General features: G+C 62.1%; 45 protein-coding genes (1 of these 45 only partly in view). 23 read left to right on the top strand and 22 right to left on the bottom strand.

All coding sequences use genetic code 11. The annotated features are described in order from the left end of the window. The 3 genes from FJW10_RS21035 to FJW10_RS21025 all read left to right on the top strand — a co-directional run. Positions 1-1,172, top strand: a 1,172-nt coding sequence (locus FJW10_RS21035) for a VCBS domain-containing protein (protein WP_181177614.1), incomplete at its 5' end; no start/stop codon positions are given. A gap of 18 nt (positions 1,173-1,190) precedes the next feature. Next, positions 1,191-2,930 (top strand): type I secretion system permease/ATPase, encoded by a 1,740-nt coding sequence (locus tag FJW10_RS21030; protein ID WP_246674333.1) that lies wholly within the window; start codon positions 1,191-1,193, stop codon positions 2,928-2,930. Then, on the top strand, positions 2,927-4,258 hold the full coding sequence (locus FJW10_RS21025; protein ID WP_140901485.1) for an HlyD family type I secretion periplasmic adaptor subunit: 1,332 nt from the start codon (positions 2,927-2,929) through the stop codon (positions 4,256-4,258). The genes FJW10_RS21030 and FJW10_RS21025 overlap by 4 nt, the downstream gene beginning before the upstream one ends. A gap of 31 nt (positions 4,259-4,289) precedes the next feature. On the opposite strand, the gene FJW10_RS21020 is transcribed toward FJW10_RS21025, so the two are convergent. The 9 genes from FJW10_RS21020 to FJW10_RS20980 form a co-directional block, all read right to left on the bottom strand. Beyond that, entirely contained in the window at positions 4,290-4,760 is a 471-nt protein-coding gene (locus FJW10_RS21020) for a hypothetical protein (protein ID WP_140901484.1), read from the bottom strand. A 171-nt stretch (positions 4,761-4,931) separates the two neighbouring features. Then, positions 4,932-5,918: an ABC transporter permease gene (locus FJW10_RS21015; protein ID WP_140901483.1), complete on the bottom strand. Its 987-nt coding sequence runs from the start codon at positions 5,916-5,918 to the stop codon at positions 4,932-4,934. Beyond that, positions 5,915-6,901, bottom strand: coding sequence for an ABC transporter permease (locus tag FJW10_RS21010; protein WP_140827161.1), 987 nt, complete (start codon positions 6,899-6,901; stop codon positions 5,915-5,917). Before FJW10_RS21010 ends, FJW10_RS21015 begins: the two co-directional genes overlap by 4 nt. Then, the gene (locus tag FJW10_RS21005; protein WP_140901482.1) at positions 6,898-8,442 is read right to left on the bottom strand and encodes a sugar ABC transporter ATP-binding protein; all 1,545 of its coding nucleotides are present in this window, start codon (positions 8,440-8,442) and stop codon (positions 6,898-6,900) included. The genes FJW10_RS21010 and FJW10_RS21005 overlap by 4 nt, the downstream gene beginning before the upstream one ends. A gap of 200 nt (positions 8,443-8,642) precedes the next feature. Beyond that, positions 8,643-9,677, bottom strand: a complete 1,035-nt coding sequence (locus FJW10_RS21000) for an ABC transporter substrate-binding protein (RefSeq protein WP_140642493.1) — start codon at positions 9,675-9,677, stop codon at positions 8,643-8,645. Positions 9,678-9,749: 72 nt separating this feature from the next. Next, positions 9,750-10,661 (bottom strand): sugar phosphate isomerase/epimerase, encoded by a 912-nt coding sequence (locus tag FJW10_RS20995; RefSeq protein ID WP_140901481.1) that lies wholly within the window; start codon positions 10,659-10,661, stop codon positions 9,750-9,752. A 19-nt stretch (positions 10,662-10,680) separates the two neighbouring features. Then, complete coding sequence (locus FJW10_RS20990; protein WP_246674332.1) at positions 10,681-12,207, bottom strand: mannitol dehydrogenase family protein; 1,527 nt, start codon at positions 12,205-12,207, stop codon at positions 10,681-10,683. Beyond that, positions 12,204-12,986 carry an SDR family oxidoreductase gene (locus tag FJW10_RS20985; protein ID WP_140901479.1) on the bottom strand — a complete coding sequence of 261 codons (783 nt, stop codon included), beginning with the start codon at positions 12,984-12,986 and terminating at the stop codon, positions 12,204-12,206. Before FJW10_RS20985 ends, FJW10_RS20990 begins: the two co-directional genes overlap by 4 nt. A 172-nt stretch (positions 12,987-13,158) precedes the next feature. Continuing rightward, entirely contained in the window at positions 13,159-14,058 is a 900-nt protein-coding gene (locus tag FJW10_RS20980) for a MurR/RpiR family transcriptional regulator (RefSeq protein ID WP_140901478.1), read from the bottom strand. Positions 14,059-14,371: 313 nt separating this feature from the next. Here FJW10_RS20980 and FJW10_RS20975 point away from each other — a divergent pair, with 313 nt between their 5' ends. Both FJW10_RS20975 and FJW10_RS30990 read left to right on the top strand, forming a co-directional pair. Then, positions 14,372-15,556, top strand: coding sequence for a Gfo/Idh/MocA family oxidoreductase (locus FJW10_RS20975; protein WP_140901477.1), 1,185 nt, complete (start codon positions 14,372-14,374; stop codon positions 15,554-15,556). 7 nt (positions 15,557-15,563) lie between these two features. Beyond that, on the top strand, positions 15,564-15,686 hold the full coding sequence (locus FJW10_RS30990) for a hypothetical protein (RefSeq protein WP_281405135.1): 123 nt from the start codon (positions 15,564-15,566) through the stop codon (positions 15,684-15,686). 43 nt (positions 15,687-15,729) lie between these two features. On the opposite strand, the gene FJW10_RS20970 is transcribed toward FJW10_RS30990, so the two are convergent. Continuing rightward, entirely contained in the window at positions 15,730-15,909 is a 180-nt protein-coding gene (locus FJW10_RS20970) for a hypothetical protein (protein WP_140827174.1), read from the bottom strand. A 288-nt stretch (positions 15,910-16,197) separates the two neighbouring features. Here FJW10_RS20970 and FJW10_RS20965 point away from each other — a divergent pair, with 288 nt between their 5' ends. After that, positions 16,198-16,632, top strand: a complete 435-nt coding sequence (locus tag FJW10_RS20965; protein WP_140642478.1) for a hypothetical protein — start codon at positions 16,198-16,200, stop codon at positions 16,630-16,632. Positions 16,633-16,819: 187 nt separating this feature from the next. Here FJW10_RS20965 and FJW10_RS20960 read toward each other — a convergent pair whose 3' ends face one another. The 3 genes from FJW10_RS20960 to FJW10_RS20950 form a co-directional block, all read right to left on the bottom strand. Further along, complete coding sequence (locus FJW10_RS20960) at positions 16,820-18,010, bottom strand: NADH-quinone oxidoreductase subunit D (protein ID WP_140901476.1); 1,191 nt, start codon at positions 18,008-18,010, stop codon at positions 16,820-16,822. Positions 18,011-18,073: 63 nt separating this feature from the next. Next, entirely contained in the window at positions 18,074-18,463 is a 390-nt protein-coding gene (locus FJW10_RS20955) for a hypothetical protein (protein WP_246674331.1), read from the bottom strand. A gap of 88 nt (positions 18,464-18,551) precedes the next feature. Continuing rightward, positions 18,552-19,163, bottom strand: coding sequence for an alpha-ketoglutarate-dependent dioxygenase AlkB (locus FJW10_RS20950; protein ID WP_140901475.1), 612 nt, complete (start codon positions 19,161-19,163; stop codon positions 18,552-18,554). 95 nt (positions 19,164-19,258) lie between these two features. Here FJW10_RS20950 and FJW10_RS20945 point away from each other — a divergent pair, with 95 nt between their 5' ends. Further along, a complete protein-coding gene (locus tag FJW10_RS20945; RefSeq protein WP_140642469.1) occupies positions 19,259-19,489 on the top strand; it encodes a KTSC domain-containing protein in 231 nt (76 codons plus the stop codon). Positions 19,490-19,668: 179 nt separating this feature from the next. Then, positions 19,669-20,943, top strand: a complete 1,275-nt coding sequence (locus FJW10_RS20940; RefSeq protein ID WP_140901474.1) for a tyrosine-type recombinase/integrase — start codon at positions 19,669-19,671, stop codon at positions 20,941-20,943. A gap of 179 nt (positions 20,944-21,122) precedes the next feature. On the opposite strand, the gene FJW10_RS30850 is transcribed toward FJW10_RS20940, so the two are convergent. Continuing rightward, the gene (locus FJW10_RS30850; protein ID WP_023825501.1) at positions 21,123-21,329 is read right to left on the bottom strand and encodes a helix-turn-helix transcriptional regulator; all 207 of its coding nucleotides are present in this window, start codon (positions 21,327-21,329) and stop codon (positions 21,123-21,125) included. A 182-nt stretch (positions 21,330-21,511) separates the two neighbouring features. On the opposite strand from FJW10_RS30850, the gene FJW10_RS20930 reads away from it, so the two are divergent. Then, positions 21,512-22,180, top strand: coding sequence for a hypothetical protein (locus FJW10_RS20930; RefSeq protein WP_140901473.1), 669 nt, complete (start codon positions 21,512-21,514; stop codon positions 22,178-22,180). A 258-nt stretch (positions 22,181-22,438) separates the two neighbouring features. On the opposite strand, the gene FJW10_RS20925 is transcribed toward FJW10_RS20930, so the two are convergent. Continuing rightward, on the bottom strand, positions 22,439-22,651 hold the full coding sequence (locus FJW10_RS20925) for an AlpA family phage regulatory protein (protein ID WP_023825499.1): 213 nt from the start codon (positions 22,649-22,651) through the stop codon (positions 22,439-22,441). A 128-nt stretch (positions 22,652-22,779) separates the two neighbouring features. After that, positions 22,780-25,776 carry a Ti-type conjugative transfer relaxase TraA gene (gene traA / locus FJW10_RS20920; RefSeq protein WP_140901472.1) on the bottom strand — a complete coding sequence of 999 codons (2,997 nt, stop codon included), beginning with the start codon at positions 25,774-25,776 and terminating at the stop codon, positions 22,780-22,782. A 173-nt stretch (positions 25,777-25,949) separates the two neighbouring features. Between traA and FJW10_RS20915 the strand changes: the two genes are divergently transcribed. Further along, complete coding sequence (locus FJW10_RS20915) at positions 25,950-26,276, top strand: conjugal transfer protein TraD (RefSeq protein WP_140901491.1); 327 nt, start codon at positions 25,950-25,952, stop codon at positions 26,274-26,276. Further along, positions 26,263-26,526 carry a conjugal transfer protein TraD gene (locus FJW10_RS20910; protein ID WP_246674330.1) on the top strand — a complete coding sequence of 88 codons (264 nt, stop codon included), beginning with the start codon at positions 26,263-26,265 and terminating at the stop codon, positions 26,524-26,526. Before FJW10_RS20915 ends, FJW10_RS20910 begins: the two co-directional genes overlap by 14 nt. A 158-nt stretch (positions 26,527-26,684) precedes the next feature. Here FJW10_RS20910 and FJW10_RS20905 read toward each other — a convergent pair whose 3' ends face one another. The 5 genes from FJW10_RS20905 to ugpC all read right to left on the bottom strand — a co-directional run bounded on the left by FJW10_RS20905 (position 26,685) and on the right by ugpC (position 32,696). Beyond that, positions 26,685-27,410, bottom strand: a complete 726-nt coding sequence (locus FJW10_RS20905) for a TIM barrel protein (protein ID WP_246674329.1) — start codon at positions 27,408-27,410, stop codon at positions 26,685-26,687. Between the two features lie 169 nt (positions 27,411-27,579). Further along, the gene (locus FJW10_RS20900; protein ID WP_140901489.1) at positions 27,580-29,238 is read right to left on the bottom strand and encodes a choline dehydrogenase; all 1,659 of its coding nucleotides are present in this window, start codon (positions 29,236-29,238) and stop codon (positions 27,580-27,582) included. Positions 29,239-29,346: 108 nt separating this feature from the next. Beyond that, a complete protein-coding gene (locus FJW10_RS20895) occupies positions 29,347-30,315 on the bottom strand; it encodes a dihydrodipicolinate synthase family protein (RefSeq protein WP_140901470.1) in 969 nt (322 codons plus the stop codon). 9 nt (positions 30,316-30,324) lie between these two features. Further along, a complete protein-coding gene (locus tag FJW10_RS20890; RefSeq protein WP_140901469.1) occupies positions 30,325-31,533 on the bottom strand; it encodes a CaiB/BaiF CoA-transferase family protein in 1,209 nt (402 codons plus the stop codon). A gap of 32 nt (positions 31,534-31,565) precedes the next feature. Continuing rightward, positions 31,566-32,696, bottom strand: a complete 1,131-nt coding sequence (gene ugpC / locus FJW10_RS20885) for a sn-glycerol-3-phosphate ABC transporter ATP-binding protein UgpC (protein WP_140901468.1) — start codon at positions 32,694-32,696, stop codon at positions 31,566-31,568. Between the two features lie 88 nt (positions 32,697-32,784). On the opposite strand from ugpC, the gene FJW10_RS20880 reads away from it, so the two are divergent. From FJW10_RS20880 to otnC, 12 genes are all read left to right on the top strand, one after another. Further along, complete coding sequence (locus FJW10_RS20880; protein WP_181177613.1) at positions 32,785-33,633, top strand: sugar phosphate isomerase/epimerase family protein; 849 nt, start codon at positions 32,785-32,787, stop codon at positions 33,631-33,633. A gap of 131 nt (positions 33,634-33,764) precedes the next feature. After that, positions 33,765-34,766 (top strand): LacI family DNA-binding transcriptional regulator, encoded by a 1,002-nt coding sequence (locus tag FJW10_RS20875; RefSeq protein ID WP_181177612.1) that lies wholly within the window; start codon positions 33,765-33,767, stop codon positions 34,764-34,766. A 15-nt stretch (positions 34,767-34,781) separates the two neighbouring features. After that, positions 34,782-35,960: a Gfo/Idh/MocA family oxidoreductase gene (locus tag FJW10_RS20870; protein ID WP_140901465.1), complete on the top strand. Its 1,179-nt coding sequence runs from the start codon at positions 34,782-34,784 to the stop codon at positions 35,958-35,960. 54 nt (positions 35,961-36,014) lie between these two features. Further along, positions 36,015-37,538, top strand: a complete 1,524-nt coding sequence (locus FJW10_RS20865; protein ID WP_140901464.1) for an aldehyde dehydrogenase family protein — start codon at positions 36,015-36,017, stop codon at positions 37,536-37,538. 46 nt (positions 37,539-37,584) lie between these two features. After that, positions 37,585-38,868 carry an ABC transporter substrate-binding protein gene (locus tag FJW10_RS20860; RefSeq protein ID WP_140901463.1) on the top strand — a complete coding sequence of 428 codons (1,284 nt, stop codon included), beginning with the start codon at positions 37,585-37,587 and terminating at the stop codon, positions 38,866-38,868. A gap of 86 nt (positions 38,869-38,954) precedes the next feature. After that, positions 38,955-40,001 (top strand): sugar ABC transporter permease, encoded by a 1,047-nt coding sequence (locus tag FJW10_RS20855; RefSeq protein ID WP_140901462.1) that lies wholly within the window; start codon positions 38,955-38,957, stop codon positions 39,999-40,001. Further along, positions 40,001-40,861 (top strand): carbohydrate ABC transporter permease, encoded by an 861-nt coding sequence (locus FJW10_RS20850; RefSeq protein WP_140901461.1) that lies wholly within the window; start codon positions 40,001-40,003, stop codon positions 40,859-40,861. The genes FJW10_RS20855 and FJW10_RS20850 overlap by 1 nt, the downstream gene beginning before the upstream one ends. Before the next feature lie 11 nt (positions 40,862-40,872). After that, positions 40,873-41,637 carry a 3-ketoacyl-ACP reductase gene (locus FJW10_RS20845; protein WP_140901460.1) on the top strand — a complete coding sequence of 255 codons (765 nt, stop codon included), beginning with the start codon at positions 40,873-40,875 and terminating at the stop codon, positions 41,635-41,637. A 1-nt stretch (position 41,638) separates the two neighbouring features. Then, the gene (locus FJW10_RS20840; RefSeq protein WP_140901459.1) at positions 41,639-42,412 is read left to right on the top strand and encodes an enoyl-CoA hydratase-related protein; all 774 of its coding nucleotides are present in this window, start codon (positions 41,639-41,641) and stop codon (positions 42,410-42,412) included. Positions 42,413-42,429: 17 nt separating this feature from the next. Continuing rightward, a complete protein-coding gene (denD, locus tag FJW10_RS20835) occupies positions 42,430-43,416 on the top strand; it encodes a D-erythronate dehydrogenase (protein ID WP_140901458.1) in 987 nt (328 codons plus the stop codon). Between the two features lie 32 nt (positions 43,417-43,448). Next, a complete protein-coding gene (gene otnK, locus FJW10_RS20830) occupies positions 43,449-44,708 on the top strand; it encodes a 3-oxo-tetronate kinase (RefSeq protein ID WP_140901457.1) in 1,260 nt (419 codons plus the stop codon). Then, entirely contained in the window at positions 44,708-45,370 is a 663-nt protein-coding gene (gene otnC, locus FJW10_RS20825) for a 3-oxo-tetronate 4-phosphate decarboxylase (protein ID WP_140901456.1), read from the top strand. The genes otnK and otnC overlap by 1 nt, the downstream gene beginning before the upstream one ends. A gap of 138 nt (positions 45,371-45,508) precedes the next feature. Here otnC and FJW10_RS20820 read toward each other — a convergent pair whose 3' ends face one another. Further along, positions 45,509-46,382 carry the 3' portion of a DUF4238 domain-containing protein gene (locus FJW10_RS20820; RefSeq protein WP_140901455.1) on the bottom strand. Its footprint extends 98 nt past the window's final position, so 874 of the gene's 972 nt are visible here — the last part of the coding sequence; the start codon falls outside the window, past its right edge — the gene reads right to left on this strand; it ends in the stop codon at positions 45,509-45,511.

Here is a 46,382-nt window from a genome sequence, read left to right as displayed (position 1 = left end):
TCACCGTCACCGCCCTCGACGGCACCACCAAGCAGGTCAGCTTCACCATCCACGGCGTCAACGACGCGGCGGCGATCACCGGCACGAGCAGCGGTTCCGTGACCGAGGATGCCGTGCTGACCGTAAACGGCGCTCTGACCGCCGCCGATCCTGACGCCGGCCAGAGCTCGTTCTTGGCGCACAACAGCATCAATCCGATCGCGGGCACATACGGCTCGCTGACCATCGATGCCAGCGGCAACTGGGTCTATACGCTCAACAATCCCGCCGCCAACGTTCAGGCGCTGAACACGGCGGACCACCCGCACGACCAGATTCATGTGACGTCGGCGGATGGTACCGACCATGTCATCGACATCACGGTGAACGGTGCCAATGAGCCCGTGACCAACCATGCGCCGAGCGCCCCGGTGTTCGTCCCGGGCTCGGCCCCGATCGCCGATGGGAATCCTATCGATTTGGGCCACTTCTTGTCTGTGGATCCCGATGCGGGCGATAGTGTCTCCTTTGCAGCTACCTGGAGTGGCTCCGGGACAGTCGCGGTTGCAGCAAACGGAGAACTGACCGCCAGCGTCGGACTAGGAAGCTCGGCAACAGGCACTCTTACTGTCACCGCCACTGATAATCATTCGGCTTCATCGGCTCCACAGTCGTTCACCGTTTGGATCGGCAACGCCAATGGGAGCAACGTCGACAACACGATCACACTGGTAAGTACCGATCCGACTATCGCTGACGGTCGAGCAGGCACGGACAGCGTCACCGGAACCTCTGCCGTCGACTACATCTTCGGTGGTGCGGACAACGACACGATTATTGGAAAGGCGAACGCCGATTGGTTGGTCGGCGGCGACGGTGCCGACCATTTCGTCTACACGGCGGTTGCCGACTCCACCCATGCCGCCTTCGATACCATCCAGGACTTCGTCCACGGGGCGGACAAACTCGACTTCCTGAACGCACTCAATCTGACTGGCACTCCGACCAACTTAGGTGCTTCGACAATGCTTGGCGCGCACAGCGTCGGTTGGACGACGGATGGAACGAACACCGTTGTCTACGCAAATGTCGGTACGTCAGCCGAGGCGATTACAAGCGGTGCGGACGTCATCGAAATCCACCTCCTGGGGATGACCAATCTGAGCAGCGCAGACTTCAATCTGCATGCCTGATCGCAGGAAGACGATGAAGTGGCAGATAAGATGATGCAGGACCATTCTGCGCTCAAGCTTGCCCTCTCCCGTTGCCGCGGCGGTTTCGCCGCGGTGGCGGGGTTCAGCTTCTTCATCAACCTGCTCGTACTCTCGACCTCGATCTATATGCTGCAGGTCTATGATCGCGTGCTGACGGGACGCAGCGTGGAAACGCTCGTCTATCTGACGCTGATTACGACGGCGGCGCTGGCTGCAATGGGCGCGCTCGAATTCTTCCGCTCGCGGCTGCTGGTGCAACTCGGCACCTGGATCGACCGCGTGCTGTCGCCGCAGGTACTGGGCCGCGGGCTTGAGAACGCGTTGCGCGGCTCATCTTACCGCACCGAGGCGCTGCGCGACCTCGCCACGCTGCGCGGCTATCTTGGCGGCGGCGGCATCATGGCGCTGTTCGACGCGCCATGGATGCCGCTCTATCTCGGCTTCATCTTCCTGCTGCATCCCCTGCTCGGACTTCTGGCGCTGGGCGGCGCGATCATCCTGTTCGGCCTCGCCCTTGCCAACAACGCACTGACGGCCAACACGCTCAAACAGGCCAACGCCGCTTCCGCGCGCGCCTACCAGGCGGCGGATGCCGGTTTCCGTAATGCCGAAGTCATCGACGGGATGGGCATGGGCGGCGTGCTCGCCCGGCGTTGGGATGCGGCCAATGCGTCCGTGCTCGCGCTGCAGACGACCGCCAGCGACTGGGCCGGCCTGATCAATGCCTTCACCAAGCCGTTCCGGATGTTCCTCCAGGTCGCGGTGCTGGGGCTCGGCGCCTGGCTGTCGCTGCGCCATGAAGTCTCGCCCGGCGCCATGATCGCGGCCTCGATCATCATGTCGCGCGCGCTCGCCCCGGTCGAGCAGGCTATCGCAACCTGGAAACAGACGACCGCCGCTCGCGAGGCCTGGCGTCGGCTGGACCGGCTGTTCGAGACGCCGTCGCTGCGCCCGCCGGGCATGGAATTGCCGCGTCCCCAGGGACGGCTCTCGGTCGACGCCGTCACATATATGCCGGCCGGCGCCAAGGAGCCCGTGCTCAAAAACCTCTCCTTCGCCGTTTCACCAGGTCAGGTGCTTGCGGTGATCGGGCCGTCGGCCGCCGGCAAGTCGACGCTTGCCCGCCTGATCGTCGGCATGCTTTCGCCGCAGCAAGGGCGGGTTCGGCTCGACGGTGTCGACGTGTTTGCCTGGAACCGCGCCGATTTCGGCTCCTATGTGGGCTATCTCCCCCAGGACGTCGAACTCTTTCCCGGCACCGTGCGCGAGAACATTGCCCGCATGGAGCAAGGCGATCCGGCGGAGGTCGTGGCCGCCGCCCGGATGGCGGGCGTGCACGAGATGATCCTCAGGCTCCCAAATGGCTACGATACCGAGATCGGCGAACAGGGTTCGGTGCTCTCCGGCGGGCAACGCCAGCGCATCGGCCTTGCCAGGGCGCTCTATCGCCGTCCGGCGCTGGTGGTGCTGGACGAGCCGAATTCTAATCTCGATGCCGTTGGAGAAGAGGCGCTGAATCAGGGGATTGCCGCAATGAAGGAGGCAGGCTCGACGGTGATGATCGTCGCCCACCGCCCGTCGCTGATGGTGAACGTCGATTGCGTCCTGGTGCTGAACGATGGCCAGTCGCAGATGTTCGGCCCGCGCGACGTCGTGCTTGCGCAACTGCGCCGCCCCGAGCAGCAGTCCGCTCCGCCGCAGGTCCGGGTCGTCAGCTCCGAAAGGACCGGGTCGTGACGGAAGCCGCGCTGTCGTTGAAAATGCCGCCGCCACCGCCCGCCTGGCCGGCGGTGAGCGCCCATGTCTTCGGCGGCCTGACTGTCATCGGCCTGCTGTTCGGCGGCTTCGGCCTCTGGGCAGCCACCGCGCCGCTGACGAGCGCGGCGGTCGCGTCCGGGGTGGTGAAGGTCGACAGCAACCGTAAGACCGTACAGCACCTGGAAGGCGGCATCATACGGGAAATCCTGGTCCGGGAAGGAGACTTGGTCAAGCGGGGTCAGATACTGGTCCGCCTCGACGGGCTCGACGCGGAATCCGACCGCGATGCCGTGCGCGGCGAACTCGATTCCGCGCTCGCCGGCGAAGCCCGCCTGATCGCGCAGCGCGACGGCCTGAAGACAATTCCTTTTTCTGCGAACCTGTCGGCCCGGCAAAGCGACCCCACCGTCGCCGAGGCCATGGCCGGGCAGGAGCGCATCTTCCAGGACCAGGCCAAGGTTCAGGCGTCGGAGGTCGAGGTCTGGCAGCAGCGGATCGCCCAGTACCATGCCCAGATGTCGGCGCTCGCTGCGAGAGTTGCGGCCTTCGAGATCCAGTTGCCGTCTCTGCGGGAAGAGCTGGCGGACGCCCGCACACTTCTCAAGAAAGGCTATGGGGTGAAGTCCCGCGTGCTCCAGCTCGAACGGCAGGTCATCGCCGCGCAGGGCGAGGCTGACTCGAACCGTGGCAATATAGAAAGCCTGCGGCAGCAGATCGCCGAGGCGGACGCGCAGATCGACAATGGCCGGCTCTCCTATGTCAAGAAGGCCGCCGAGGACCTTCGTGACGTCCAGACCAAACGCTCCGAGCTCGAAAAGGCGCTTCAGAAGACCGACGCGCGCGCGGCGCGCCGGGATGTCGTTGCGCCGGAAGATGGGGCGGTAATGAATCTTCGGTATTTCACGCCGGGCGGCGTCGTGCCCCCCGGCGGGGTTATTCTCGATCTGGTTCCCGGCCAGGACAAGATGGTGCTGGACGTCAAGATTCAGCCGCTGGATATCGATGTCGTTCGCCCCGGTTTGCCGGCGACGGTGCGGCTCGTCGCCTACAAGCAGAGAACCACGCCCACGGTGAAGGGCGCCCTTACCCGGGTTTCGGCCGATGCCGAGATCGACGAGCGCAGCGGCGCGACGTTTTTCAGGGGGACGGTCGAGGTGGGTGCCGATGAACTCAAGAACCTCCCGCAAGTGAAGCTATATCCGGGAATGCCGGTGGACGTCTCCGTTGTCACCGGCAAGCGAACCCTGCTCGAATATCTCTTTCAGCCGGTCGCCGACAGTTTCGCTCACGCCTTCAAGGAGGAGTGAAAAGGCCGCCAGCCTCCAGTTGGCATGGCATTCACGACCGTAGCTCCATCGTGCGGGCGCCGCGAAGCGGCGGCGCCCGACGCTCGCTCGCCGACAGGATGCAGTTGCCGGCGGCAAAGGCATCGTCGCCGATCCAGCCGGCGATCTGCTCGAGCAGGCTGGTCTTGCCGGAGCCGCTCGCGCTGAGCATCGTCGGATGGCCTTTTGCGAGGAGCAGGCAGATGGGTGCTCGGATTGCCCGGCCGTCTGGCGCGCGGCGCTGCAGCGCGCCGTGGCGCAGCGGTCCGGGCTTGTCCGGTGCAGATTCGCGTCTGTCGGCCGCGGTGCCGCGCGTCCCTCGGCCGATCTCGCCCCGAGCGGCGTTGCGGCGGAGCATGGCAACCAGCATGCGCGATGCGCCATTCATGGCTTCGCCCAGTTCCAGCCAGGAGAAGGCCTCGGCCAGCGTTCCTTCCGGCACGTAAGCGTTCGTCGAAACCCAGGCGATTTCCTTGTCTGCCACGGGTAGGTTCCCGGCGTCGGCTTGCCGTCCGGCTCTGGCTGGTGTCGCTGCTCGCAGCGCGCGCCGGCACCAATTGCGGCTCGTGCCGCTCGGAGATCAGGGTGATCATCGATGCCCGCCAGGTAAAGGCGGCGGAGTGAGCCGCGCCTGTCACGGCCACGTCGCTTGGTTCTATCGGTCCTCGACGATCCGCAGATACGCCGCCGTCACGAACAGCACGATGAAGCCGAACAGGATGCGGCGGCCGCCTTCGGGCATTTGCAGGATGGTGAGCAGCGTCGTCAGCACGGTCAGGATCAGCGCGCCGATGATGGTGCCGGTGTAGCCGCCGCGGCCGCCGAAGATCGAGGTGCCGCCGATGACGGCGGCGGCTACGGATGGCAGCACCAGCGGTTCGGCGAGCGACAGCGAGGGCGCCTTGATCAGGCCGATATAGAGCAGGCCGGTGATGCCGGCGAGCAGGCTGGAGAGGACGTAGAGGACGGTGATGACCTGCCAGTAGCGCACGCCCGACAGTCTGGCCGCGCGTTCATTGTCGCCGACGGCGTAGAGCAGGCGGCCGAAGCCGGTGCGGTTCAGCATGAAGACGATCAGCACCGCCACCGGGACGAACAGCAGAAGCGCATTGGGAAAACCGTAGGTGACGCCGGTGCCCAGCCAGCTGAGGAAATCGGGAATCTTGGCGCCGGATGCGATCACGGTGCGCTGGTAGACCTGCAGGAATCCGGTGCCGATCAGGCTGGTGCCCAACGTCATGATCAGCGGATGCACGCGGAACACTCCGACGCCGATGCCGTTGACGAGGCCGATCAGCACGGCGGGCAGCATGGCCAGCAGGAAAGCCACCGCCGGATCCTGGTTGACGATCTGCGTCGCCATGATGAAGGCGCTCATCGTCGCCACCGTGCCGACGGAAAGGTCTATGCCGCCGGTCAGCATGGTCATGGTCTGGCAGCCGGCGAGGATCGCCAGCGGGATGGCGAATTTCGCCGTGTTGGCGAGCCAGCGCTCGTTGACGATGCCGGGGCGCAGCACCTGCAGGATCGCCACGAGGATGATCAAAAGGATGATCAGCGGGATGAGCGGCCGGTCCGCCATGAAGCGCTTGATCCGGCGGCCGAACGAGACCGTCTGGGGCATGGTCGCGATGTCCGTCATGGCGTTGCTCCTGCCGGGCGGCTCCGCATGGTGATGAAGGCGCCGAACATCACGACCGCGACCATGATCGCGCCTTCGATGATCGCGGTGACGTTCGGATCGATGGCCAGAAGCGTCAGGTCGGTGCGCACCAGCCTCAGCACGAAGACGGCGATGATCGGCCCGAGCAGGCCGCCCTTGCCGCCGCCGAGCGCGACGCCGCCCAGCACCACCGCGGCGACGCTGGCCAGCAGATAGGGCCCGGGGATGGGCGCGCCGATGCCGGTGCTGACGGTGAGCGACAGGCCGCCCATCGCCGCGAACAGGCCGGAGAGCGCATAGGCGATGATCCTGGTGCGCGCCACCGGCACGCCGCTCCGGAAAGCGGCGAGCTCATTGCTGCCGATGGCGTATATGGAGAGGCCGAGGCGTGAGCGCCTAAGCGGAATCCACACGATGCAGAGGCAGACGACGAGCAGCACCAGCGCCTTCGGCACCCAGGCGTCCGCCCAATCCGGCAGGCCGGGGATCGGCACGGTGCCGATGACGCTTGCCTTCAGCCATTCGGCGGCGGCGCCGCCGGGGGCGCCCAGCACAAGCAGCGCCGCGCCCTGCAGAACGAACAGCATGGCCAGGGTGACGACGATGTCGGGCACCCGGGTGACGACGATGAGGAGGCCGTTCAGCGCGCCGAGCACCAGCCCCATGGCCAGCACGAAGGGCACGACGAACAAGGCATATTCCTCGCTGGCGCCGTTCATCATCGAGGCGGCGGTGACGCTGGTCAGCGCCATCATGGCGGCGACCGACAGGTCGATGCCGCCGGCGATGACGACGACGGTCTGGGCCGCGACGGCAAAGGCGTAAGGCAGAACCGCGCGCGCCAGCGAACCGAAGTCGCCGCTGCCATAGCCCGGCTGGATCAGCTTGGTGACGACGAAGAGAAAGATCAGCAGGGCGAACAGGCCTGCGACCCAACCCTGGTTGCGGAGAAAGCGGCTCATGACGCGGCCTCCGCGCTGGAACCGGGTTTGACCTCGGCAAGGATGCCGACATCCGCCTTGGCGCCGCGCGGCAGGCCGTAGGCTGCGCGCATCAATGCCGCTTCATCGGCTTGCTCGACCGGGAAAGTGTCGACGACGCGGCCGCCGAAGATGACGATGACGCGGTCGCAGACACGCTGCACCTCTTCCATTTCGGATGTGTAGAACAGCACCGACTTGCCCTGGCCGGCGAGTTCGCGCAGCAGCTTGTAGATCTCCTGCTTGGTGCCGACATCGATGCCGCGCGTCGGATCGAAGCAAAGGATGGTGCGGGCGTTGGCCGCGATCCAGCGGGCGATGGTCACCTTCTGCTGGTTGCCGCCGGAAAGGCGTTGCACCTCGCCCTGGGCGCGGGTGTCGATCTGCAATCTGGCGATGGCGCTGGAAACCACCACCTGCTCGCGGCGCATGCGGATCGGGCCCCATTTGCGCAGCGCGGCGCTGAAGGGCAGCGCGATGTTCTCGCGCACCGAGCGCTGCATGGCCAAGGCCTCGGCGCGGTCGCCCGGCACATAGGCGATGCCGGCCTGGATGGCGTCGCTCGGATGCGAGAATTTCACCGGCGCGCCGTCGACGTCGATGGTGCCGCCGGTCGGACGGATCGAACCGGCAAGCGCTGCGAAGAGCTCGTCCTGGCCCTGGCCCTCGAGCGCAAACACGCCAGCGATCTCGCCATTGGCGAGCTCGAAGGAGACGTCGTTGAGCTTGGTGCCGAGCTGCAGGTTGCGGACCGACAATCGCGGGCGGCCGCCGCCGGCAACCGCCACATCATTTGCCGCGCGCGCGGTGACGCGTGTCTTCTCGATGCGGGTGCCGAGCATCATCTCGACTATTCTTTCCTCGACGCCCGGCTCGATGTCGACGACACCGACCGTGGAGCCGTCGCGCAGCACGGTGGCGCGGTCGCAAAGCGCGGAGATCTCGACGAAACGGTGCGAGATGAAGATGACGGAGCGGCCGGCATCGCCTTGGCGCCGCACGACCTCGAGCACCTTCTCAGCAAGGTTCGCGGGCAAAGCCGCGGTCATCTCGTCGAGCAGAAGCACGTCGGGTTCGACGGCAAGCGCGCGCGCCAGGTCGAGCACGCGCAGGATGGCCAAGGGGATATGGCGCGCCGTCTCGCGGATATCGAGGTCGGGAATGCCGAGCTCGCGCACCCAGGCGCGGAACGGCTCGACCGGCGTGCCGGTCAGCCGCAGATTGGACAAGACATCGAGATCGGGGATCAGCGCCGGCTCCTGGTAGACCGGCAGCAGTCCGGCGCGGCGGGCGTCGGCGGGCGAGCGGACATCAAGCTGCTGGCCGCGGATCAGGATGCGCCCGGCGTCCGCCTTGATCGCGCCGGTCAGGATCTTCACCAGAGTCGACTTGCCGGCGCCGTTGGCGCCCATCAGCGCATGCACCTCGCCCGGCAATACGGACAGCGAGGCGTTGCGCAACGCGGCAACCGCGCCGTAGTTCTTCGCTACGCCTGTGGCGTCGAGGAGGAGGTTGGTGGTCAAAGCTTTCTCGATCCAGAGCGTTTCACCGTTTCATGGAAACGGCGAACCGCTCTATCCTTTTGTTTTATGCAATTCCGGACGGAAAACCGCTCACACTTTTCCTGGAATTGCTCGAAGGCTCAAATTATGCGTGCCAAATCAAATGGCAAGGACGCCAGACCTTGGTCCAGCGTCCTCGCGCTTGCGTCCGGATCAGGCGCTTATTCGCCCGGGCCCTTGCAGGCTACGATCTGCTCCTTGGTGTAGGTCGTCCAGTCTGGGATCGAGATCGAGACCGGCCATTCGGGGCTGAGCGAGGGATCCACGACGCTCTTCAGCTTGGCCTTGCCTTCGTCGGTGGCGTTTTCCCAGAGCTGCGGCTCGACCAGCACGGTCTGCTGCGCCGGTTTCTTGCCGTCGAGGATCTGCAAGGCGAGCGTCACGCCGGCGCCGCCGATCGAGCCGGGATTGGTGACCGCGGCGCCGACCAGGCCCTTGACCGAGCTGAGCTGACCGACGAAGCCGGCATTGTCGGCGCCGACCACAGGCACCATCGGCGCCTGCTGCTCGACCAGCGCGTCGACAATGACGTTGTCGATGCCAGAGGTCCAGATGCCGTTGATCGGGGTGCCGGTGGCGAGGAAGGACAGGATCTGCTGCTTGGCCTGGTCCTGCTGCCAGCCGGTGAAGACTTCCTGCGCGACCTTCACGTCAGGGAATTCGGCGAGCGCCTTCTTGAAGCCTTTGTCGCGATCTGAGTCGGCCGAAGCGCCGGCGGCGCCGCGCATGTAGAACACCTCGCCCTTGCCGCCCATCTGCTGGAACAGCCACTTGGCGCCGAGATAGGCATATTGTTCCTGGTTGTTGGAGATGATGTAGGCGGACGGCTCGGTCACCGCCTGGTCGACGGCGACGACGACGATGCCGGCCTTGGTGGCTTCCTCGAGGCCGGCCTTGATGCCGGCCGGATCGGCCGGGTTGACGACGATGGCGTCGACCTTGGCGCTGATCAGGTTGCGGATGTCCTCGAGCTGGCCGGCGGCGTCGGTGTTGCGGTGGGCGATGTTGAGCTTCGTCACTTCGCCGGATGCGAGCGCCTGCGCCTTCATCGCGCAGATCATTTCCTCGCGCCAGCCATTGCCCTGCACGGTGTTGGAAATGCCGATCGTATACTTGCCGGCGGCGGCCGAAACGCCCACCGAGGCAAGCAAGGCGGCGCCGGCAAGGAGCGAGGCCACGGTCAGATGTCTTTTCATTTCAGTACTCCTCCACATTGATCTTTTCAGTTCAGTTCCAGGGCTCCGACGCGGTCGGAGCCGAGCTTTTCGTCATTTGATGAAGGGGCGCAGCACGTCGCGGGCAAGCAGGAAGCCGCGCTTGACCTTTTCATCCGTCCCCTCGAAGCGCCGGTCCTCATGCTCGATGATGACCGGCCCGTCATATCCGGCCCGATAGAGGCCCGAAAAAATCCTGCTCCAGTCGATGTCCCCAAGCCCCGGCATGCGCGGCACCTGCCAGCCTATGCCAGCCGAAAGGATTCCGCGCTCGTACAAACCATCATGATCAATCATCAGATCCTTGGCGTGCACATGCAGCATGTTCTTGCCGAACTCGCGGATGAAGCGCTCCTTGTCGATCATCTGCCAGACGAGATGCGAGGGGTCGAAGTTCATGCCGACGTCGCCGCCCCAGGCTTCGAGGATGCGGCGCCAGACATAGGGCGAGTAGGCGATGTTGTGCCCGCCCGGCCATTCGTCATAGCTGAAGATCATCGGGCAGTTCTCGAAGGCGAGTTTTACACCGTGCTCCCGGGCGTGGGCGATGATCGACGGCCACACCTTCTGCGCGTCTTCCCAGTTGGCGTCGATAGTCTTCGAAGCGTCGCCGCCGCAGAAGGTGTTGACGAGCGGGACTCCCATGCGGCTCGCCAGCACGATCACTTTCTTCAGATGATCGATCACCGCTTCGCGATGCGCCCGGTCGGGATGGAGCGGATTGGGGTAGAAGCCGAGGCCGGAGATGGCCAGGCCCTTGCCGGCTAGCTCGGCGGCTATGTCCTTGGCCTGCGCGACCGAGACGTCCACGTCGATGTGGCTGGTGCCGGCGTAGCGCCGGCTGGCGCCGGAAGTCTTCGGCCAGCAGGCGATTTCCAGCGCCTCGAATCCGACAGAGCGCGCCCAGTCGGCGACTTCGCCGAGCGACGTATCCGGAAACGGTGCTGTCAGCAGTCCAAGCTTCATGTTCCCTCCCAGTTGCTAACTATGCAGATCGCGCCGGCTGCTTCAACCGCGCATCGGTTGGCCCAGCGCAGACTTGTCCGACAAAGCCCATCGGATCGCCTGAAAGCAAGCCGTCGAGCCCGGCGACCACATGCGCCCGGAAGATCGCGTTGGCGGACAAGGACGGGTCGAAGATGGCGTCGATGGCGAGGATCGAACCGACAAGCGCGTTGCTGTCCGCACCGATGCGGTCGGCGATCGCCGCAATTTTCTCGGCAAAGGGGTCGGACACCTGCCAGGCGCGGCCGAAACGCGCGGACGCCTTTATCAGATAGGCCATCCAGCCGGCGACCGCGACCGACAGCAGCGCAATGCTCTCGCCCTTCGCCAGGCGGTCGCGGATCGGGTTGAGCAGGCGCTGCACGATCTTCTGCGAGCCGTCGGTGGCGATCTGGTGGTTGCGATGGCGGATCGCCGTGTTGGCGAGGCGCGAAAGGCTCTGCTCGACATAGGCTGTCGGCGCCATGCCGGGCACGGGCATCAGCGTCGGCAGAGTCTCCTCGGTCAGCATGCGGCGGACGAAGCCTGCCAGAAGCGGGTCGGCGATGGTCTCGAACGTGTGCTCGAAGCCGCCCAAAACGCCGAGATAGCTGAGCGTCGTCTGGGCGCCGTTCAGGACGCGCATCTTGAGATGCTCGAACGGTGTGACATCGTCGACGAAGGTCGCGCCGACGCGGTCCCAGCGCGGCACGCGACCGGCGAAGCGGTTCTCGATCACCCATTGGCGGAAGCGCTCGCCCACCGCCACGGCGCCGTCGCGGTACCCGAAGCGCCGCTCGACCGTGTCGATATCGGCCTCGGTCGTCGCCGGCGCGATGCGATCGACCATGGCCGAGGGGAAAGCGACATTGGCTTCGATCCAGTCCGCCAGCTTCCCGCCGCGGCGCTCGGCGAAGGTGCGCACGACATTGCCGAGGATAAAGCCGTTGGTGGGGATGTTGTCGCAGGACAGCAGCGTCACCGGCCGGCCATGCGTGGCCATGCGCAGTTCCAGCGCCCTTGCCAGAATGCCTGGCACGCTGCGGGGTGTCTCGGGATTGGCGAGATCGTGCGCGATGTCGGGATGGTCGAGGTCAAGCGTGCCGCTCGACGGGATGTGGCAATAGCCTTTTTCGGTCACCGTCATGGTGACCATCTCGATGCCGGGCGAGGCGAGCACGTCCAGCGCCGGCGCCGCACTTTCCTGGCTGTCGACGACGCGAACGATGCTGCCGATGATGCGCGCTTCGACCTCGTCGTTCTGACGGATCAGCCGCGTGTAGAGGCCGTCCTGGCGCCCTAGCGTGGCGGCCAGCAGGGGAGAGCGGATATTGATGCCGACCAGTCCCCAGCGGTCGAAATCCTTCGCCAGCAGATCGTCGGTGTATTCGGCCTGATGGCAACGGTGGAAGGCGCCGACGCCGATATGGGCGATCCCGGGCTTCAGCGCGGCGCGGTCGTAAGCCGGTTTGCGCACCTCCGACGGCACTCGGCCGAGCAGGGCAGGGCCGAGCTTCTCGGCGCTCACCGGTTGGCTCCGATCACCCATTGCTCCTGGTCGATCAGCGCGCCGGTCATCGGGCCGGCCGCGTCGGAAAGCAGGAAGACGGCAAGGTTGGCTATGTCGGTCACGGAGAACAGCCGGCCGAAGGGCTGCGTCGCGTTCGCGGCGTCGAGCCAGCCCGGACCCTGGCCGAGCGTCTCGGCCTGCATGGTCCGTTCCGCCGGCGTGTCGGTCCAGCCGACATTGATGCCGTTGACGCGGATGCGGTCGAAGCGGTGGGCGTTGGCGGCGTTCTTGGTCAGCGTCGCCAGCGCGCCCTTGGTGGCGGAATAGACGGCAAGCTCCGGCGAGCCGCAATGCGCGTTGATCGACAGGATGTTGACGATCGAGCCGCCCTGTCCGCGTTTCTTCATGTCGGCGACCGCCGCCTGCATCAGGAAGAAGGGCGCGCGGGCGTTGACGGCAAACAGCGATGACCAATCGTCGAGCGTGGCGTCGACGAAAGAGGCGCGATCGGTCAGCCCGGCGGCATTGACCAGGCCGTCGATGCAGCCGAAGCGTTCGATGCAGGCCTGCGCCAGCCGCGCCGGGGTTTGCGGATCACCGAGGTCGGCGGAAGCGAAGGCGGTAGCGGTGCCCATGGCCGAGAGCTCTGTCGCGGCAGCGTCGCCACGTTCCTGGTCACGACCGGTGATCAGCAGTCCGGCGGCGCCGGAACGCGCGGCGATCTCGGCGATCGCGCGGCCGATGCCTTGCGTCGCGCCGGTGACCAGCACCACCTTGCCGTCGAGACGAACCTCCATTCCTCCTCCCGGAACAAAGTTTCCATTTTTTCAAATATGGAACGATGGTTCTCTTTAGTCAATCGTGCTAGAGCGGTTCGCCGTTTTCATGGAATCGGTGAACCGCTCTATCTCCTTGTCTTTCGCAATTACGGACGGAAAACCGCTCACGCTTTTCCTGGAATTGCTCTGGTCAACCTGTCCGCTGCGCGACGACGCCGTGGACCAAGGCCATGCCGACCGCGAGCGAGGCGGCGAGCGAACGGAAGCCGCCGAAATCCTGCTCGACCACTTCCAGCCAGGTGTCGGAGAGTTTTACCAGCGGCGAAAAGGTGCTGTCGGTGATGGCGACGATGCGCGCCTTGCGCTCATGCGCGACGGCGACGAGGTCGGGCGTGATCGAATTGTAGGGACTGAAGGAGACGGCCAGCACCGCGTCGCGCGGCGTGATGCAGCCGACCTGGTCGAGCGCGGTCGAGCCGACATTGTCGACCAGCACGTTGCGCACGCCCTGCTGCGAGAGCGTCAGCGACAGATAGGTGGTGACCGGGAAGGCGCGCTTGCTGCCGATGACATAGATCAGCTCCGCCGCCGCCAGATGGTCGATCATCGTCTCGAAACTCTCGATGTCGACCCCATTGCCGATGCGGCCGAGCGAGGCCTGGCAGGCACCGACCATGCCGTCCAGGAAATGCAGGTTCGCATTGGGCTCCGGGGCTTTTTCCTGGTTGCCTTGTGTATCCGACCAGGAGCCTTTCATGCGGTCCTTGAACAGGACCTGGAAATCGGAAAAGCCGGAATAGCCGAAGATCTGCGCGAAGCGCACCAGGGTCGAGGGCTGCACGCCGGCCTGGTCCGCCACTTGCGCGATCGTGCCCAGAGCCACGTCGCTCGGATGCTGCCAGAGGAAGATCGCGACCTGGCGAAGCCGTTTCGGGAAATGCACGGTGCCTGACGAGAGCACCGCCCGCAGCTCTTCATAGGTTTGCGGCTTGGTGTAGCCAAGTGCCGCCAGCGACCGGCTCCGCTTTCTCGCCGCCGTCTCCAGACTATGGGCGGACCGCTCGTCGGCCGCTTTGCCGCGGCCGCTCATAGGATATGCCTCATCGTGACCCCAACCGTCGGATGCGTCATCCGATCCCTGCCCTCCGGATGCGGTCCGCTGGATCAGGACGACGTTTCGTTGAACCGTCGTCCTGATCCAGCTCGCTGTTGAAGCATGATCTTTTCCGAAAACCGGTTCCCACTTTTCGGGATCATGCTCTAGCTGGACCTGGATCAAAAGCTAACGCGGTACAATCGTTTTACAAACCAAAAAATAGAAATATCATTCGAAAACAACTGCGGTCGGTCCGATAAACATCGGCGACGACCGGCACATCGAACTTGGGAGAATAAACGCAATCATGGTCTATGCAACCGCCGACGGTACGTCGCGTCAACGTCTCCGGGTCGGCATGGTCGGAGGTGGCCGCAACGCCTTCATCGGCGCCGTGCATCGGCTGGCCATGCGGCTGGACGACCAGATCGCGCTGGTTGCAGGCGCGCTGTCCTCGGATCCGGAGAATGCGATCGCCTCCGCCGCTGAGATCGGCATCGCGCCCGAACGCAGCTACACCGACTACCGCGCCATGGCGAAGGCCGAAGCGGCACGGCCGGACGGCATCGAGGCGGTGGTCATCGTCACGCCCAACCATCTGCATGCGCCGGTCGCCACCGCCTTCCTCGAAGCCGGCATCGACGTCATCTGCGACAAGCCGCTGTCGACGACGCTTGAAGAGGCGCAAGCGCTGGTTGCGCTGACCAAAGCGAAGAAGCGCCGCTTCGTCGTCACGCTCAACAACACCGGCTACGCCATGGTGCGCCAGGCGCGCGAGATGGTGGCGGCGGGCGAACTCGGCCGGGTCGTGTCGGCGCACAGCGCCTATATTCAGGACTGGCTGACCAAGCCGATCGACGCCGAGGGCCAGAAGCAGGCGGAATGGCGCACCGATCCGGCGCGCGCCGGCCAGTCGGCGGTGCTCGCCGATATCGGCGTGCATGCCTTCAACCTGGCGAGCTTCATTTCCGGTTTCGAGGCCGAGGCGGTTAGCGCCGACCTCTTCACCGCCGTGCCGGGCCGGCGGCTCGACGACAATGCGCATGTGCTGCTGCGCTGGGCGGGCGGGGCGCGCGGCACGATCCTCGCCAGCCAGACTTCGCCCGGCCACTACAACGACCTCTCGGTGCGCATCTATGGTGAGAAGGCCGGGCTCGAATGGTCTGGATCGCGGCCGGAGGAGTTGCGCTTCTCGCCCTATGGCGAGGAAACACGCATGCTGGTGCGTGGCGGCCATGGCTCGACGGCGGAAGCGCGGCGCGTCTCGCGCATGCCGGCCGCCCATCCGGAAGGCTATATCGAGGCCTTCGCCAATTTCTACCGTGACGCCGCCGACATTATTCGCGCGCACCGCTCGGGTGGCACGGTCGATCCGGCGCGCGTGGCGCAGATCCCAGACGTGGTCGACGGCGCGCGCGGCGTAAAGTTTGTCGCCGCCGCGGTGGCGTCGAACGCGGCTGGAGGCGCGTGGACGCCGGCGCGGTTCGGGTGATTAGCCCTTGATCGCCGAGCCCGTGACGCTGCACGACACCGACGTCATCTACGGCGTCTACCGCGAACGCATGATCGAGGCGCAGAAGAAGCACCTGCCGACCTTCCAGGCGACCATGCGTGGGGAATGAGTGATTGCCATGGGCGGCGCTTCCAGCGCCGCCCATGAGCCATTCAAAGCCGGCGCCGCCTCGGCGTGGAATGCTTCGGCGGCGTGTCGTTCTCGTCGGGATTGGGGATCGGCTCCTCGTCAGGCAGCCGATCCGGATCCGGCTCGCGCACCGGCTTCGGTTCGGGGATGGGCGGCGTGGGCACTGGCGTGGGAGCCGGGTCCGGATTGGGGAGAATGGCCATCGCGTTTTCCTTCCGCCGGTGCTCTGCTGCGATCCCAACAAGCGGGATGTCCTGCCCGACCTGAATGATGAAGGTGACCGCCGCACTCGGACGCTTCGTCGGGGGCGATCGGCGGCACAGGCTGACAGAACGGTCGCGCCCGCGGATGGTTCCAACACGATCGGGCCGCGCGATGGCGGCAGATGACGATCAAATGATTCTACGTGCCTGTTTCGGCTCTTGCCGGCGTCGGTCGGCGCCTTAAATCCCGTTGTGGACGGGGGCCATCTGCCGACACAGGAGACGGCCGTGAAGCACCAAACCCTTGACCAGATCAATGCCGTTGCCGACGTTCATGCCGAAGCACCGGCTCTCATCGCCAATCGCGGCCAGCGCCTTGAACGCTGGGCGCAACTTCTGGAGGATAGTCCGAGCCGCCGCCTCACGGCGCTGGCAGGCACCGAATACGCCGCACCCGACGTGCGTGAAAGAATGCGCACAGACGGATCGGCGATCACCATCGCTTTCGAGGACCCGATCTTTCGCGCGCAAGGCTTGCGCGACGACACTTACGGCGAAGCCAAGCGCTTTTTCGAGATGAGCGACTGGCAGTTGCATGAGGTCGTCTGCCATTGCCATGTCGGCGCCAACATGCCGGCCCGCTGGGCGGCATCGCGCGTGCGGGCGGCGATCTCGCCAGGTGCGGGCATTCTTGCTTGGCTGAGAGCGGTGTTCATGCGTTAGAGCGGTTCACCGTTTCATGGAAACGGCTTTCCGCTCCACCGTTTTGTCCGACGCAATTCCAGACGGAAAAACGCGGGCGCTTTCTCTGGAATTGCTCTAGCGCTGGCCGCGATGCCCGCGATCGCGACCGTTCAAGACTTCGATGGGAATGACGGAGACGTGGCGGGCTCTCCGCGCTCCCTTTTGTTCAGCGATCGATCTCGCCGAACACGATGTCGAGCGAGCCGATGATCGCCGCGACATCGGCCACCATGTGCCCGCGCGACAGGAAATCCATGGCCTGGAGATGGGCGAAGGACGGTGCGCGTATCTTACAGCGATAGGGAACGTTGCTGCCGTCCGAAACCAGATAGACGCCGAACTCGCCTTTTGGCGCCTCGACCGCGGCATAGACCTCTCCGGGCGGCACGCGGTGGCCTTCGGTATAAAGTTTGAAATGATGGATGGTCGCTTCCATCGAGCGCTTCATGGTGGCGCGCGGCGGCGGCGTGATCTTCTGGTCCGGCACGGCGACAGGACCTTGGCCATCCGACGAGCGCAGCTTTTCCAGGCATTGCCGCATGATCCGCACCGACTGGCGCATCTCTTCCATGCGCACCAGGTAGCGATCATAGCAGTCGCCGTGCTTACCGATGGGGATGTCGAAATCCATTTCGGAATAGCATTCATAGGGCTGCGCCTTGCGCAGGTCCCAGGCGGCGCCCGAGCCGCGCACCATGACGCCGGAGAAGCCCAGGCCCCAGGCGTCGTCGAGCGAGATCGCGCCGACATCGACATTGCGCTGCTTGAAGATGCGGTTGTCGGTGAGCAGGCCCTCAAGATTGTCACAGGCCTCCAGGAACGGATCGCAGAAATCCCAGATGTCATCCAAGAGCTGACCCGGCAGATCCTGGTGGACGCCGCCGACGCGGAAATAGTTCGCATGCATACGGGCGCCGGAGGCGCGTTCATAGAACACCATCAGCTTCTCGCGCTCGGCGAAACCCCATAGCGGCGGCGTCAGCGCGCCGATATCCATGGCCTGCGTGGTGACGTTGAGAAGATGCGACAAGAGCCGCCCGATCTCGCAAAACAGCACGCGGATCAGTTGGCCGCGCCGGGGGACGGACAGTTCGAGCAGCTTTTCGGCGGCAAGGCAGAAGGCGTGCTCCTGGTTCATCGGCGCGACATAGTCGAGCCGATCGAAATAAGGCAGAGCCTGCAGATAGTTCTTGTATTCGATCAGCTTTTCTGTGCCGCGGTGGAGCAGGCCGATATGCGGATCGGCACGGTCGACGATTTCTCCGTCCAGTTCCAACACCAGCCTGAGCACGCCATGCGCCGACGGGTGCTGCGGCCCGAAGTTGAGCGTGAAGTTACGGACCGCTGCTTCGGTCATGACGACCTCGCAAGAGTGAGTATCGAAGGCGGACCGCGGCCCGTCAGCCGCCGTCCAGCCGGGTCATGCCGTCGTCTGGATGATCAGGGTCAGCGTGCCGTCGCCGTCGATGTTGGCTGCGACGACCTGCGAGGAATTCAATCCGTTCGCATGCAGAACCGACGTCGCCTCGGGCGAGGCGTCGACCGAACTCTGCAGCTTGGCCAGTTCCTTGGCGGTCGTCCTGGTGACGATGGCCTCGGCCTGCGCCTTCACTTCCGAAGGCAAATCCTCGAATGCGACCACGACAATATTGGTGACGTTCTGGCCGGCATTGTCCTCGCCAGGCTGGGCCTGGTCGGGGGCGGGCTGCTGGGCCGGCGGCAGGGCTTGCGGCGGCTGCGGATCGGCGCGTTGAGCAGAAGTGGGCTGCGCCAATGCCATTGCCGACAGCGTCAGGACTATCGTCAACATGCGCATCGTCTTTCCTTTCCATCTGGAAACCTGACGACACAACCCCCGGGGCCGGACGATGGTTCCCGCGCATTCGCCGTACGGCAACTCAAAGGGCGCGCATTGTACGGAAGGTCACCGAATAGCGGTGGTATTCGACCGGTGGGATGGAGTGTTCCCACTCGTTTCGCGCCGGTCCGGCCATGAGATAGAGCGATCGCGGCTCGACCTCGATCGTTTCACGGTCCCATGCCGCGCCGTTCCTGCGGCGCAGCCGGAAGCTGCAGGGCGCGAGCAGCGAAACGCCGGCGACAAGTTCGAAATGAGGCTTGTCCCGGTGCCAGCCTATGCCTGCGCCCGGGCGATACTCATTGATCAGCACTTGCGCGAATTCGGTGGCCGGGACCGCCGCGAAGGCGGCAACCTTGGCGCGAAGCGGCAGCAGGAAGTCCGGAATCGGCGGCGCTTCGAGCACCTGGCGGCGCTCATAGTCATAGCGCAGGCCGAAGCCGACGACCTGCCTGTTGGCAAGATGGCCATGAAAATCGAACGGTTTGAAAGGCAGGCCCTGGATATGACGGACCAGCTCGTGTTCTTCGTCGCGGGTAATCAGGCCCGGCTGGTAGGAGAAGCCTTCGGGCGCGGGCGGCAGGCTTGCGGGCGCACCGAAGAGATCGCCCTGGAAATCGTCGTCGCCGGCTCGGCTTTTCAATGAAGTCATGCGGCTCAGATAGGCGATCGGAGCCCCTGTGCAAGCCGGCGCGGCGGAACCGCGCGGCGCACGACGAATTAAGAGTTGGAAGCAGGAGCCTGCACGTGCCTTCCACCGCGATCCGGAATATCCACTACGATCCGTCGAAGCGGGTCCTTTCGGTATGGTTCGTCCCGACTGGCAAGCGCTATGACTATGAGGACGTAGGACCCGAGGTCTACACGGCTTTCAAAGCGGCTTTCTCAAAAGGGCAGTTCTTCAACGAATTCGTGCGCGATCGTTTCAGATATCACCTGGTCGAGCATGAAGGCTCGGCCTGCTCCGAAAAAATATAGAAATCAATCAAGTTAAATGGCGGAGAGAGCGACAGCCATATTGCTGTCTCATGTCGTCTCAATCAATGAAAATCATAAGGTAATATCAATGCTTTAATCTAAAATAGCTGTCTCGCGCCGTTGCAATCCGCATCATCCAATGCCATTGTTTTTGGCGGGTAAGATGATGGGATAGAGAAATGCCGAAGATCGCTAAGGAACTTTCAGCACTAGCCGTCAAGAACTTGAAACACCCCGGTTCGACCACACCGGGCAACGCTGTGTTTGCTGTTGGCGGTGTTGCCGGGCTCATGCTCCAAATCACGCCGGGCAGCGGCCGGTCATGGTTATTGCGCACAACAAACGTCAATGGCCGACGTTGCGAAATGGGTCTTGGCGGGCATGACGTATCATTGGGCGAAGCCCGCGAGCGGGCGAGGGCAACCAAAGACAAAATCCGCAACGGCATCAATCCGCTTCAAGAGAAGCGCGAGCGTCGCAAAGCTGCGATCGAGGCCGCAAAGCGCCATCTCACATTCCGCGATGCCGTTGACAAATTCCTTGCCGACACGCTGGCGGAATTCAGGAACGAAAAGCATCGGAAGCAATGGCAATCCACGCTGGACACGTATGCAATGCCCGTCATCGGCAATCTTGCCGTTTCCGAAGTCACCAAACATCACATGGTCGAAATCCTTAAGCCGATCTGGACGACCAAGACGGAGACGGCCACGCGTTTGCGGCAACGTTGCGAACGCGTGCTTGATTGGGCAAAGGCACACGGACACCGCGAGGGCGACAATCCGGCACAGTGGAAGGGCAATCTCAATGCCATGTTGTCCAAGCCAAGCAAGGTTGCGACAGTCGATAATCAGCCCGCCGTTCAGTTGAAAGACACGCCCACGTGGTTCGCAGCATTGCGCAAACGCGAAGGCACGGGTGCACGGGCATTGGAATTCGCGACATTGGCCGCTGCACGATCAGGCGAAGTGCGCGGCATGGAATGGCCTGAAATCGATTGGCACGCCAAATTGTGGACGGTGCCGGCATCGCGAATGAAAATGAGGCGGCCGCACGTTGTGGCGCTATCCGATGCGGCAATGACAATCCTAACTGCGATGAGAGAGGCCGCGGCCGCCGACACAGAATATGTGTTTCCGGCGATCCGGGGCGGCATGCTATCCGACATGACGTTGAGCGCTACCATGAGGCGGATGCACGAAAGCGAGATCGAGGCGGGCCGCACGGGCTGGCTCGACAAGAACTCGAAGCGTCCAGCCGTGCCCCATGGGATGCGGTCAACGTTTTCTGATTGGGCAGGGGAGTTGTCCAACTATCCCCGAGACATGCGGGAATTTGCGCTCGCCCACGCCATCAACAGCGACGTTGAGGCCGCATACCGGCGCGAAACCATGGTTGAGAAGCGCCGCGCCATGATGAGCGATTGGGCTGCGTTTTTGCGGGGCGGGAACTGACCAAAGCTCTAAGACATGAGCCTCGGCAACGCTGGCCGAAGGCGATAAGCTCGCGAGCAAAACGGAACGCTAAGCTGTTCAGCAATATCGATCGCTGATCGCATCGGGCGAACGGGAATTATCAGCGGTGGCGCTGAGATGTTTCCGCTCAGTTCGATGGGCGCTGCGTGACGCCACCTCTAATTTCGCCTGGCTAAGCGCACGCCGGGCCCGCCACCATTCTCTGGAATGAATTCGATGCCAGCGTTCTCAAGGGCACCTTGTACCGCCTGCAGTGTGTTGTCGAACAAAACCTCGCCGCGCTCCAATCGCGCGATAGTGTTGGGAGAGACCTTGGCGAGGGCAGCAAGCTCCCGAATGCCTAGATGAAGAGCTGCCCGCGCCATCCGACACTGGGCCGAAGTTATTGCCATCTGTAGTAACCCTGTTACTAATTTGTTGCATTTGCTGGCCATAGATAGTAACACTGATACTACCGTTGATGCCGACGAGCATCTTGAGCGGTTGGACAGGTGCGGTCACACCTGTCCAACCTAACCACAACCCCAGCTTTCATGGAGCTCGGATCATGGGTGATTCCGACAATAGCATGAGTTTGTTTTTCGTCACCCGGCGGCGCTTGCTGGCGGGTACGGCCATGGCCGCCGTGGCATGGCCCTTCCAGGTAAAGTCGCGGGCCGCCGAACTGACGGACGGCTGCAGCGCGGCTGATCCTGCTCTTCGTCTGTGTGGGAACTGGCAAAAGATCCACAACGAGACACTGGCGCTGTGCCGCGAACAGCAAAGGTTGGAGACACACCTCGCCAGGACGGTCGGCTTTCCCTGCGCCAAGGTACGGCTTGCCGATGGTACGGAATTAACGCTCCATTCCATGGAAGGCATAAACGATGTCTACTCTCCCGAAATTGAAGTCGAATGGGGCAGGGCGGTTGCCGACTTCGCGGCACACCAGGCGCGTTGGGATGCCGCCGATGCTGAGATCGGCTATTCGAGAGCAGACGAACTGATACGGCAATCCGAAATAGCCGAACGCGAACTTCTGGATAATCTACCGCACACAGTGGCTACCTCCATGGAGGGCATTTTAGCCAAGCTGCTCGTTATCTTGCATGACGGTGAGCATTGGGAACGTCCCGCCGATTTCCCCTGGCCTCATATCCGCTCGGTGCTGGATGACCTCGGCCGCCACCATAAATATCGATCCGGCGATGATCGCGATCGATCGGGCAATCGTTAGCCGACGGACCTTATAGGCGGTGAGGATGCAGCCTGCTTCGAAGGAAGCCGGATCGGAGGCAGCCCGTCACGGCCGCTTCGCTCCAAAGTTGCCCTGCTTGAGCAAGCCATCTTGATGGGCGCGAGGCCGACCATCGTTTCTGGTGTGCCGCTTTCGCTCGCCTCGGCGGCGCCCCTGACGGACATGGCAGTAACCCTGCCGCCGTGACCGCCGCGTCTCGATGAAGGCCAGCTTTCCGCGCAGTGTGCATCACCGTCATCACAACTTGTCGCCCTCGTCTTGCGGACGCCACGAAACGGGATTGGTGATCCAGCGACTGATGTCGGATTCATGCCAGCCTGCACCGTGGATACTGATCTGGATCTGGCGTGGGAAGGTGCCGTCGGCGATCTTGCGATAGATGGTGGACCGGGACAGACCTGTCCGGGAGACGACGGTTTTCAGGCGGATGATACGGTCTGGTTCGCGCATGGACGCACTGCCTCCTGCTGGTTGTTTTTGACTGCTCCTGATCAAGAGAGGACAGACACTTGCGGCCGCGCAAGAGGGTTTTCCGCGTCATCGTACCCCGGCATAGAGACGGCGGCAGATAGGACTGTCTAGAGTCCAATGCCCCGGCCCCGCCCGAGGTCGATGCCGTGGGTGAATGCGAGTTCCGCACCAAGGCGCCGACCAGAATCGACGCTGATGCCAAGGTCGTGCTTGCGGTTGGCGAGGATGGATTCAAGCTGCGGATCGCGCTCGAGGCTTCTGGCCATGTCACCCATCGCCGATCGCGTGGCCTTGTAGCCGGACATGTCACCCGCCCGATACTGGTGCTGGCTGGTCCGGTCGAGTTTGTGCCAACGCTCCACGAAATGGTCTGCGCGGCGGCCCGGATCGTTGTCCAGTCCGGTGCGGATTTCGGTTTCGAGCTGGAGGGCGCGGATGGCGCGGTTGATCCGTCCGCCGGCGGCCTCGGCGACAAGTTCCGGGCTTTTGACATAAGCCGCCTCGGCATCGCGCCAGCCATGGGGCCGCACCTCGTCGAAGGCTTTTCGGGCGTCAGCCAGTTCGCGCAACCGCATCGGGCTGGCCTTGTTTCCTGCGCCCTTGTCGCTGAATATCGCGTCCATGGCGCGGGCATGACGCACGAGCGCATCGGTTCGGGCTTTCCGCAACGCCGCTTGCCCGTCCTCGGCGATCTCTCTGGCGGGCGCGGCGGGTTCGAGGCGCACTTCCTCTCCTTCCGGCCTGCGCATGGCGTCGAAGTCGGGCGCGCCATCTGCCGAAGGGCGCCGGCCGTCGAACATGTTGCGTAGCCTTTCAGGCACGACCTTGCGCACGATCTCTGCGACACGCTCGCGAAAGGTGATGCCGCGCCGCTCGGCATAGCTCTGCGCCGGATCGATCTGCTCGTAGTCCGACGCCATGTCCTTGGCGCGGTCACGTGACAGCGCACGGACCAGCCGGTCCCGAGTGGCAAAGTCATCGCCGCTGTAATGCAGGTCCGTGCGATCTCGATGCCGCGACAGGGCGACATAGCTGCCGTGCGAATCCATGCCCGGCGTCGCGAGCACATGGGTGCGGTCGACGGTCATGCCCTGAGCCTTGTGAATGGTCGCGGCATAGCCGTGGTCGATGTGGGCATAGTCTTTCAGATCGAAGCGCACGGACCTGCCGTCGTCGGTGCGTGCCGTCATGCTTTGTGCGGTGACTTCCTCTACGATGCCGAGCGTGCCGTTCTTGACGCCGAGCCCGCGTTCGTTGCGCAGGAACATGATGCGGTCGCCGGTTGCGAAGCTTCTTGCGCCGCGGTCGACACGGACCTGAACATCGTCGCCGAGATCGCCGGCAGCGTGCATGCGCTCGCGCGCTGCCTTGTTGAGCGCACGCACCTCGTCGTTTGTGTGGGTGAGAATGATCCGGCTCGCTTCGGGGTCTGCCCGCCTGTCGCGATCCCAGCGCTCGACCAGATCGCCGCGCGCCTGGTCGCGCGTCGCGGCCTGATGCACCATGCCTTTGGCCTCATAGGCGTCGATCGCAGCGCCGATCCTGCCGGTTGCCAGATTGCGCGTTGCGTCACGCTGCCAGTCTTCTCGCTGGCGCCGCACCTGGCCGATTTCGACGCCGCCATGACGCTCGTGGATGGAACGGAACGCGGCGCCGGCTTCGATCGCTTGCAGCTGCTGCGGATCACCGACCAGCACGATTTTTGCGCCAACTTCCGCCGCATGGGAGAGCACGCGCTCCAACTGGCGCGTGCCGACCATGCCAGCCTCGTCAATCACCAGCACATCACGCGCGGTGAGCAGATCACCGCCCTGTCCCCAACCATGTTCCAAGCTGGCGACGGTGCGCGAAGCAATTCCTGACCCGCTCTCGAGATTCTCGGCCGTAATGCCGGAGAGTGCCGCGCCTTTAACCTCATACCCGGCTGCCGCCCATGCCTGGCGCGCAACACCCAGCATGGCGCTCTTGCCCGTGCCGGCGAAACCAACCACGACGCCAAGACCGTGGCCATCGGTGATGTGATCCAGTGCATCGGCCTGCTCGCCAGAAAGGACAAGACCGAGCTGCTTGGCATCCGCGAGAGCGCCATCGCGATGTGCGTCACTCACTGCATAGTGCTCCTGTGCGGCCATGCGTTCTGCCGCGCGATGCAGGCGCTGTTCGGCATCGATCATCTGACGGGTGGTGAAGCGATCGTCACCGCGTCCGTCCTTGCCGAGTTCGATCAGATCAGGCGATTTGCCGATCGCGCCCATCACCTGGTTGAACTGCTCGATGCCGTCGCTGTGCCGATGCGCAAACTTCGCGATATCTTTTCGGGTAAAGGTCGATTGCTGATGCGTGATGGCATCCAGCGCCACGGATGGATCGGCAATGATGCGAGCGCCATTGTTGCGCGCGATCTCGCGGTGCAGTTCGGCGCGATCGGCTTCAATGCCGGCGCCGTCAAGGCCGTTGCCCGCAATGCGTTGAGCCGGAGCACCGATCTGGGTTTGCGGCTCCAGGGCAATGCCCTGGGCTTCAAGACTGCGATGATCGATGCGGGCGTCTATGTCGAGTTCGGCCAGGTGCTCGTTGACAAGCTCCGCCCATCGCTCACGCCAGCGCTCAACCATCTGGGTAGCATTCCAGTCCCGAACTTTCGCGCCGAAACCATTTTCGTCCACCGACCGCATTGTGAGCATGACATGGGCATGCGGTTTTGGACTGCCATCCTCTGCCCTGTCCCAATGCACATTGAGATCGGCGACCATGCCCTGGTTGACGAACTCGGCCTGCACGAACTCGCGCGCCAGTTCGATGCCTTGCGCCTGGCTCAGTTCGCGTGGCAGGGCAAACTCCACCTCACGGGCCAGCTGCGCATCCTTGCGCACCTCGAATGCCTCGATATCGTTCCACAGCCGTTCACGGTCGCTCCACGCACCCGGCGCATTGTCCGGCAGCATCACCTCGGAATGGACAACGCCGCGCTTGGCGGAGAAGTCATGCGTGCGTTCGATCCGCTCATCGCGCAACCGCGAAGCCGAGCGGTAGGCGGCCGACGCCACAGCACTGGAGCCTGCCTTGCGGCCAATGACCTTGACGTGAAGATGATAGATCGCCATCGCGACCAGATCATTTGCACGCCAAAGCGCACGTCGGCACGACGTATAAGCGCGCCCTCCCTCGAAAAATTCTCGGGATGGACCAGCCCGTCCCGGCCTGTCTCGGCAACCCTGAAGCCTTCCGACGGACGCTCCCCTATTATCGCCGCATCGACAATCGACGGAGACAGCACATGCGTAAACCCCGGGACTTTGACGCGGAATTGAAGGCATTGGAGGACAAAGCCAAAGAGCTGAAAACCCGAAAGGTGCAGCAGCTTGGCGATCTAGTGATCGCCACCGGCGCCGATCAACTCAGCACCGACGAACTGGCCGGCGCGCTGGTCGCAATCGCTGAAACGAAAGACGCCGCAAAGCGTGAGGCATGGGCTAAGCGTGGGGTGATGTTTTTCGAGAGCCGGCTCCGGCGAACTGATACGGCATCTCAGCGCAACCGTCGCGGCACTACAGCGCAATCGGGCAGCCCACAATCGCCGACGGGCGGCGATGGCTCGCAATGATATTCGCACGTGGCAGGTCGAGCGCCGCAAGCGCACCCGACATCTGATTGAGCTCGGCAGTCTCCTCGCTAAGGCAGGCATCGTCCACCTGACCAATGACGATCGCGCCACCATCTACGGAGCGATGCTCTGGATCGCCGCCAAGCTGCAAAGTCATGAAGGCGAGCATGCGCGAGACCTTTGGGCCGCGAAGGGAAGGCAGGCATTCGATGCGGAGCGGGGTGAAGCTGATAAGAATCAGCGAACTTAGCGGTGTTCGGCGAACGCGAGCGGTGCAAAGCCGCAAACACCGGGATCAGTTGGTGAGGCTGCGTTCTGGATAGCGGCGATATAGGGGCAGCCAGCGCATTTCACGATAGATGTGAGGCGCATAGCGGCCATGTCTTTTACACGCATGGCCTGCTCGTCTCATAGTTCAACGCCAAGCGCCTTCACCCATGTTAAGCCATGATCGGTTGCGGCCCTCGGCTTGTATTCGCATCCAACCCAGTTTCGATAGCCGAGCCTTTCCAGCGCCGCAAACACGGCAAGATAGCTAATCTCGCCCTCATCAGGCTCGGCACGGCTCGGCACCGCCGCAATCTGGACGTGGCCAATCTGCTGCAAATGCCTGGCTAGCCGGGTTAGCACGTCCCCCTGGCTTACCGCGACATGGTACACGTCGAACATGATCCTGAAGTTTGGAGCTCCGACCCGGTCGATGATTTCGGCGGCCTCCTCTATCGAGGAATAGAAATAGTTCGGTTTGTCGCGCTGGTTGATCGGCTCCAGCAAGATCGTCAGGTCTGGGGCAGCATTGGTGGCGAAGGCAAGGTTCTCGATGAAGACTTCCTTTCCTCGTACCCGTTGGTCCGGGGCCACGACGCCGGCCATCGCGTGGATCGACGTCGCGCCGGCTTGGCGCGCATAGTCCGCACACATCTCGAATCCGATGCAAAATTCGCTCTGGCGTCCATCGAGAGCGCCCAGTCCGAAATCGCCCTTGTCGGTATCGCCCAGCGGCGTGTTGATCCCGAGAAGAATTAGTCCGTGATCGATACAACGCTGCTTTACCAATGCCGCTGGCGTCGCGTACGGCCAATGCAGTTCGATGGCTTTGAACCCCGCTGCCGCCGCTGCGTCGATGCGATCCAAGAGCGGGCGGTCAGGCCACAAGAATCCTAGGTTTGCGGAGAAGCGGAGCATGGTCGATCCATCATTGGACGAAGCGTCCCGGGTGTTTAAATCCGAACGCTGTCTTGTTGATCAGAGTCATAGTCGCTGATTGGGATGCCGTTCCTAGTGGTTGCCGCATCCGCCATCATCAGGCGTCTTGCGTAGACCAACTGGAAGCGCGGGTTCCTCTGGACGACGTCCCAATTCCCCCGTTGTCTTCACGAATGAGGTCGCTGCCCTTGGCACCGATCATGATCGAAGCAGCATTGGTGTTGCCGCCAATCAGCCTCGGCATGATGGAAGAGTCGACAACACGTAATCCCTCGAGGCCGCGAACTCTGAGCCTCGGGTCGACCGTCGCGAGCTCGTCAACACCCATCCTGCAACTGCCAACCGGGTGGTAGTCGGTTTCGGCGGTCTGCCGGACGAAGTCGAGGATTTGCGCGTCGGTCTTGACGTGAGCCAAAGGGGCATAGGGGCGCGACACATAAGGCCTGAATGCCTTGGACTCCATAATTTGCCTGCCAATCCTAACGCAAGCGATCATCTTTTTGGCGTCAACAGGATCTGCCATGAAGTTTGGGTCGATCAATGGAGAATCCAGCGGGTTCGACGAGGCAAGTCTGACTTCGCCCCGGCTGACTGGCCGCATGTTATTATTGTGCAGCGTAATGCCGTTGCCCGGCAGCTTGGTGAACCCATGGTCGATGACCCACGCCGGCAGGAAATGGACGGAGATGTCGGGCTCCTCGAGCCCGGCTTCGCTCTTGGTATAAGCGACAGCCTCGCACCCTGATGAGGTGACCGGGCCTGATCTGAAGAGCAGGTAGCGGGCGCCGTGAATATATTTGTAGGGGAATCGCGCCGCGTTATCGTAGGTGAGGTTGGTGGTTGCGTGCCAAATGGCCGCCGCGTCGAGATGGTCCTGCAGGCCTTTGCCCACACCAGGCAGGTCGTGCACGACGGTCACGCCGGCTTGCTTGAGTTCATCTGCGGGACCGATGCCGGAAAGAAGGAGGAGCTTAGGAGAATTGAAGGCTCCCGAGCTGACAATGACGTCGCGTGTAGCGCTCACCCGCGTGGTGCGATTGTCGTTCCCGACCAGTTCGATTCCGACGGCGCGCCCTTTCTCAATGATGATCCGCGAAACGAGGGTGTTCGCGTAGACGTCGAGGTTTGGGCGGGACTTGCTCGCCGGATGTAGGAACGCGCGAGCAGAGCTCATGCGCCGTCCATCTTTCACAGTGTATTGGAAGTGGCCGACACCGTGCTGGGTGGCACCGTTGAAATCCTTGCTGCGCGGTATGCCGACCTCCGTACAGGCTTCGATAAAGGTCGCGGTCAGGGGATTAAGGTAGGTGAAGTCGGTGACGTTCAGCGGGCCGTCGTTGCCGTGATATTCGTCGTGCAACCGGGTATTGGCCTCAAGGCGTTTGTAGACCGGCAGAACGTCTTGGTAGCTCCAACCTGTGCAGCCATCCTCGGCCCAACGGTCATAATCCTGGTGGCTGCCGCGTATGTAAATCATCCCGTTGATTGAACTCGTACCCCCAATCGCTTTGCCTTGTGGGATGAACATTTCGCGATTGTTCAGGTGCTTCTGCGGTACCGTCCGGAACGCCCAGTTGTACTTGGTTCCTTCGATCAGGCTCTGGATGCCGGCAGGCATGTGGATCATCGGCGACAAGTCGCGGCGACCGGCCTCCAGGATCAGAACCCGGACATTCGGATCCTGGCTTAGCTCGCTTGCGAGCACGCAGCCTGCAGAGCCTGCACCGATGATGATGTAGTCATAGTCTTTATGCATCTTGCGCACCAATCGTTCCGGCGAGAAGTGGCAATGGCTCAGCGCCATTGCACGATGAAAGAGGTGAAGGCCCGCTCCGTCGGATCAGGCCGGGAAAGTTTGGTCACTTCAGGCTGCCACCAGCCGAGGCCGCGGTGTATCCGCACCGGGGATCGGACGTAGGTCGGCGATCTGAGCCGCACGCCAGAGGCGATCCAATTCAGCCGCCTGCATGCGCAGTTGCGGCGAACGCACCACCGGGCGTGAAATCGCACCCACCATGTAGGCCACTTCCTTGTAACGGGTGTGCAGGTCCGCATAGGGGAAGCCGTAGATCGCATGGTTGAGCGGCGAGAGACGACGATGAAGGGCCTGGGCATTCAGCAGATCACCCTTTTCGACAAGACGCAGCATTTCTACGCATTCGTAAGGAGCGAGTGCGGCCAGCCCGGACAGGATTCCGTCGGCGCCTGTCGAGAGGTTGTGGAAGAAGGTGGATCCTACCGAAGGCAGGCAGATGATCTTCTTGTTGAGGGATTTCAAGGCGTAGTAGTCGCGATCATAACGCACGCAGTCCGCGGCCTGCGCCATCTTCACTCCGACCACTTGGTCGATTTCAGACGCCATCTTGATCAATGCTTCATGGGGATAGGAAAGCTGGTCGCCGGAGGCCAGCTGGAACAGCAGAATGGGCATGCCCAGGCCTTCCGCGACCTCCTTGTGGAAGTGGAAAGCGTATTCGGGGCTATGGTTGGCATTGTAAGCCGAGAGGTAGGGTGAGCAGACCATGACTGCGTCGGCGCCCGCTTCCCGTGCCTCCTCGCCGCGACGTATCGTTGCCGGAGGTGCCCAATCGAATATGGCCGCGACAAGTGCCTGGCCCGGAAGGAGGTTCTCCTTGTGCACGGCGACGGCACGCTGACGTTCCTCAATGGTCAGTGCAGGGGACTCCGCGGCGAATGCGTTGACGACAAAACCCTGTATCCCAGGCACCGACGCCAGGTCACGCGTGCGCTTGGCCATTTCGTCCCAGTCGACCTCAAGGTTATCCTTGAAAGGCGTTATATTGGCGATCAGCACGCCACCATCGAGCTTCATGGTTTCCTCCTACTCAGCGAGGGCGCCGACAACATCGGCCGGGCCCGAGACGATTTTTTTGGCGAAAAGGCTTTGTACTTCGGCGTCCGACAATCCCATTTCATGCAGAATTTCGGAGGTGTGTGAGCCGACTTCGGTCGAGAGCGTATGAAGTTCCGGGACCTGGCCGTCGTAGCGGAGGGGGTGGTTGACGAGCGTTGCCGTTTTCCCGTTGACCTCAACCTCGCGGAAAACGTTGTTCGCGGCGATCTGCGGATCGGCTGCAACAGCCTCATAGTCCTGGACGATCCCGTACCATACGCCGCGCGCATCGAAGGCTTTTGACAGATCTTCATATGTCCAGCTGCGGACGGCTTCGGCAACCGCCGCCGCCAGCACGTCACGGTCGTCGTAGCGATCGAGGTGTTGCAGCGCCCGAAGGGCATCGCTGCCCAGCGCCTCGGCGACATTAGCGATGTCATTGGTCGGGATCACGACCTGGGCGTCGGCGATACGATAAACGCCGGTCGGAGCTTCGTGGAACCAGGTGATCAGATTTTCCTGGCGGTCGAATGCCTCTGTTCCTGGCCTGCTGGACATATAGTTCGTGAGTGGCTCGGTCTGGAGGTCCAGGCCGGAATTCAAGAGACTGCCTTGAACGTGGGTGCCCTTACCCGTCTTCAGCTTCTTGATGTAGGCGGCCAGAACGCCCATGGCGAGCAAAGCGCCACCGTGCTGATCGACGATAGCGCACCCTGCCGCTGTCGGACGATCGTGGGGGCCAGTGGCGGAAATGAAACCTGAACGGGCCTGGATGATCAGATCTTGTGCTGTGCGGCCGACCATGGGTCCGTTCAGGCCCCAACCGGTGCCACTTGCGAAGATGATATCCGGCTTGCGCTTCTTCAGGTCCTCGTAGGATAGGCCGAGCTTCTCCATGACGCCGGTGCGGAAGTTCTCTACCACAGCGTCCGCCTGGTCGATGAGCTTGAGAACCAGCTCCTTGCCCTCGGCCGACTTCAGGTCAACGGAAAAGCTTCGCTTGTTGCGGTTGGCCGCCAGGAAGAACCCGCTCACGCCGCCCACGAACACCTTGGCGCCGGACCAGCTCCTCTCGAATGGGCCCTTAGCAGGTTCGATCTTGATGACGTCGGCCCCCATGTCCGCCAGGTACTGGGTCGCAGCCGGCCCCTGCAGAAAGTGGCAGAAACTGACGATTTTCATTCCTTGCAGAAGCATTTGTGCATTTCCTTGTGCGGTAAACGGTAGTTCTAGGCCGCGATGACAGGGGTCGCGGCGCGTCGATCCTGATGGTCGGCGATGTTCTGTTGGGTCGCGGGGTCAAACACGTGGATCTCTTCAGTAGCGATCGACAGGTTGACGGCTTGAGCCGGTGACAGGCGCCGGAATGGGTCGACACGGGTCACTGTCACCTGCTTCTCGCCGAGACGTACCTGAACGAGTTGTTCCGAGCCAAGAAGCTCGGTGATATCGACGTTGCCGGATGCAAAACTGCTCGAGCCGGCGCCATCGATAACGATATGTTCAGGACGCAGGCCGAGAAGCGCGTTGCCACGTAGTGACAGGACTGCCGCTTTCAAACGATCCGGCACAGGCATCTTAAGGTCACCGGCCGTGAAGAACGAGCGGTCGCCGATCGAGGTGATTCCTACCTCGATGATGTTCATAGGTGGCGAACCGATAAAGGTAGCGACAAAAATGTTCCTCGGGCGGTGGTAAATGTCTTCGGGTGTTCCGGCCTGCTGGACCTCGCCGTTGGCCATCACAACGACGCGATCGCCGAGCGTCATGGCCTCGATCTGGTCGTGGGTGACGTAGATAGACGTCGCGGTGATACGGCTTTTGAGCCTTTTCAGCTCCTGCCTCATTTCCAAACGCAGCTTCGCGTCCAAATTTGAAAGCGGTTCGTCGAACAAAAAGAGTTTCGGATCCCGGACAAGGCAGCGGCCGAGCGCAACGCGCTGTTGCTGTCCACCTGATAACTGGCGGGGTTTGCGGTCCAGCAATTTTCCCAGGGCCAGTACATCGGCGGCGCGTCTGATCTCGCTGTCCACCTGCGCTTTCGGCATGCCGCGGTTTCGCAGTCCGAAGGCCATGTTGTCGTACACGTTCATGTTCGGATACAGGGCGTAGTTCTGGAACACCATGGCGACGTCCCGCTGGGCGGGACTGAGGTGGTTGGCATGCTGCCCCCTAATAGACAGCTTGCCGGACGTGATGGTCTCGAGGCCCGCGACCATGCGAAGGGTAGTCGTTTTGCCGCAACCAGACGGCCCGACCAACACCACGAATTCGTCGTGCCCTAGCGACAGGTCGACATCCTTCACGACCTGAACGGCGCCGTACGATTTGTTTATTCCGACGAGTTCCACGCCCTGCATCGGTTTCCTCCTCCGCAATCCAATTGCGCTTGACTACCTAAGGCCGGGCTTGTAATCGATTACAGAACGCTTGTCTAGAGGCTGTAAATTGTCATTTCTCGAACGTGTTTCTTTCAACCACGCGACATTCGGACCGACGGCGTCCTTCAGGACGTTTTTGGAGACCGTTGTTGAGACAGGCGCAGGAGGCGTCGGTGTATGGACCGAGCGGCTAGACGGCCTCTCGCCTGCTGCGGCGGGAGAGCTCATCCGAGACCACGGGCTCGCGATCAGCGGTGTGAACCGCGGCGGCTTCTTTACGGGCTCCACGACGGAACAGCGCAACGCCGCCATCGACCAAACGCTGCGCCAGATCGAGGCGACTGCGGAGTTGCAGGCGGACACCCTGGTCATCGTTCCAGGCGGCCTGCAGCCCGATATGAAGGATATTCGGGTGGCGAGGGACCAGGTGAAGGAGGGAATAGCCCGTGTCGCGCCATTCGCGCGTGATCATGGCGTCCGTCTTGCAATCGAGCCGTTCCATCCAGCTCTGTCGGCGCTGCGCGGCGTCGTGAACACACTCGACCTGGCTCTGGACGTGTGTGACGTTCATGGCGAACACGTCGGGGTCGTCACCGACATTTTCCACCTTTGGTGGGACCCCGGTGTCTATCAAGCCATTGGCCGTGCCGGCTCACGCATATTCGGCCACCATCTCTGTGATTGGAAACTGGACGCCGTCGACCCCGTCGCCGACCGAGGGGTGATGGGCGACGGAGTCGCGGACATCCCAGGGATCACGGCTGCGGTGATGAATACGGGCTACTCCGGCTGGATGGAGATCGAGATATTTTCCAAGGATGACCTTTGGACTATGGAGCCGTCAGCTATCGCCTCGCGATGCCTCGGACCGGCGCGGGTGTGTCTTGAGGAGGCGGAGATGTTGCGAAAAATTTGACCTTTCGAGCGCTGTCGCCTTTGAGTGGTGATCGTTCGAAACGTGATGAGGTCGATGTGAGCGGGAGCGTTGAAGGCAAAATGGTCCGCAAGAGGGCGCCAAGGCACAACGGGGGGCAACAGCAGCCTCGCTTGGCAGACGTCGCCAAGGCGGCTCGGGTAAGCACGGCCACGGTGTCACGCGTCATGAATACGCCTGAGATCGTGACTGACGAGATAAAGGAGCGGGTTCTCAGCGCGATTCAGAAGCTCAAGTGGGTGCCGAACGCGACAGCCAAATCGCTCAGAACGAGCCGCACACACACGGTGGGCGCAATTATGCCCACCCTGGATCACCAGAACTTCGCCCGGATCGTCCAGTCCCTCCAGACAACCATGGCGGTCGAGAAATATGAGCTGCTGGTGGGCGTCACCTACTACAACCGAGAGGTCGCGACACAGCAGGCCCGCGCGATGGTCGACAAGGGGGTGGAGGCTCTCGTCCTTGTCGGCGCCGATCATCCTGATGAACTGATGCAGCTGCTCGAGGAGAAAGGCATCCCGTTCGTGCTGTTGTATGTGGCGCCGGGCAGCGCTCCAGGCCGCAATGTCATCGGCTACAACAACTACCAGGCCTTTGTGACTATGACCGAGCACCTGCTGTCACTGGGCCACCGCACCTTCGGTCTTATAGCCCAGGATACCTCTTTCAACGATCGAGCGCGCGCCCGTCAGGAAGGTGTTCGAACGACGCTTGCTGAGCAGGGCATTGCCATCCGTCCACGCCATTTCATCGAGGGCGAATGGAAATTCGAGGACGGCATGAAGGCGTTCGAGAAGATAATGCGCACTGATGATCCGCCCACGGCCATCATCTGCGGCAACGACTATCTCGCTATTGGATGCATGCTCAAGGCGCGCGAGATGGGTATCGACATCCCTGGCGATGTCTCGATCACCGGATTTGACGATATCGATTTGGCGCGCCTGCTGCAGCCTGGCATCACGACCATGAAGGTTCCTGACGAACTGGTGGGTGAAATGGCTGGCCGATTTTTCATCGACGTTCTGCGTGGCAAGGGCGGGCAGCTGGGAGAGGTGCCGGCACCGGAACTCATCATGCGCGGGTCCACCTCTCGCCCGAAACAGACTTAATTAGGAGCACTACAGATGGTCTACAAACTTGCCTCGGATTTGGACCTGGGACCGCGCTTGCCGATCGGAATGGTCGGCGGCGGCCGGGGATCGTTTTTTGCACCCTATCACCGTGCGGCGCTTCGCCTCAGCGGCCGCTGGGAGCTTGTCGCCGGGGTGTTCTCGTCTGAGCGGTCTAGGTCGCTCGAAGCAGGCACCGCGCTCGGCGTGGCTGCCGATCGCAACTATGAGACAGTCGCGGATCTCGCCCGAGCCGAAGCGGCGCGCAGCGATGGCATCCGGGCGGCGTGCGTCGTCACGCCTAACCATCTGCATTTTGATACCTGCAAGACCCTGATGGAAAACGGCATCGGCGTGATCTGCGATAAGCCGTTAGTAAATTCTTTGGAGGAAGCACGCGAATTGCAGCGGCTCGCCGCGCAGACCGGCGTCTTTTTCGGCATGACATACACCTATTGCGGCTACCCGATGGTGCGTGAGGCTCGCCAGCTCGTCGCGGAGGGCGGGATTGGGCGCGTTAAGTTCGTGTACGTCGAGTATCTGCAGGAGTGGCTCGCCGACAAGCCGGAGAATCTCGGCGCAAAGGCCGGCGGCTGGCGAACGGATCCACAAAAAGCTGGACCGACAGGCACGCTCGGCGATGTTGGCACCCACGCCTTCAACCTCGCGGAATTTGTCTGCGGCGCGAAGGTCAACCAGTTGTCGGCCAATATGACGACGATCGTCGAAGGTCGTGCGCTCGACGATAACGACATCGTGCAGCTGCGTTTCGACGCTGGTTTTTCCGGGCTCCTATGGGCGACTCAAGCTGCGCCCGGACATCGCAACGGTCTTCGTATCAAGGTCGTAGGGTCCACAGGGTCGGTCGAGTGGCGACAGGAAGCTCCGGAAACGCTTCGTATCGGCGAACTCGGCCAAGCAGACCGTACACTTCACAGGGGTCAGCGGATCATGACTGCAGCCGGGGCGACGCAAACCACACTCCCCGCCGGCAATCCTGAAGGCTACCATGAGGCACTCGCCATCCTTTACAGCGACTTTGCGGATGCCATCGAGGCACCTGGCTCAATCCCTCTATTTCCGGCACCAGGGTTGGAGGAAGGTGTGCGTGGGGTGGCGCTGTGCGACGTCGCCATCCGCTCGAGTTCCACCAACGGAAGCTGGCTTCCATTAGACAATCAAGATTCTCATTGACAATGCTATGTAATCGATTACAGATGCCGCCGACGAAACGGGTAATCCTGGTCCATGAATGCACATCCTTCCACGCCCTACGCTCTTCCCGACGCGCCCCGCGATTTCAGTCTGCTGATAGACGGATCGCTGATACCCGTATCCGACCGCGAGCCGATTGACCGGACCAGTCCAGCGCATCGTCGTCTGGTCAGCCGGTATCCCAGAGCAACCGCTGCTGACACCGACAGCGCGGTAGCGGCGGCCAAAACGGCCTTCGAGAAGACCGACTGGGCGACCATGCCTGGCGCCGCACGCGCAAGATTGATCCTCAAGGTCGCGGAACTGATCCGCGAGCACAAAGCTGAGCTCGCTCAGATCGAGGCTTTGGAGGGCGGCAAGCCCGTGTCTGCGATCGAAGGCGAAATCGACGTCTCGGTCGATCTTTGGGAGTATGCCGCGACCTTGGCGCGCCATGCTTATGGCGACACTTACGATACTCTCGGAAAGGACACGATGGGGTTGGTTTTGCGCCAACCGATCGGCGTCGTGGCCATGATCACTCCATGGAACTTCCCGCTCCTCATCCTAAGCCAGAAGCTGCCTTTCGCGCTGGCTCTCGGATGCACCGCTGTGGTCAAGCCGAGCGAGCTGACGTCGGGCACGGCCCTGCTGTTGGGCGAGCTTCTTCAAAAAGCCGGCATGCCTGCCGGGGTCGTCAACATCCTCGCCGGCTCCGGCTCCACGATTGGCATGCAGCTGTGCTCGCATACCGACGTTGCGGTGGTCTCGTTCACCGGCTCTACCGAGGTCGGGAAGACAATCAGCAGGGCCGCAGCGGACACACTCAAGCGCGTCTCGCTTGAGCTCGGAGGGAAGGCCGCACATATCGTCTTTGCCGACGCTGATCTCGAGGCGGCTGCCGACAAGGTCGCTTTTGGCATCCTTCACAACGCGGGCCAGTGCTGCGTGAGCGGCACTCGGCTGCTCGTGCAGCGCTCCGTAGCAGAGCAGTTCAGCCAAGCCGTGGCCGCTCAGATCAAATCCGTTCGTGTCGGCGACCCGCTGGACCCGACCGTGAAGGTCGGCCCGGTCATTTCCAAGCAACAATACGAAACCATCGGCAGCTACATCGCGATCGGCAAGGAAGAAAACGCGACCTTGATGTTGGGCGGCACTCAGAGCCTGCAGCACGGAGGCGTGGATGGCTATTTCGTCGAGCCCACGATCTTTGCCGATGTCAGCCCGGACATGCGCATTGCGCAGGAAGAGATCTTCGGGCCGGTCCTTGCCATCATCCCGTTCGATACCGTCGACGAGGCGCTCGAGATCGCCAACAGCACGATCTACGGACTTGCGTCCGGCGTGTGGACCTCGAACCTCGACACGGCTTTCAAGTGCGCGCGCGGCCTGCGATCGGGCACCGTCGAGGTCAACACCTACATCGCCGGCGCCCCTGAGCTGCCTCTGGTCGGCCACCGTCAAAGCGGCGTGGGGCACGAGAAGGGCCGCTTCGCGGTCGAAGAGTTCACCGAACTCAAGACGGTCCAACTGCAATTCGGCCCGCTGACTGATCGCTGGGTCCCCAAGGGTAACTGACAGTCAACATGAAGAGCGCTGCGGCGCCAAAAAAGGAGGAGTGAACATGCACTGGAATGTCAACAGACGTTCGTTATTGAAGACGAGCGCGGCGCTGGCCGCTGGGGCCGCATTCTCAGGACTTGCCGGACGGTCCGCAATGGCCGCCGACAAGCTGGAAATTTTCTCGTGGTGGACGTCGGGTGGCGAGTCAGCGGCTCTCCAGGCCCTGATCGACGGCTTCAAGGAGCACTATCCTTCCACGGAAATCACGAACGCTGCCGTGGCCGGCGGCGGTGGCACAAATGCACTGCCGGTGCTCCAGGCGCGCTTGGCTGGCGGTACCCCACCCGACACTTGGCAGGGCAACAGCGGCACAGCCTTCTTCAACTCCTATGCCGATCCCGGCTACATCGACGACGTCACGGACCTTTATAAGTCCGAGGGATGGGAAAAGACCATGTCGCCGGGCGTCCTCGACCTCGTCCGAAAAAATGGAAAATACTATGCCGTGATGGTTGGCGCTCATCGCTGTAACGAAGTGTGGTTCAACAAGCCTTTGCTGGCCAAGAACGGCGTCGAGATCGGCGACTCCCTGTCGTTCGACCAGTTCTTTGCCGCGGCCGAGAAACTGAAGGCGGCCGGCGTGAATGCCCTCGCGGTCGGCGACAACGGCATCTGGGCCAACATGCGGATGCTCGAGAACACATTCAACGGCGTGCTCGGCTATGACCAGACCGTGCAGCTTTGGGATGGGAAGCTGGCCTTCAACTCGCCGCAGATGAAGGAGGCCTACAAGACCCACCTTCGCATGCTCGATTACCAGAACCCGGACCACTCCGCACTGAGCTGGGACCAGGCCGTCAAGAAGGTGATCGAAGGCAGTTCCGCCTTCACCATGATGGGCGACTGGTCATACGGCGAGTTCGCCAAGGTTGGCGCCAAGGACGGTGTGGACTTCGGCTGGGTCAGCCATCCCGGCACGGAAGACATCTTCATCATCGTCACCGACGGTTTCCCGATTGCTAAGGACGCGCCGAATCCGGAGTCGGCCCGCAATTGGCTGAAGGTCATGGGTGACCCAAAGGTCCAGCTGGCCTTCAGCCTGAAGAAGGGCTCTGTCGCCACGCGCCTTGACGTCGACAAATCCACCCTGCCTCCGTATCTCCAGTGGTCGTTCGAGAAATTCGCGAAGAATAAGTTCACGGGCTCGAGCGTCAACGGCGAGCAGGTGCCGTCATCGTTCAACCAGAGCTCTTTTGATGCTTTGACTACCTTCGTGGTGGACAAGAACATCGATGCCTTCGCTGACAATATGCAGGCAGCGTTCGACGCTATTCCCAAGACGTAATGTCGCCGGGCCGAGTCCCTGTCTCCACCGGGACTCGGCCCCCCGCATTCCAGCAGCAACGACGCGAACAGTGCGGAACCCTACATATGAGCACGTTTGATACTTTCACGTCCGAATTCCAGGTTGCGCCGGGAAGACCCGCGCACCGGTGGACCGCCGTTGGCGAGAAGCTGCAGATCGCACTGCTGATCGCTCCGGTCATCGTGTCGACGCTGGTCTTCGTTTACCTCTTTATTATCCTGACCGTCCTGATCTCACTGTCGGACTGGTCCGTGGTGAATTTGGGCGGCGGCTTCAGCACGCCGTTGCTCAAGAACTATCATGCGCTTTTCGCCAATCCGCGTTTTCAGATTGATCTGCGCAACACCGTCATCTTCACGGTGCTGTTCCTAACGGGCTCTGTCGGCCTGGGGCTCATCTTGGCGCTCCTCATCAACCGCAACTTGCCCGGCAAAGGTTTCTTCCGCTCGGTCTTCCTGTTCCCGTATGCCATCTCGTTCATTGTCACGGGGGTGGCGTGGCGCTGGATCTTCAATCCGGAGACAGGCGTGAACGTCCTGATCAACCTGACGGGCATCAACTCGGTGCTGGCTGCGGCGGGCATCGGTCCCTTCAAGCCTGGCTGGCTGACCGACCCCACTGTCCTTGCCCCCCTGAACGACACACTGGGCGGCATCTTTCCTTTTCTTGGGACCATCCAGCTTAAGCTCGGCATCCCCGTGGCCTTGATCGCAGTCGCGATCGCCGCATCATGGCAACTCGCTGGCTTTGCCATGGCGACATTTCTTGCGGGGCTTGCGACCATCCCTTCGCATATCAAGGAGGCTGCGGCGATCGATAATGCTAGTGGATGGACCTACTTCCGGAAGATAACCTGGCCCATGCTGGCGCCATTCACCGTGATCAATCTGGTGATCCTCGGCCACGTTTCCCTCAAAATATTCGATCTGGTGTACGTCATGTCCGGTCCTGGGCCGGGCTTTGCGACGGACGTGCCAGGCATCTTTGTTTTCGAAACCACTTTCCGTTCCTTGAGATATGGCGTCGGAGCCGCCGGCTCGGTGGTCATGCTCGCAATGGTGGCGGTTATTGTTGTCCCGTACCTGATCCGCACAATGCCGGAGGACAAGTGATGTCAGCGCACGCACTTCAGACAGGGCAAGACAGCAACATTGCGCAGGTAGTTCGCCGTGGGCTCACGTATGCCCTCCTCATTGCGCTCTCGGCGTTCTTCCTAATGCCGGTCTACATGTTGTTCGTGAACGGCCTTAAATCCGCCCGCGATGTGTCCGTGTCCGACATGTGGTCGCTGCCCCGCACCATAGGCATCGGGGGATTTGCCGAGGCATGGGAGAAGCTCGGGCCGTCGTTCCAAAATAGCTTGATCATGACCGGGACCGCGACGATCGTCTCCTGCCTGATTGGCTCGCTTACCGCTTACATCCTGACCCTGTGGGGCGTGAGGTTCTCGCGCTGGATCACGGTGCTCATCATCTTTGGTATGTTTATCCCGTACCAAAGCATCATCATCCCGCTGACTTTCTTGGCGCAGAAGCTCGGCCTTTACGGGACCATTGCCGGACTGATCGTCGTCCACGTCATCTACGGGCAATCCGTCAATATCCTGGTGTTCGGAAACTACTACAGGACCATCCCGAAAGCCCTTATCGAGGCTGCAAAGGTCGACGGCGCCGGCGTCTTGAAGACCTACTTCAAGATCATTCTTCCACTTTCGGCACCTGGCTTCGTCGTGGCCGGCATCTTCCAATTCACGAACATCTGGAATGACTTCCTGTTCGGCGTGATTCTGGTACCGAACCCAGCGGCCCAACCCGTGACCGTCGCCCTGTCGAACCTGTCCGGTAACTATTCGGTCGACTGGAACGTGGTCATGGCAGGTGCGATCGTCGCGGCTCTGCCCACGATCCTGATCTACTTGGTGCTTGGCCGCTACTTTGTGCAGGGCCTGACGTCCGGCTCGGTAAAATCGTGAAGGATGCCGACATGCCAGGAATCGCAATTGTAACGGGCGGCCGGCGCGGGATCGGCCGTGCGATCGCTCAGTGTCTTGCGCGACGCGGACAGGGCGTACTCGTGGTCGATCTTGAGAACGACGCGTCCGCCGAAGACACGGTGTCACTGCTCAAGGAAAGCGGCGTCCCGGCCGCGTTCATGGCCGCCGACGTTGGCGACGAAGCGCGCCACGAGACCATCCTGAACGCGGCCGGTGAACTGGGGACGCTCACGACCCTAGTGAACAATGCGGGAGTATCTTCCACGGTACGGGGAGACATGCTCGACCTTCCCGTCGAAAGTCTCGACCGTGCGCTGCGCATCAACCTTCGGGCACCTTTTCTGCTCAGTCAGGCGTTCAGTAAGCGGCTGATCCGGAGCAAGGCCGCTGACACACACTTTTGCTCCATCGTGAACATCACGTCGGTCAACGTCGAGATCCTCGGCGTCAACCGGCCCGACTACTGTATTACCAAGACTGGTCTCTCCATGGCGACTCGCCTGTTCGCGGCGCGCCTCGCGGAGGAAAAGATCCATGCTTACGAGGTAAGGCCGGGGATCACGATGACGGAAATGACCCAACCTTCACGAGAGAAATATGATCGCGTGATCGAGGAGGGCTTGGTTCCCATGCGCAGATGGGGCGAGCCGGAGGATGTAGGGGAAGCGGTGGCGAGCCTCGCGTCCGGCGCATTCAAGTTTTCAACTGGCGACGCGGTCTGGGTGGACGGTGGCCTCCACCTGTACAGGCTCTAACATGGACCAGCATCTGCTCGAAGAGACACCAACCGATGGGGTATTGCTCCTCCGGCTCAACCGGCCGCAGCGCCGTAACGCGCTCACGAAGCAACTCGTGCTTGATATCGCCCAGGCGCTTGCGAAGGCCGCGTCCTCCAGCGCCACACGCGCGGTGATTATCACCGGCGATGAGCGTGCATTCTCGGCCGGAGCCGACATCCTCGAAGTGAACGAAAGAGGCATTGCTGCCATTCTCGATGAAGAGAGGTTGGCGGCTTGGCGGGCGATCGAGACATTTCCGAAGCCCTTGATCGCGGCGGTCCGTGGTTTTGCCTACGGCGCCGGCAATGAACTCGCGATGATCTGTGACCTTGTGGTCGCGGGAACCAGTGCGCAGTTCGGCCAACCGGAGGTCAAGATCGGGGGTATGGCTGGTGACGGGGGTACGCAGCGGTTACCTCGCCTCGTGGGCCGGCAGGTCGCCACCAAGATGCTGCTGACCGGCGCCCCGCTTTCAGCCCAAGAGGCCAAACAAGCAGGATTGGTCTGTGACGTAGTTGGGGACGACCTCGTCGTGCAGACGGCGATCGAACTTGCGACTGCGATCGCTGCCAACGCGCCGCTCTCCGTCGCCGTGACCAAGTCGCTGATCCGACGTGTTGATGAAGGGGGATTGGCCGACGGTCTTCGCGTGGAACGCGATGGCCTGCTTAGGGTCTTTCAGTCCGATGACCGGGTCGAAGGTATGACGGCATTCGCTGAAAAGCGCCGTCCGACCTGGTCCGGGCGCTAATCATACGGGATGATGCCATGCATGTAATGATCATCGGGGCGGCCGGAATGATCGGTCGCAAGTTGAGCGATCGGTTGGTGCAAGAACGATCGGTGGGGGGAGCCGCAATCACCCAGCTTTCCTTGGTTGACGTGGTGCCGCCGGTGGGCGTGGACCTCGCCGGGGCAGCGGTAGATTGCATCACCTCGGATCTTTCGCAGGCGGGCGCGGCCGCAAGCTTGGCTGCGTCACGCCCGGATGTCATCTTCCATCTCGCAGCGATCGTCTCTAGCGATGCGGAAGCGAATTTCGAGAAGGGCTATCGCATCAACCTTGAGGGCACCCGGTTCCTTTTCGAAGCGATCCGACTCGAAGGCGAGACGCGCGCATACCGACCCCGGGTCGTCTTCACGTCTTCGCTCGCCGTCTTTGGCCAACCGTTGCCTGACGAGATTCCGGATGACTTCGTCCTTGCGCCGCTTTCCAGCTACGGAACACAAAAGGCGATCTGTGAGCTGCTTCTGGCGGATTATTCCCGGCGCGGCTTCTTGGACGGTATCGCGTTGCGTCTCCCGACCATATGTGTCCGGCCTGGCAAGCCAAACAAGGCTGCATCCGGCTTCTACTCGGGAATCATCCGCGAGCCGCTGGCCGGCCAACCTTCGGTGCTGCCGGTGCCACGAACATTGCGGCACTGGTTCGCAAGCCCGCGTTCCGCCGTAAGCGCCTTGGTCCACGCCGCAGCAATCGACCTCAAGGCGCTCGGAGCACGTCGCAGCATAAATCTCCCCGGCGTGTCGGCGACGGTCGGCGACCAGATCGACGCGCTGCGCCGCGTGGCAGGTGACGGCGCGGTGGACCTGATCCGAGAAGAGCCGGACCCCGCCGTTTTCGACATCGTGTCGTCATGGCCCAGGGGTTTCATTGCAACCCGCGCGAAAGAGCTGGGCTTCGCCGCCGAAACCTCGATGGACGAGATCATTCGCGTCCATATCGAGGACGAGCTCAGCGGCACCTTAAACTAAACAGACTTCGCTTAGGATATCTGGGAAATTTCATGCTTCTCGGCTGTATAGCAGACGACTTCACCGGTGCGACCGACCTGGCGAGCATGCTCGTCGAGGAAGGGATGAAGACCATCCAGTTCATCGGCGTGCCCACCAACGCGCACCTCGACGCCGCGCGAGGCTATGATGCCGTGGTTGTCGCCCTGAAGTCGCGCACAACGCCGGCCGCCGAAGCGGTAGCCCTCTCTCGGCAAGCCCTGGATTGGCTTCGAGAGGCGGGTGCAATGCAGATCTTCTTCAAATACTGCTCGACCTTCGACTCTACGTCGGCAGGCAACATCGGGCCGGTCGCGGACATGCTGGCCAAGGAAATCGGCGCGCCGATTACCGTGGTCTGCCCTGCTCTGCCCGCAAACGGCCGGACGATCTACAAAGGCCACCTGTTTGTGGGAGATCAGCCCCTGGACGAGTCAGGGATGCGCGATCATCCGCTCACGCCCATGACCGATAGCAGCCTGGTGCGGCTGCTAGCTGCGCAAACGCCCGAGAGAGTTGACCTCGTCGAATACGGAACGGTGCGGCAAGGAAGGCGGGCCATTCGCGCCCGCCTCGACGCCATGGCCGACGTCGGCGCCCGCTACGCAGTCATCGATGCGATTGTCGACGCCGACCTGGTCGAAATTGGGTCGGCCTGCGCTGGCTTGAAGCTCGTCAGCGGCGGTTCTGGTCTCGGTCTCGGCATCGCTCGAAACCTTTCGTCGTCGAAGGGTTCTGGTGCGTTGAAGGTTGAGATTGCCGGCCCAGCTGCCGTGATATCCGGCAGTTGCTCGCAGGTGACCAACCGGCAGGTCGCTCTCATGCAAGCCAATGGCCTGCCGATGTATCGGATCGACCCGATGGCCTTGGCCAAGGATTCTGAAGCGGTTGTTTCCGATTTCCTGAACTGGGCCGCACCACAGCTGGGTGACAGGCCGATACTGGTCTACGCCACAGCTACGCCGGATGAGGTGCGCCAGGTCCAGCAGGAGCTGGGAGTTGCCGCCTCAGGGCAACTGGTCGAGTCTACATTGGCGCGCATCGCCACAGAGCTTGTGGAGCGGGGTGTGCGCAGGTTGATCGTCGCCGGCGGCGAAACGTCTGGCGCCGTAGTAGGGGCTCTCGGGATTGACGCTTTGGCGATCGGCGCAACCATTGCCCCTGGAGTGCCTTGGACAATCGCGGAAGTTAACGGCTCAAGAGTGGCGCTTGCCCTCAAGTCCGGAAATTTCGGCAACGTCGATTTCTTCTTGTCGGCTTGGGAGAAGCTTTGATGAGCCATGTTGTGCCATCTCGCGAAAGGGCTCTTACGAACGCTCGCGACGGCATCATGAGCCATGCCCAGAGCCTGTTCTCTCGCGGCCTGACCGCGGGAAGCAGTGGCAACCTCAGCGTTCGTATCGAGGACGGCTATGTAGTCACGCCTACCAATGCTTCTCTTGGAGCGCTGGATCCAGCGCGGCTCAGCGTCGTCGACTTGGAGGGCAAGCTGGTAGAGGGCGACGCTCCCTCGAAGGAGACCGTGCTGCATCTGGCGATGTACGATGCCCGGCCTCGATGTGAGGCGATCGTTCACCTCCACGCGACCCACTCCGCAGCAGTGTCGTGCATGTGCGGTCTACCGGAAAATGACTGCTTACCGCCGCTGACACCGTACTTCGTTATGAAAATCGGCAAGCTGCCATTGCTCAGGTATCGCAGACCTGGTGATCCGGCACTAGCCCCTGACATCCAGGCAGCGGCTGCGCGCGGCCCAGCTGTTCTCCTCGCAAACCATGGCCCGCTTGTCTCCGGCAAAAGTCTTGAAGCGGCGGTCTATGCCATCGAGGAACTCGAAGAGACCGCCAAGCTTTTTCTGCTTTTGCGAGGATCAGAGACTCGACCCCTCAATGCTGACCAGATCGAGGAGCTCCGCGCGACTTTTGGGGAGCCCTGACGTACGGACGCGGACTGGCTGCTTTGGCGGTGATTTCGGCGAGGGGTATGTCGGCTTGTATCATTTGAATCGGTTGTTGCAATCGCGATCCCTTGGCCGAGAGGACGGTGGGGTCTTGTAAGGTAGAATGAATTCCAGTCATTCCAGAATGTGCTTCTGCAGCTCTGGCGACAACCTTTTTCGCCTCATTTCGCGATGGTTCTGAAGGCGCTGCAGATAGGAGGGTGTTCTGTCTTTACCGAGCCGGTTGGTTACAAACCGAGCTTGCTTTTCATCGCTGGCGTAGGCGAGGCGATGGGCATTACCCACCACTCTCTTATTCACAAACTCGACGAGCTCCTGTTGGCTACGGCTTCGCAGCCAGCGTGAGTGTTCGCGGCTCTGGACAGCGGCAAACAGTCGCCGCGGTCCTACCGGCAGCAGGATATGGGAATCCCGCAAGCGCATGCTCTCCGTGAAGATCACTGGCCGGTCAGAGGTCAGCAGTTCGAAAGGCACGTTGTCGAACTCAACCACTGACCATTGCATGTTCATGATGGTGTTGGTGACATTCTCGTGATTCATCATGCGGCGCGCTATTCCCATCGCCGATTCCTCGAACACAGACACGTGCTGGGAATTCAGAAATTCTAGCAGGGAGTCCGGATCGGTGGGACGCTTGAACTCGGCGTACCGCTCCTCCATGTCCGGTACGGACATAATCCAATCGTCGCGCACGTTGCGCTTCAACAGCTCGATGTCCTCAGGCATTCGGAACAGTAGGCTGAGGATGAACTGCGTCCAGGCTCGCCGCCGTCCCAGCCGCAGAGAATCGCCAGTTTTGGCCTCCAGCATCTCGTAGAGGCATTCGGCAGCCCGGCCATCGACCGGGGCCAAGAACTCCCTCTCAAACTCTTGGGCCGTTTCATCAGGCATTCCTCGCATCTCGTAGAGACGCATCACAAAGCCGGTCGCTTTTGGGTGGGGACTCTTGATGGATATCTTGTCCCCGTGGACCTTTTTAAACTCCACA

Origin of the sequence: Mesorhizobium sp. B4-1-1 (assembly GCF_006439375.1) — a bacterium.
Classification (GTDB): domain Bacteria; phylum Pseudomonadota; class Alphaproteobacteria; order Rhizobiales; family Rhizobiaceae; genus Mesorhizobium.
The sequence above is the reverse complement of the archived record's forward strand: the minus strand, read 5'-3'. Positions and strand labels throughout refer to the sequence as shown.

Coding starts and splice junctions, on each gene's coding strand:
- FJW10_RS21015 (WP_140901483.1), bottom strand. CDS start 5,918: ATGACGGACATCGCGACCATGCCCCAGACGGTCTCGTTCGGCCGCCGG.
- FJW10_RS21010 (WP_140827161.1), bottom strand. CDS start 6,901: ATGAGCCGCTTTCTCCGCAACCAGGGTTGGGTCGCAGGCCTGTTCGCC.
- FJW10_RS21000 (WP_140642493.1), bottom strand. CDS start 9,677: ATGAAAAGACATCTGACCGTGGCCTCGCTCCTTGCCGGCGCCGCCTTG.
- FJW10_RS20995 (WP_140901481.1), bottom strand. CDS start 10,661: ATGAAGCTTGGACTGCTGACAGCACCGTTTCCGGATACGTCGCTCGGC.
- FJW10_RS20985 (WP_140901479.1), bottom strand. CDS start 12,986: ATGGAGGTTCGTCTCGACGGCAAGGTGGTGCTGGTCACCGGCGCGACG.
- FJW10_RS20980 (WP_140901478.1), bottom strand. CDS start 14,058: ATGAGCGGCCGCGGCAAAGCGGCCGACGAGCGGTCCGCCCATAGTCTG.
- FJW10_RS20975 (WP_140901477.1), top strand. CDS start 14,372: ATGGTCTATGCAACCGCCGACGGTACGTCGCGTCAACGTCTCCGGGTC.
- FJW10_RS20970 (WP_140827174.1), bottom strand. CDS start 15,909: ATGGCCATTCTCCCCAATCCGGACCCGGCTCCCACGCCAGTGCCCACG.
- FJW10_RS20960 (WP_140901476.1), bottom strand. CDS start 18,010: ATGACCGAAGCAGCGGTCCGTAACTTCACGCTCAACTTCGGGCCGCAG.
- FJW10_RS20955 (WP_246674331.1), bottom strand. CDS start 18,463: ATGTTGACGATAGTCCTGACGCTGTCGGCAATGGCATTGGCGCAGCCC.
- FJW10_RS20950 (WP_140901475.1), bottom strand. CDS start 19,163: ATGACTTCATTGAAAAGCCGAGCCGGCGACGACGATTTCCAGGGCGAT.
- FJW10_RS20940 (WP_140901474.1), top strand. CDS start 19,669: ATGCCGAAGATCGCTAAGGAACTTTCAGCACTAGCCGTCAAGAACTTG.
- FJW10_RS30850 (WP_023825501.1), bottom strand. CDS start 21,329: ATGGCGCGGGCAGCTCTTCATCTAGGCATTCGGGAGCTTGCTGCCCTC.
- FJW10_RS20930 (WP_140901473.1), top strand. CDS start 21,512: ATGGGTGATTCCGACAATAGCATGAGTTTGTTTTTCGTCACCCGGCGG.
- FJW10_RS20925 (WP_023825499.1), bottom strand. CDS start 22,651: ATGCGCGAACCAGACCGTATCATCCGCCTGAAAACCGTCGTCTCCCGG.
- traA (WP_140901472.1), bottom strand. CDS start 25,776: ATGGCGATCTATCATCTTCACGTCAAGGTCATTGGCCGCAAGGCAGGC.
- FJW10_RS20915 (WP_140901491.1), top strand. CDS start 25,950: ATGCGTAAACCCCGGGACTTTGACGCGGAATTGAAGGCATTGGAGGAC.
- FJW10_RS20910 (WP_246674330.1), top strand. CDS start 26,263: ATGGCTCGCAATGATATTCGCACGTGGCAGGTCGAGCGCCGCAAGCGC.
- FJW10_RS20900 (WP_140901489.1), bottom strand. CDS start 29,238: ATGCATAAAGACTATGACTACATCATCATCGGTGCAGGCTCTGCAGGC.
- FJW10_RS20895 (WP_140901470.1), bottom strand. CDS start 30,315: ATGAAGCTCGATGGTGGCGTGCTGATCGCCAATATAACGCCTTTCAAG.
- FJW10_RS20890 (WP_140901469.1), bottom strand. CDS start 31,533: ATGCTTCTGCAAGGAATGAAAATCGTCAGTTTCTGCCACTTTCTGCAG.
- ugpC (WP_140901468.1), bottom strand. CDS start 32,696: ATGCAGGGCGTGGAACTCGTCGGAATAAACAAATCGTACGGCGCCGTT.
- FJW10_RS20870 (WP_140901465.1), top strand. CDS start 34,782: ATGGTCTACAAACTTGCCTCGGATTTGGACCTGGGACCGCGCTTGCCG.
- FJW10_RS20865 (WP_140901464.1), top strand. CDS start 36,015: ATGAATGCACATCCTTCCACGCCCTACGCTCTTCCCGACGCGCCCCGC.
- FJW10_RS20860 (WP_140901463.1), top strand. CDS start 37,585: ATGCACTGGAATGTCAACAGACGTTCGTTATTGAAGACGAGCGCGGCG.
- FJW10_RS20855 (WP_140901462.1), top strand. CDS start 38,955: ATGAGCACGTTTGATACTTTCACGTCCGAATTCCAGGTTGCGCCGGGA.
- FJW10_RS20850 (WP_140901461.1), top strand. CDS start 40,001: ATGTCAGCGCACGCACTTCAGACAGGGCAAGACAGCAACATTGCGCAG.
- FJW10_RS20845 (WP_140901460.1), top strand. CDS start 40,873: ATGCCAGGAATCGCAATTGTAACGGGCGGCCGGCGCGGGATCGGCCGT.
- FJW10_RS20840 (WP_140901459.1), top strand. CDS start 41,639: ATGGACCAGCATCTGCTCGAAGAGACACCAACCGATGGGGTATTGCTC.
- denD (WP_140901458.1), top strand. CDS start 42,430: ATGCATGTAATGATCATCGGGGCGGCCGGAATGATCGGTCGCAAGTTG.
- otnK (WP_140901457.1), top strand. CDS start 43,449: ATGCTTCTCGGCTGTATAGCAGACGACTTCACCGGTGCGACCGACCTG.
- otnC (WP_140901456.1), top strand. CDS start 44,708: ATGAGCCATGTTGTGCCATCTCGCGAAAGGGCTCTTACGAACGCTCGC.